This window comes from Paenibacillus sambharensis, assembly GCF_003233845.1.
Lineage (GTDB): Bacteria > Bacillota > Bacilli > Paenibacillales > Paenibacillaceae > Paenibacillus_I > Paenibacillus_I sambharensis.
In genome coordinates, this window is sequence record NZ_QKRB01000030.1 from 1 (window position 1) to 53,656 (window position 53,656).

Annotated in this window: 40 protein-coding genes and 2 pseudogenes; 5 read left to right on the forward strand and 37 right to left on the reverse strand. The window is 48.2% G+C overall.

The genetic code is table 11. The features are described 5' to 3' along the window. Nucleotides 1-385 precede the first annotated feature (385 nt). The 11 genes from DNH61_RS03665 to DNH61_RS03715 form a co-directional block, all read right to left on the reverse strand. A complete protein-coding gene (locus tag DNH61_RS03665) occupies nt 386-1,339 on the reverse strand; it encodes an IS110 family RNA-guided transposase (protein WP_245947862.1) in 954 nt (317 codons plus the stop codon). Nucleotides 1,340-1,580: 241 nt separating this feature from the next. Then, complete coding sequence (locus DNH61_RS03670; RefSeq protein WP_111145330.1) at nt 1,581-2,570, reverse strand: Ger(x)C family spore germination protein; 990 nt, start codon at nt 2,568-2,570, stop codon at nt 1,581-1,583. Continuing rightward, on the reverse strand, nt 2,570-4,021 hold the full coding sequence (locus DNH61_RS03675) for a spore germination protein (RefSeq protein ID WP_111145331.1): 1,452 nt from the start codon (nt 4,019-4,021) through the stop codon (nt 2,570-2,572). Before DNH61_RS03675 ends, DNH61_RS03670 begins: the two co-directional genes overlap by 1 nt. A gap of 344 nt (nt 4,022-4,365) precedes the next feature. After that, a complete protein-coding gene (locus tag DNH61_RS03680; protein ID WP_111145332.1) occupies nt 4,366-4,698 on the reverse strand; it encodes a hypothetical protein in 333 nt (110 codons plus the stop codon). Between the two features lie 16 nt (nt 4,699-4,714). Beyond that, complete coding sequence (locus DNH61_RS26070) at nt 4,715-4,957, reverse strand: MFS transporter (RefSeq protein WP_146240939.1); 243 nt, start codon at nt 4,955-4,957, stop codon at nt 4,715-4,717. A gap of 23 nt (nt 4,958-4,980) precedes the next feature. Further along, entirely contained in the window at nt 4,981-5,823 is an 843-nt protein-coding gene (locus tag DNH61_RS03685) for an ABC transporter ATP-binding protein (protein WP_111145333.1), read from the reverse strand. A 21-nt stretch (nt 5,824-5,844) separates the two neighbouring features. After that, a complete protein-coding gene (locus tag DNH61_RS03690; RefSeq protein WP_111145334.1) occupies nt 5,845-6,702 on the reverse strand; it encodes an ABC transporter ATP-binding protein in 858 nt (285 codons plus the stop codon). Nucleotides 6,703-6,717: 15 nt separating this feature from the next. Further along, nucleotides 6,718-7,530 (reverse strand): ABC transporter permease, encoded by an 813-nt coding sequence (locus DNH61_RS03695; protein WP_111145335.1) that lies wholly within the window; start codon nt 7,528-7,530, stop codon nt 6,718-6,720. After that, nucleotides 7,530-8,471: an ABC transporter permease gene (locus DNH61_RS03700; RefSeq protein ID WP_111145336.1), complete on the reverse strand. Its 942-nt coding sequence runs from the start codon at nt 8,469-8,471 to the stop codon at nt 7,530-7,532. Before DNH61_RS03700 ends, DNH61_RS03695 begins: the two co-directional genes overlap by 1 nt. Nucleotides 8,472-8,476: 5 nt before the next feature. Next, nucleotides 8,477-10,078, reverse strand: a complete 1,602-nt coding sequence (nikA, locus tag DNH61_RS03705; protein WP_111145337.1) for a nickel ABC transporter substrate-binding protein — start codon at nt 10,076-10,078, stop codon at nt 8,477-8,479. Nucleotides 10,079-10,634: 556 nt separating this feature from the next. After that, a complete protein-coding gene (locus DNH61_RS03715) occupies nt 10,635-12,968 on the reverse strand; it encodes a glycoside hydrolase family 127 protein (RefSeq protein ID WP_111145362.1) in 2,334 nt (777 codons plus the stop codon). Nucleotides 12,969-13,099: 131 nt separating this feature from the next. Here DNH61_RS03715 and DNH61_RS03720 point away from each other — a divergent pair, with 131 nt between their 5' ends. Continuing rightward, a complete protein-coding gene (locus DNH61_RS03720) occupies nt 13,100-13,951 on the forward strand; it encodes a helix-turn-helix transcriptional regulator (protein WP_111145339.1) in 852 nt (283 codons plus the stop codon). A gap of 169 nt (nt 13,952-14,120) precedes the next feature. Here the strand turns inward: DNH61_RS03720 and DNH61_RS03725 are convergent, their stop codons facing one another. The 25 genes and pseudogenes from DNH61_RS03725 to DNH61_RS03845 form a co-directional block, all read right to left on the reverse strand. Beyond that, complete coding sequence (locus DNH61_RS03725; RefSeq protein ID WP_146240940.1) at nt 14,121-16,166, reverse strand: carbohydrate-binding protein; 2,046 nt, start codon at nt 16,164-16,166, stop codon at nt 14,121-14,123. Between the two features lie 255 nt (nt 16,167-16,421). Next, a complete protein-coding gene (locus DNH61_RS03730) occupies nt 16,422-18,383 on the reverse strand; it encodes a glycoside hydrolase family 127 protein (protein ID WP_220036917.1) in 1,962 nt (653 codons plus the stop codon). Between the two features lie 43 nt (nt 18,384-18,426). After that, nucleotides 18,427-19,254 carry a carbohydrate ABC transporter permease gene (locus DNH61_RS03735; RefSeq protein ID WP_111145341.1) on the reverse strand — a complete coding sequence of 276 codons (828 nt, stop codon included), beginning with the start codon at nt 19,252-19,254 and terminating at the stop codon, nt 18,427-18,429. 13 nt (nt 19,255-19,267) lie between these two features. Beyond that, nucleotides 19,268-20,155, reverse strand: a complete 888-nt coding sequence (locus DNH61_RS03740; RefSeq protein WP_220036918.1) for a carbohydrate ABC transporter permease — start codon at nt 20,153-20,155, stop codon at nt 19,268-19,270. Between the two features lie 65 nt (nt 20,156-20,220). Beyond that, the gene (locus DNH61_RS03745) at nt 20,221-21,552 is read right to left on the reverse strand and encodes an ABC transporter substrate-binding protein (RefSeq protein ID WP_111145343.1); all 1,332 of its coding nucleotides are present in this window, start codon (nt 21,550-21,552) and stop codon (nt 20,221-20,223) included. Nucleotides 21,553-21,679: 127 nt separating this feature from the next. Then, nucleotides 21,680-23,050, reverse strand: coding sequence for an ABC transporter substrate-binding protein (locus DNH61_RS03750; protein WP_245947902.1), 1,371 nt, complete (start codon nt 23,048-23,050; stop codon nt 21,680-21,682). After that, nucleotides 23,032-24,891 (reverse strand): sensor histidine kinase, encoded by a 1,860-nt coding sequence (locus DNH61_RS03755; protein ID WP_111145344.1) that lies wholly within the window; start codon nt 24,889-24,891, stop codon nt 23,032-23,034. The genes DNH61_RS03750 and DNH61_RS03755 overlap by 19 nt, the downstream gene beginning before the upstream one ends. Next, nucleotides 24,888-26,435 carry a response regulator transcription factor gene (locus DNH61_RS03760; RefSeq protein ID WP_181438571.1) on the reverse strand — a complete coding sequence of 516 codons (1,548 nt, stop codon included), beginning with the start codon at nt 26,433-26,435 and terminating at the stop codon, nt 24,888-24,890. The genes DNH61_RS03755 and DNH61_RS03760 overlap by 4 nt, the downstream gene beginning before the upstream one ends. Nucleotides 26,436-26,790: 355 nt before the next feature. Beyond that, nucleotides 26,791-27,855, reverse strand: a complete 1,065-nt coding sequence (locus tag DNH61_RS03765; protein WP_245947904.1) for an S-layer homology domain-containing protein — start codon at nt 27,853-27,855, stop codon at nt 26,791-26,793. A gap of 67 nt (nt 27,856-27,922) precedes the next feature. Continuing rightward, nucleotides 27,923-30,301 (reverse strand): endo-1,4-beta-xylanase, encoded by a 2,379-nt coding sequence (locus DNH61_RS03770; RefSeq protein ID WP_111145346.1) that lies wholly within the window; start codon nt 30,299-30,301, stop codon nt 27,923-27,925. Nucleotides 30,302-30,369: 68 nt separating this feature from the next. Then, complete coding sequence (locus DNH61_RS27180; protein ID WP_425452205.1) at nt 30,370-32,028, reverse strand: dockerin type I domain-containing protein; 1,659 nt, start codon at nt 32,026-32,028, stop codon at nt 30,370-30,372. Between the two features lie 258 nt (nt 32,029-32,286). Then, nucleotides 32,287-33,858: pseudogene (locus DNH61_RS27185) on the reverse strand (glycoside hydrolase family 43 protein); the annotation flags it as partial. 739 nt (nt 33,859-34,597) lie between these two features. Next, the gene (locus DNH61_RS03780) at nt 34,598-35,587 is read right to left on the reverse strand and encodes a glycoside hydrolase family 43 protein (RefSeq protein WP_111145348.1); all 990 of its coding nucleotides are present in this window, start codon (nt 35,585-35,587) and stop codon (nt 34,598-34,600) included. A gap of 793 nt (nt 35,588-36,380) precedes the next feature. After that, entirely contained in the window at nt 36,381-36,839 is a 459-nt protein-coding gene (locus tag DNH61_RS27100; RefSeq protein ID WP_342771372.1) for an integrase core domain-containing protein, read from the reverse strand. Nucleotides 36,840-36,861: 22 nt separating this feature from the next. Then, nucleotides 36,862-37,155 carry a transposase gene (locus tag DNH61_RS27105; RefSeq protein ID WP_342771373.1) on the reverse strand — a complete coding sequence of 98 codons (294 nt, stop codon included), beginning with the start codon at nt 37,153-37,155 and terminating at the stop codon, nt 36,862-36,864. A 97-nt stretch (nt 37,156-37,252) separates the two neighbouring features. Further along, a complete protein-coding gene (locus tag DNH61_RS03790; protein ID WP_146240941.1) occupies nt 37,253-37,801 on the reverse strand; it encodes a hypothetical protein in 549 nt (182 codons plus the stop codon). 350 nt (nt 37,802-38,151) lie between these two features. Further along, complete coding sequence (locus tag DNH61_RS03800; protein WP_111145351.1) at nt 38,152-38,937, reverse strand: hypothetical protein; 786 nt, start codon at nt 38,935-38,937, stop codon at nt 38,152-38,154. A gap of 478 nt (nt 38,938-39,415) precedes the next feature. Next, nucleotides 39,416-41,962 carry an S-layer homology domain-containing protein gene (locus tag DNH61_RS03805; protein WP_111145352.1) on the reverse strand — a complete coding sequence of 849 codons (2,547 nt, stop codon included), beginning with the start codon at nt 41,960-41,962 and terminating at the stop codon, nt 39,416-39,418. 708 nt (nt 41,963-42,670) lie between these two features. Beyond that, nucleotides 42,671-43,168 (reverse strand): hypothetical protein, encoded by a 498-nt coding sequence (locus DNH61_RS03810; protein WP_245947906.1) that lies wholly within the window; start codon nt 43,166-43,168, stop codon nt 42,671-42,673. Nucleotides 43,169-43,509: 341 nt separating this feature from the next. After that, a pseudogene (locus tag DNH61_RS03815) lies at nt 43,510-43,874 on the reverse strand (transposase); the annotation flags it as partial. Nucleotides 43,875-44,072: 198 nt separating this feature from the next. Continuing rightward, nucleotides 44,073-44,549: an SMI1/KNR4 family protein gene (locus DNH61_RS03820; RefSeq protein WP_111145354.1), complete on the reverse strand. Its 477-nt coding sequence runs from the start codon at nt 44,547-44,549 to the stop codon at nt 44,073-44,075. Continuing rightward, nucleotides 44,550-44,975, reverse strand: coding sequence for an HNH endonuclease (locus tag DNH61_RS03825; RefSeq protein ID WP_181438572.1), 426 nt, complete (start codon nt 44,973-44,975; stop codon nt 44,550-44,552). 231 nt (nt 44,976-45,206) lie between these two features. Beyond that, the gene (locus tag DNH61_RS03830; RefSeq protein WP_111145356.1) at nt 45,207-45,656 is read right to left on the reverse strand and encodes a hypothetical protein; all 450 of its coding nucleotides are present in this window, start codon (nt 45,654-45,656) and stop codon (nt 45,207-45,209) included. A 13-nt stretch (nt 45,657-45,669) separates the two neighbouring features. Next, the gene (locus tag DNH61_RS27190; protein WP_425452204.1) at nt 45,670-48,285 is read right to left on the reverse strand and encodes a polymorphic toxin-type HINT domain-containing protein; all 2,616 of its coding nucleotides are present in this window, start codon (nt 48,283-48,285) and stop codon (nt 45,670-45,672) included. A gap of 40 nt (nt 48,286-48,325) precedes the next feature. Further along, nucleotides 48,326-48,796 carry a choice-of-anchor L domain-containing protein gene (locus DNH61_RS03845; RefSeq protein ID WP_111145357.1) on the reverse strand — a complete coding sequence of 157 codons (471 nt, stop codon included), beginning with the start codon at nt 48,794-48,796 and terminating at the stop codon, nt 48,326-48,328. Nucleotides 48,797-48,904: 108 nt separating this feature from the next. Here DNH61_RS03845 and DNH61_RS03850 point away from each other — a divergent pair, with 108 nt between their 5' ends. Next, nucleotides 48,905-49,438, forward strand: coding sequence for a hypothetical protein (locus DNH61_RS03850; protein WP_111145358.1), 534 nt, complete (start codon nt 48,905-48,907; stop codon nt 49,436-49,438). A gap of 61 nt (nt 49,439-49,499) precedes the next feature. On the opposite strand, the gene DNH61_RS27195 is transcribed toward DNH61_RS03850, so the two are convergent. Continuing rightward, entirely contained in the window at nt 49,500-49,859 is a 360-nt protein-coding gene (locus DNH61_RS27195) for a copper amine oxidase N-terminal domain-containing protein (protein ID WP_111145359.1), read from the reverse strand. A gap of 134 nt (nt 49,860-49,993) precedes the next feature. Between DNH61_RS27195 and DNH61_RS03860 the strand changes: the two genes are divergently transcribed. The 3 genes from DNH61_RS03860 (at nt 49,994) to DNH61_RS03870 (ending at nt 53,611) form a co-directional block, all read left to right on the forward strand. Then, nucleotides 49,994-50,995: a ketoacyl-ACP synthase III gene (locus DNH61_RS03860; RefSeq protein WP_111145360.1), complete on the forward strand. Its 1,002-nt coding sequence runs from the start codon at nt 49,994-49,996 to the stop codon at nt 50,993-50,995. 126 nt (nt 50,996-51,121) lie between these two features. Beyond that, a complete protein-coding gene (locus DNH61_RS03865; protein ID WP_111145367.1) occupies nt 51,122-51,838 on the forward strand; it encodes a glycosyltransferase in 717 nt (238 codons plus the stop codon). Nucleotides 51,839-52,055: 217 nt separating this feature from the next. Beyond that, a protein-coding gene (locus DNH61_RS03870) for an IS3 family transposase (protein ID WP_111145361.1) occupies nt 52,056-53,611 on the forward strand; the annotation gives its coding sequence in 2 pieces (ribosomal slippage) (nt 52,056-52,686 and nt 52,686-53,611; 1,557 coding nt in all). The last annotated feature ends 45 nt before the right edge of the window (nt 53,612-53,656 follow it).

The following is a 53,656-nucleotide window of genomic DNA, read 5'->3' on the forward strand; positions in this document are numbered from 1 at the left end:
TTTTTTTATGAAAATGAATCTTTGCTCAAACGAATTTTTACGCACGCCGAAGCAGGACTACCGATTCGGCAGACCTTGACCGTGGTGGAGGTGAAAGGTTAGGCAGGGCGAGTTACTGTGAAGCCTTTGGACTGTAGCTGTCGAATGAGTTCTGCTTCACGACGTTTTTCGCGCTCTTGTCTGTAGCGTTCAAGATAATCAGGGCCTAACTCTTTGTATGGGCTTTTGGTAAGCAACATGTGGTATACGATGCGAAGCAGCGTATGTCCAAGTGCGACCAAGGCTTTCTTCTTGCCTAGCCGCTTAACCCAACTCCAATATCTTGCTGAGAGCCTTGTGTTTCGCGTCATAGAAGCAGCCCAAGCACATTCACATAATACTGCTTTTAGATGGGCATTTCCGGATCGCGCTCGTGTTCTTTTTTTTTACCGGCGCTCTGGTGGTTGCCTGGCGTAACGCCTGCCCATGCGGCAAGATGGTGATCATCCTTGAAAACGGTCATGTCGGTACCGATTTCCGCGATAATGACAGATGCTGCTTGCTCGTTGATGCCAGGAATCGTAACGAGAAGATCTATGGCCTCTTGTTTGCTGGCTAATCGGTTTCGGATATCCTGCTCAACGAGTCGGATTTGCTTTTCAATGTACACGAGGTGATCCCAGGAGAATCGGATCATGTCGCGATGATGCTTACGAAGACGACCGTTGAGCGATTGAAGTAATTTGGGGGATTTGTGCTTGAGCGCACCCTTCATGTGCGTCTCAAGGAATTCCATTGTGATGACTTCACCATCTACGATCTTCTGGAGCAGCAGGCGTCCTGATGTTCCGAAGATGTCGGACATGTGGGTAGTTAACTTGATGTTCGCATCCTGCAGGGACTTATGGATGCGATTCTTCTCCGAGGTAGCGTCATACACCAACTTTTTGCGATAACGGGTCAGATCTCGAAGATCTCGGATGTCCTCCGAAGGCACAAAGCTTCCTTCAATAAGCCCGCAACGCAGCAATTTGGCGATCCACTCCGCGTCTTTCATGTCGGTCTTGCGTCCGGGAAGATTCTTGACGTGATGAGCATTGGCTAGCAGGAGGTCTAATTCAAAGGCTTCAAGCACGTTCCAAACAGACTTCCAATAAACGCCCGTACTTTCCATGGCGACGTGAGTGCAACCTTGCTCCACTAACCATTCGCCCAGTTCCATGAGCTCGTTCGTCATGGTACCAAAGGTGCGAATCTCTGATTTTGGAGCACGGTCCAGCTGCCCGGTAAGAACGCAGGCCACAACGGTTTCCTGGTGTACGTCGAGGCCTGCACAGCGCTCAAGAATGGCTTCCAACATTGTAACAATCCCTCCGACATGAGTATTGAACCGGAAAGACAACCGAAACAAACGAAGATTTTTTATCCGGACTCGCAGTCCGATAGCCTGTGCTTCAAGGTTGTCCGAGCAGTTTTATTTACGGGGTCGAACCCACCGCAAAAAGCCACGAACTGGCCGGTTCACCCTTAGTATGAAGGATTTCAGAAAGAGAAAAAAGACTATGATGACATTTTCATCATAGCCTGTGAGCCAGAAAGGGTCATGAAAGTTTTATTTCGTCAGCCAACTGTTTCTCCAAGCTAGGACGAAGCTCAGCATACGACGCCCGGCACCCGAGTTCTACCATACTTGCTTGTGTTGAGACAGAGACACTGAATGTGGGCTCGCCCTCCTTCATCTCTGGTTTTACCTGAACCCGCTGCTGTCTCACCTCAAGTGTTATGTAACGGTTCTCTTCATCAGGACAAGGCTGCACGATCACTCCGGATTTGATGTCCTGAAGGAAGAGTAGCATGGCGTTGCTCTCCTTTGGTGACAGCCAGCCTTCCATCTTGTCCTCCCGAAAGACTGCTGCGCCAGATAATTCAAGTTGCTTGAGTGTCGCGCCTTTCTCCGGACTCTTGTTTGGAATACCCCGCTTCTTCAATTGAAGCTTGGCGAGCACAATCTGTGTATGCGGCGTCAGGTGCATCTCCTGAAGCCGCATTATATTCGTTCGCGGAGCCTCGGCCACGATCTCACTGAACCGCATCAGCTTGTCAATCGCTTCGCCAGGGACGACCTCTAGTCCCGTAATCGTAGAGACTACCTCGCTAGCGTTATCCGGCGTTACCGCAACCCAAGTGTTCATCCGGAGTTCGTGGTTCCGCGTGAAGAAATCGACCATATCCGTAACCCCTGCTTTTGCGTAGTCTTCATTCATAACAATCAAGTAATTATGAGCCCAGTAAACTCTTCTAGTCGAATAACGGGCCATATTGCGAATCGCCTCAAAAATTGTCCGTCCCTCCGCTGATACCGAATAAATCGGTTCACCCACACCACCGGTCGGCGCTCCGGTCTGCCCCCTCGCATCCGCCGGGCGGACAATCTGCGCCGTCAACCGTACGCTCCCCGGTTCTTTTCCGGGGTCCAGCCCTACGGCAGCAACCAGTCCAAGCTCGTTTAGCTGTCTTTGTCCGCACCCGCTAAGCAGCAGAGAGCAGACGAGAAGCAGAGTCATAACCTGCCATACGCGCAGCGTAGTCATCACTTCCTTTCCTTATTGGGCGGCTTAGGCATCTGATCCTTAGCCATCCGGTTCTCCCCCTGCGCCATAACTGGACGTTTCCGCATCGCCCACCATGGCCAACGAAATACGAGATCCTTCTGATCCGTCGGATGAAATGGTGTTGCAGGCGCCAAGTAAGATTCACCGAACGACCGAAGTGATAACGCATGGAGCACAATTAAAAAGAACATGCCGGCAAAGCCAACCAGCCCCATCGTCCCCGATGCGATTAGCAGAGGGAATCGCAGTATTCGAATGGAGAAAGAAGCCGTATAGTTGGGTACTGCGAACGAGGAAATACCCGTCAAAGCAACAACGATGACAAGGAAAGGACTTACAACACCTGCTTGTACGGCGGATTGCCCGATAATCAGTGAGCCGACGATGCTGACCGCCTGGCCAACTGGTTTCGGCATGCGAAGTCCCGCTTCGCGAATGAGTTCGAATGCTGTTTCAAGAAGTATTGCCTCCATAAGAACGGGAAACGGTATAACCTCACGTCCAGAAGCGATCGTATAAGCTAGGCCCGTTGGGATCATCTCATGGTGGAAAGAGACAAGCATGACATAAATCGACGGCAAAGTAAGACTGATTATAAACGCGATAAAACGGACTAATCGAAAGAATGACCCCATCCAAAACTTTGTGTAGTAATCGTCGGAAGCTTGCAGCTGCTCCCAGAATCGCGTCGGCATCACGAGCACGAATGGCGTCGTGTCGACGAAGACGGCTGCTCGCCCTTCTAGAAGCGAAGCCGCAACCTTGTCCGGCCGTTCGGTGCTTTGAATCGTTGTAAACGGCGATAAAGGTGCATCCTCGATCATTTCCTCAATCTGTCCGCTCTCCAGGATCCCATCGATGCGGATATCGTTTAGCCGGGCTTTGACTTCTTCGACAAGTCCTTCTTTTACCGTTCCATCTATATAGGCAACGTTGATTTCCGTACGCGATTTCTCCCCAATAACAATCCGATCAAAACGGAGATTGGGATCTTTGATTCGACGCCGAAGATGCCCCGTATTGGTCCGTAGACTTTCGGTGAAGCCATCACGTGGACCACGAACGACCTGTTCAGTTGCCGGTTCGTCGATGGCGCGTTCCGCCCAGCCTCGTGTTCCGAGCAAAATTGCGTGGCAGCAGCCTTCCAGAAATACAGCGGTATCGCCCTGGACAATGGCGTTAACGGCTTCTGATACTGTTCGTCCAAGATTTCCGCCTACGCGATTCGCGAACAGCCGGCAGCTGCAATGGTCATTGGCACATTCCTGCATATCGTTATTCTGCAATGCAATGGACGCTGTCAACTGCATAAAATCCGCTAATTTTTTCGCGTCTGCAAGCCCTTCTATATAGTAGAAGACCCCGCTTACTTTGCCGTACTCTAAGGTTCGTTTGACGATGTCAGCGCTGTCGCCCAATAGGGACATCATCGTTCTCTACAACCGATCGGCTAATTTCCTTCTCCATTTGTTGAACTTCCATAGGTTACCTTTCCAAAGTTAGAATGACCGTATTGTCTCCAGAGAATATGGAAATTATTCCAAAACAGAATGAGTTAGCGGCGCTTTGGAGATAGTTTGTTTAAGGGGTGTTGTACGTGGAGATTTTCTACCAATCGTGGTTATATCGGTTATTTCTTAATCAAACCTGGTTATTATGGGGAATCACTATCCTCGTCCTTGGCGGGAATATTGCGGCCCCATTACTCATTTGGTTAACCTTTAGCGGGAAACGCCTCTTCCCCGGATTTAAGCCAAAAAAGCGGAAAATGACGTTACGTCCCTTTAAATTTAGAAAAGAAGGAACTTGAGAAGAGCACTAATACGACGATCGCCTGCGCCCCGGTCAACAACACAACAGCCGATACGACCAAGCCGCTGTTCCGGCAGGCATCTTTAAGAGCACTCGACATTTCACGCAACGTGAATCTGCCATTGTGCTGTTTTTCCGTTGGCAGCTGAGCACCGTACATGATGAACAGAGGAAGGACTGCCAAGACCCCGATTAATATCAGGATGTAAGAGTTGTCGTAATGCGTCCACAGAAAGAGCGCCAAGGCAGGCCCGTACAGACCGGGGAGCACTGTCGATAACGAATACATGGACATGCCTTGTCCGCGATCCTCACAGCAGCAAGGCTGCCGCATGGCCGGCAAGCAGCCATTTCATAATCGTCATCACGCTGTATTTGGCAATCATTTGCCCCGCCCATGGACGAAGCACCATGCAGACAAACATATACAGTCCCATAATGACACCAATTTCACCTTCTCGAAAGCCGTGTTCAGCCCCTTGCAAAGGGAAAATGACGGTTAAAACCGAATTAGCTGTAAAAAACAAAAGTGCCAGTGCATACATTTGAAGCATTTGTCTGGAAAGCTGCCCTGTTTTTATGATACATACAATCCTTTCGTTACCACATACTCCTCATCCGTTTGCTTATGTACCTCCGAAGCCTGAGTGACGATCGGAAGCTCGGCCTCAATCAACCTACGGCTGGCAGGGTGCTTCAGCTGGTCAAACCTTGTCACATCATTTGTATAATCGACAATTTCCCCCTTATCAAGGACGGCGACCTCATCAGCAAACAGCTTGACGGCATGCAAATCATGGCAAATAAACAAATAGGTCAAATTCAAATTGCGCTGCAAATGCTTCAACAGCTTCATGATACTAACCTGCACGAGAACGTCCAAGCTGTTAATAACCTCATCCAGTATGATAACCTTCGGCCTTATCGAGATCGCCCGCGCAATCGTAACACGCTGCAGCTGGCCGCCGCTGAATTGGTGAGAATATTGTTCACCTGCATCTTCGCTCAGCCCCACCTCCTCAAGCAGCTGCTTGACCCTCTCCTTGATCTCACCTGCGGAGTACTCCAGATGAACGCGCATAGGTTCAGCAATGACGTCTTTTATTTTCATTCGAGGATTAACAGCGCTGTAAGGGTCTTGAAATACGATCTGCATATCTCTTCGCAGCCTCTGCCGCTGCTCTGGGCCTGCTTCGTGCAAGTTGATGTCTTGAAACAAAACCTGTCCCTGATCCGGCTTTTCTAAACCAATTAGCAGATTACCGAGCGTGCTCTTGCCAGATCCGCTTTCTCCTACAAGAGCAAAGCAAGTCCCTGCTTTTATTTGCAAAGAGACCTGGCGCACAGCCTGAATTGTTTTTTTCTGCCCCCACCACTTCCCATCTCGAAACTGTTTGGACACGTTCACGAATTCAATCATTCGTTCACCTCCATCTCCCTTCTACTGCCTCACCCAGTAACCTGGCTTCCATTCTACTAATGGTTCCGTAATCGTCCCTTCACAGGAATCGACAAGCTCATCCAGGCTGCGATTCTTTTCCTTAACCGCGAGCAAAGCCTGCGTGTAGGGATGACGAGGATCGGCAAGCACGCTGGATGCCGGCCCATACTCGACCATCATCCCATGGCGCATGACAATCAGCTCGTCAGCCAGTCTTGAGATGACGCCCAAGTCATGCGACACAACCAGCATGCTCGCACCGGAATTGTGCTGATAAGCCTGCAGTTCATCCAGAATGAGCAGCTGCGTCACTGTATCAAGCGCAGTTGTCGGTTCATCCGCAATGAGGAGGGATGGTTGATGGCACACCGCGATCGCGATCATGATCCGCTGCAGCATCCCTCCGCTAAGCTCGTGAGGATATTTATTCCACACACGATCGCCTGGCAGCTTGTAACGTGCCAGCTGCTCGATCCCCTTTATTTTTGCCTCTTTCCTGCTAATCGCCGAATGGGCCTGCAGCGTCTCGACAAAGTGCTCCCCAGTCGTCAGCATGGGGTTAAACATAGACATCGGATTCTGCATAATGAAGGCAATCTCTTTCCCCCTCACGCTCCGCAAGTCCTTTTTTGATTTAGTCAGAAGCTGTTCACCTTTAAACCGAATCTCCCCAGATACCCGGCGGCCATCATCGAATAATTGCAGGATCGTGGAACAGATCATTGACTTTCCGCTGCCACTTTCACCCACAATCCCTACCACCTTGCCCTTCGGCACCAGAAAGCTGATATCGTCTACGACGAGTTTTTCACTGGTCCCTTGCTGGACATAGACCGAGAGATGATTTACTTCAAGCAAAGGTAATTCTCCCCTCTATACCGTTTTTGGATCCAGTGCATCTCGAACCGCGTCTCCGAACCAATTAAAGATAAGCACCGTCAAGGAGATCATTACGCCGGGAATAAACATCAGCATCGGATTGCTCATCAAATATGTTTTGCTGTCGCTGATCATCATGCCCCACTCAGCCATAGGAGCTGTTACGCCAAGTCCCAGGAAGGAAAGCTCGGAAATCAGCAGAATGGTTGAACCGAGACCGATTAGCTTCAGCAATAAGATTTGTGGAAACACAAAGGGCAGGATGTGCACCCGCGCGATATGATAACGGGAAACCCCCGTCACTTGTGCGTATTTCACAAATTGAGCTTCTTTCAGACTTAACACCATGTTGCGTATCAATCGTGCATACCAGACCCAAGCAACAAATACAATCCCGATAAACATATTAAATAAGCCGCCGCCCAGCATGCCTACAATAACAAGAGCAAAAATAAAGTTAGGCAGTGCGAGCAGTATGTCACAGATCCGCATCAACACCATATCCAAGATCCCGCCAGCATAACCCGCTGTAATGCCAACGGCGAGACTAATCATAATCGTGACGAGAAGAATCGAAAAAGTGGTAAGCAAAGATACTTTGGCGCCCGCAATCAGCCTGGAGAAAACACAGCGTCCTAAATGATCTGTCCCTAATGGGTAGGCAGCTGAGTAGCTTTGCAGCTTCATCGCAATATTCGTCGCATAAGGATCATTGGGCATAAGCCAAGGCTCAAGCACGGCCACGAGGACAAGCAAACCAACCAGCGTACTGCTAATAATGAACGGCAAGCGCTTGTTTTTCTTCATTATTGAACCCCCTCTTTAAGACGAATGCGCGGGTCGATTATGGCACAGAAAAGATCAGCTGCAAAGTTAATTGCAGTATAAAAGAATCCAATGAGCAGGATAAAACCTTGAAGCACTGTATAATCGCGGGTTTCCATGGCAAGCAGGATATGTCTTCCTATCCCTGGGATTGTAAATACGATTTCAATAATCGCAGCCCCGCCCAATAAGCCGCCGCATGTCATCGCGAGTGAAGTTAAGAACGAAGGCAGGGTTCCCTTAAGTAAATAACGGCGTACAATGACGCTTTCCTTGAGCCCGCGTGCCCTTGCATACTGGACATGGGGCTGCTGCAGCTGCTCCAGGATGCCTGCTCGTATCAAGCGGATATAGTAGGGACAGAAACCAAGTGCCAGCGTTAAAGACGGCAGTATCATATGCTGCCAGGTTCCCCAGCCTAACAGTGGCAGAAGCCCCCATTTTAAAGCAACGACATAGACTAGAATAAATGCCAGCCAAAAACTTGGCATGGAAGCGATCATAAATACAGTTGTGCGTGTCATTCGGTCAAACAGGCTCGATTGCTTTACCGCGGATAATACACCAACGCTAACGCTAATACACATGATAATAATTAATGCCGCTGCGGAGATGGTTACCGTAACCTGGAATTTGTCCGCGAGGGATCGTGCCACATCTAAACCTGAGCTGAAGGATTTTCCAAAATCAAGCTGAAGAACCCCCAAAATCCAGCTTGCATATTGCGCGAGCAGAGGCTTATTAAACCCTTGCTCCTCGCGAATCGCATTCATTGCTTCCACGCTGGCCGGCAGCTGATTAATGGCAAAGTAAGCTTCAACAGGATCACCAGGAATTACCCGGATCAAGAAGAAGGCTATAAGGGATACGCCCCATAATGCCGACACCATGCTTCCAATTCGTCTGACAAGAAATCGCCCCATCGTTCTTATTCCTTCATTTCATAAAGTGAGAGCGGCACTTCGTATTGATGTGGAGTAAACTGCAGACCGTTGACCCGTTCATTTGCCACCAAATAATTGGTACGATAAGAAATCGGGATAAGCATCGATTCATCATGGATGCTTTGCAGAATCGATTCATACAAGGCGCGGCGTTCCACCTCTTCTGTTGCGCGGATAACCTTCTCAACATTCTCCGTAAATGTTTCCGAATCCGCTGTACCTTTTTGCGCATAGTATCCAAGCTGATTCTCGCCGGTCATGGTACGAATGTACATATGCGGGTCATACGGAACGCCCCAAGTATCATTCATGGTCAGGTTGAACTTACCCGCCTTAACCTTCTGGGTGTAAACCAGCGGTTCATCCGGCTGAAGCTTTACATCAATGCCGGCCTCTCGCCAAGCGCTTTGCAGATATTCCAGTAATGCTTTATGAATCGCGTCCGTGCTGCGATAAGGAATCGTAACTTGAAGGGTTTCGGCACCTTTCATTCGAAACGGCTTTCCGTCAACAGCTTTCCAGCCTGCTTGGTCTAGCAGTTGCATCGCTGTCCCGATATTGTATGGGTATTGCCCTGCCTTAATGTCACTATAGGGAAAACCCGGCGAGAACAACGATTCTGCTTCCTCTTCCAGACCATCTAACAGATGCTCCACGATCGTTTTGCGGTCCACTAAGTGTTGAAGCGCTAAACGAACCTCCTTCTCGTTCGTCGGAGCAACTGTAGAGTTGATTGCCAGCACCCTCGTGGATAAGGGACCCGAAACCATTGTCTGGTAATTACTCTGCTGCTGCAGCGTTTGATACTCGACTGGAGCCAGCTGGCCGCTGCCGAAAATCAGATCAATCTCGCCCTTTTCCAGTGCCATGATACGGGTTTGGGAATCCGAGATAAACTTGATGACTACTCTTTTGATTTTGGGCTTCTCCCCCCAATAATGATCATTGCGGCTGAATTCAGCATGACTGTCCTGTACATAATTGGTTAAAATCCACGGGCCTGTACCGATAGGCGCAGCAATTCCTTCTGCTGTAGAACCGCTCGCGGGGAACCCGCTGTCGCCAAGCATTCTCAACGGGCGGATTAGTGTTAACTCCTGCAGGAAAGGATAGTATGCTTCTTTTAATGCAATTCGGACTCTAAGTGGATCAATCGCCTCGACCTTATCAATCAGGCTGATTGCTTCCAGCCAGCTGTGCCGATCCTTGTTCTTAATGACAGCTTCGATATTCCGCTTTACATTCTCCGCTGTTAGGGTGGTTCCATCCGAATACAACACGCCCTCCCTCAAGGTAAACGTATAATTCCTGCCATCCTCGGAAACCTGCCATTTTGCTGCCAGGGCCGGTTGAATCTTACCGTTATCCCCATAACTAACAAGCGGATCGTAAACCAGCGCCTGTGCAAACATTTCGCTAGGATCATATAAGTGGGGATTAATCGGGCCAATATCAAGCGGCCATGAAAGGGTCAATGTATCGTTAATATCACCCGTCCCCTCTCCCGTGTTGGCTTTTCCGATTGTGCACGCTGTCAATAACAACACAAAACAGATGATAGTACCAAACACTGCTGTTTTCTTCATTCGCTTCCCCCTGCCATAGGTATTGATTTTCACGTTCATTTTAGATGGACATTTGGTCACTCCCATAATTCTCCCGCCATTCTCTCGTAATAATTACTAGTAGCAAGGTGGATTAAATCACACTTACATTAACATGTATACCTCCGCGTGACGTCTATAAGTATATAGCTTGCACCTGATTTTGGTATGACTCTTCTGAGCTATAATTGTGACAAAAATCATAAAGCGGGTTACTAAAGTGTTGTCGAACGAGACAGGTTTCCTGGTCCTGAATTTCATAAGGCTAAGGCCATTTAGATTTTCCTGATAATTGTAAAAATAGAAGTGGTTATTGATATACTTCTTTGCCGATTTGTTCGGTCGTCTCATCTTCAATTTCCGTACCATGTTAATGGCCGCCTGTAGAATCTGGAGCAACCTTGGATAATGCCTCCCCTGAATACAAAGAAAGGCTCCACCTATGCGGTGAAGCCTAATGATCAAAGCTTAAACTTCATTTTATATGACTGTCTAAATAAAACGTCTACTGCCGTTCTTTCAATGGACAGTCCCTTGATCACTGCTGGTTATTGCTCCACTGTTCCAGCTTCAGCCGATCAATCATCCGGATGCCGAACACGCCGCCAGCAACACCTCCATCCGCCGAAGCGAACTTCACTTCTACGGAATCAGTACCGCTAAGAAGATCTTCCGGGAGATCGTACTGCACGTTGAACAGCTGCTCTGGAAGCTGAGCCTCCAGTTTCTGTCGAGCGATGACATGATCATTGATCAGGATGTCGAATACCCTTTGCTGAGGTCCTCGATCATTATGGAATGGTCCGTCGCTGCCATAGTAAGTCACTTGAAGGGCCATCGGCTGGCCGGCTGCGACCTTCATGCGATAGCTGAAGTAACCGCCGCTCTCCGCGATGCGATACCCTTGCTGCGCATGAGCGGAATAGCCTGACTTGGACTCCTGAGACGCAATCGCATGCTCGACCTCCGATTGCTGTTCATGGGGACTCACAACATCGACCGTTATCGCATGAAGACGCTGCCGTTCGGCCTTCTCGTGGTCCACATAACTACCGTATTGCGCTTTGTCCATCATCGTCCAGTAGATGGTGTAACGCTGATGATGAAGTTCGTAGAACGGGATCAGCGTTATACGCTGGCTGCCCGGCTCTCCGATGGCGTCCGTTACGAAGGTCAGCGATTTCCCCTCAACCGGCGTGATCCACTTACTCACATCGTCCTCGTCCGTGACCAGTACCGGGACGTCGATGAGCGGATGCTGGTGTAGCTTAAGATGATTGTCGACAATGTCGCACGTTGGGAAATTGTCTCTACCCAGTGCGCCGGCAAGCACGACTGGTCCGTACATGAAGCCTACCTTCTTCGCATCTTCCTTCGATCGGTACACATGAAGATCCATCGGCAGCGTGATGGTGATGACATCGCCCGCATTCCAGACGCGGTCAATTTCCAAATAACCTTGCTCCGATCTGGAATAGGTCTCCGTGTCACCGACGTCAGCCCTAACCGCTCCGGCAGCCCAATACGGAACGCGAATGCGAAGTTTCATACGTTCGCCGCAAGCTTCCTCCAGTATGATTCGAGTCTCGTTCGTCCGCGGGAAATCCGTCTCCTGCCGCAGCACGAACTTTCCGTTCTGCAAGACAGCCTTGGAGCTGATGAACAGGTTAACATAGACCGTATCGTGATCGGCATAGTAGATATCGCGCGTATAGAGAGCGGGGTTTTCCATGCCAGTGCCGGTGCAGCACCAGAATGAATGGTCATCGGTTCCATACACCTTGAAGTGGCCCGGCTCAGTCGATACGAAATACATTTTCGCGCCGGAGTCCGGATCCTGCGAGGCCAGAATATGGTTGTACAGCGCCCGCTCATAGAAATCCATATATTCGGCATTCGGCGACCATTGAAACAAAAGCCGGGTTAGCTTTAGCATATTGTACGTGTTGCACGTCTCTGCCGTCTCCACGCCCAGCTTCTCCGAATGCTTCTTCCGAAAATGCTCAAAAATGCTGTTGCCTCCAATGATGTAGGTACGTCCCTGCGTAACCTCTTGCCAGAAGAACTCGGCCATCTTCCGATACTTCTCTTCCCCGGTGATATTGTAGAGCTTGGCCGCTCCGATTACCTTCGGAATCTGTGTATTCGCATGCTTGCCTTCCAGCTCGTCTACGCCGCGAGAGAGCGGCTCCAGAATAGCCTGGTGGCAAAAACGGACCGCAAGATCTAAATAATCGCGGTTCTCCGTAATGAGGTAGAGGTCCGCCATCGATTCGTTCATGCCGCCATGTTCACAGATCAGCATGCGTTGGAATTGCTCCTCCGTCAGCCGGTCCGTGCCCTTCTTCGCCCATTCGGCCAGCTTGATGACGACCTCCAATGCCTTCTGATTCCCCGTCAGCTTATAGGCATCAATCAGACCGGCATAAATTTTGTGGATGCTATACCATGGTACCCACGAGCCGCCCAAGCCGAAATTATGCACTTCGAATTCGCCATTGCCATCGAAAACGCGATCGAAGCAGTCGCGCGGGAATCCGCTGACATACCCATCCGGGTCATGCGATTGAACGAAGGCCAGCTCGTCGACAGCCTGATTCAGCCGCTTCTGCAGCACTTCGTCCTGCGTGACGGCAACCATTGCAGCGGCAGCGGACAGCCAGTGCCCGATGGAGTGCCCCGCGATCGGCGTCGACTCCCAACCGCCATAGCGCTCCTTCTTCGGCTCCAGCTTGGCCGCCTCATAGCAAGGCGCTGCAAGGCGGTCCACATCCATACGCAGCAAATATTCTCTTCCCGTTTCTTGCGAATCCTTGAATAAGCCTTCGAGCAGAATGGTCTGGCTTGCGGCTAGCGCAGAAGTTTTCCCCATAAGTTTCATCGCCCCAATATATAATATTTGATTGTTCACTTCCACCAGTGTATCCTTGTAAATAATCATTTTCTACGAATGAATCCAACTATTTTTTTATAGAATTTCACACATACAGAAAGGCAGATCAAATGAACAAAGTCCTATTCGAGCTCCCGCCGATGCCGTATTATATTACGATTGGACAGACGCGTTATGAACCGGGACAGCAGCATCCGAATCGGCGCAATATCGGCGTATTTGACCTTCTGTTTGTTCTTCAAGGCACACTCTTCATGGGGGAAGAAGACAAACAATGGCAAGTTCGTCAAGGTCAGTCACTGCTGCTCCTTCCAGATCGGTATCATTACACGTCAGCCATTTGCACGAAAGAGACGGTCTTTTATTGGATCCATTTTGAGTACAACGGCACCTATCGGGAGATTAGTGATCCTCATACCTCCCTTCCGATCCGGCATGCATGGGCGAACCCCTACTACCTCAAATTGCAGCAGCACTCGACTCCGCGGCAGTTCGCCAGCATTGTTCGTCTGCTCGAGGTGATGCACGAGCAGACGAACGCCAATGGATCAGCGACTTATTGGAAAGAGCAGCAGCAATTCATGGATTTGCTTCAGTTGCTCGAAGAAGACGAGCAAGACGACTCCACTACAAGTTCGGTCGTCAAACTGGCCGAGCGGACAGAGGCCTATCTGCGCCGCCATTATCAGAAGGACCTGACCAACGAGATTCTAGCAGAATCGCTTCATTTTCATTCGAATTACATTGTGCGGTGCATGAAGGAAATCTATCAATGTACGCCAATGGAGTACCTGCTGCAATACCGACTAGAGCAGGCCAAGCTCCTCCTGATCAAGACGGAATGGCCGATCGCCAAAGTTGGTGAGCAGGTGGGCTTCCATTATGCACCTTATTTCTCTAGCTGCTTCAAACGTTACATCGGGATGACCCCGCTTTCCTTCCGGAAACTTTATTCCCTCTAAAGATAAGAACTCTTAGTCCAGTCAATGGACTAAGATGTTTTACAATTATAATCGCAATATCCCTCGCCTAAAACGGTCATCTCGCCTTCTCTGCCATTAGCCCGTGCATAATATAGCCAAAAGCCGCCAGAGCGTTCTAGCGGCTTGAGATTCAAGGCTGATCCTATAGCTAGTTAATCGTAATACTGTCAATCTCCGCATACCCTGTGCTTCCTTTGGCCAATCGGATAATATTGTCGCCGGTAGTTAGATTCACGCTAACGTTCACCGTACCGAATTGCCCCCAGCCGGCAGTAGCTGGGTATGTAACCGTCGAAAATGGGCCACCATTATAGGCTAAGTTATGCGTGGCGTTCGCTCCGGTACCATTGGCATAGCGGATGGTCATCGTGTAGCTTTTGGCCGTCGGCACTTTGACATAGAAATCGACGTAGCTGTCGTTATGATCGATTTGAGCGACGTATTTACCCCCGGATGCTGTACCGTTGGAAGCGATACTAGCACCGTTGACCGCTGCATCTTCAGCTTCGTACACATTGTTCGCTTGACCATACGGTGTGATATAAATACGATAGCCGTCGTTATTATACAACCCCGTCATCGGAACTGTTATCTGATTGTTGTTAATCGTATAATCGCCTTCAAGCAGCGTCTTGGTCGTGTTTACGACCGTACTTCGATTGACGAACGGTGTCCAGTCCACCCGTACATGTACTTTGCTTCCGTTGCCGCCGAAGAACGAAGGGAAATTTTTGATCACAGCATTGACGGAGCCATCTGTTACCCCGCCGAACAGGACGCTGGCAAACTTCTTGGTAACGTCCACGTTCGCAAACCCGTCTAGCGCAAGAATATCGTTCACGTTTGGAGGCGTGACGCTAACCATATTGCCGGACATATCACCATACCACTTGTAGAACCACCAGCCTCCATTCCGCTGCGTGTCGTTTGCGAGAAGCGTTCCCAATCGGCCTGGATTCGGCACATCCCAATAGCTTTGCATCGCTGTATCAACCTTAAGACGCTCGAACTTAGCAATCAAAGGAGCGACAACGCCAGGCTTTCCTTCATCATTTAACCATCCTGCGCCGCTGTACTCATTAATTGAAATGGGCCGCGGAGTAATACCAAGCGAGGCTTCAATTGCACGGTAATCATTATGAATGGCCGTGAAATTTTCGTTTAACAGCTGATGCCAGGAGGTAATTTCCGGCAGTGTATTTTGCGCTTTTTGATAGCTCATAAAATCAACCATGGCGTAGTGCGAGTACCCCGCCAAAGAAGGGCCGATTGTTCTGGCCGACGGATCAAGCTGCTTCAGCTTCTTGTAGGTCTCGCTGAAAAACTCACGAAAAGTCAGATTACCGGAAATGTCGGAGGAAGCATATCCGCTATTGTATACATTGCTGTGGTTTACCGCACCGTTCTCAGCCTCGTATCGTACCGGACTGCCTCCGGCTACGTCGATGTAATCCAATTCGGCATACCCTGTGCTCCCTTTGCTGAATCGAATTTTATTACTGCCGGCCGTCAAATTTAAGTTCAGTGAAATCGTGGATGCCGCACCACTATTGAACCAGCCGCCGGAACTCGGGTACGAGACCGTTACCGGACTACCGCCATTGACGCGAACCTGATGAGAGGAAGCCGCTCCTGTACCATTCGCATAACGAACCGTTACGGCGTAGGACTTGGTTGTCGGGACGTTGACGGTATATTCTACGTAACTGTCACTGTAATCAATCGTACCTACATATTTGCCTTTCCACGTACCATCAGGCTCATTCCACAACTCGTAACCGTATACATTCGTAAGTCTGGCAGCCTTCACGTCATTGACCGTTGTTGTCAGCTTGTTGAACCAATCCGATAAATTCGTATAATTATACCAGCCGGTATACCAATCAGCTAGACGAATCGTGACTTTACTGCCAGATGGCGCCAGCCGCTGTGCGACGGGAATAGCCGCCCCCCATGGCTGCTGATAGCCTGATACCGCCGGATTAATGTAAGCTTTGGCGCGCAATGGTAGAAAGAGATTATTGTCAGGCTTATTCTCAATTACGCCATAAAGGGAACCTGCAGAGCTGTGGGTGACCGGACCGATGATGCTGGAAAGATCGACCGTCAAATCAGATGCTGCTTGGACTGGTGCAGCGGATAGCACGCTTCCTAACAAAACTACTGCCATGCTTGACATCAATAGTTTTTTCACTTAAAACACCTCCGTATATTATTCAATACGTTAAATCCTAAGCAACTCCACATCACCTCCAGATTTAAAATGGTATCGCTTACATTCTCAATATAACAAATTGTTAAAAGTCGGAAATTACATTTTCTTTGGATAATTGTCGTATATTTAGACTTCACTTGAAGCGCTCTTTTACAAGAAAACAACATCTTCAAAAAAAAAGAATAACCTCATTCCCAAACGACGGAACCAAGGTTATTCTCGTTAGAATCTGATCTACCTCTCCCGCACCCAGACCGCCATCTCGCCTTCTCCGCGATTTGCCCATGCGTAATAAGGGATGAACGTTGCCGTGGCGGGCTCGAATAGCGAATTCACGTTTGAGGCGTACAGCTCGCCGTTCCAGTTTTCATCCGACAGCCGCGAGGCTTCCATTCGGATCACCTGAACGCCCCCGAGCACATTCTGCTCGAATACCGTCTCGGCCGCCTGGAAGGATCCGACGTATAGCCGGTGAAGGTGCTCTCCATTATCCGTTTCTTCCAGGCAATAGATGAGCGGTCCGCGTTGAATCGCAACCTTGCCGCCCGTTTCGCGAAGCAGCGGATGGCCTTTTAAGCGCAAGACCTCCATCGGTATGCTCAGGTCGATTCTGTCACCGTCCATCCATGTACGGCGGATAAGAGCATAACCGTTGTCGATGTCCGCCATGTAGGGTACACCATTTATCAGGATATGCATAGAAGTGCACCATGACGGAACCCTTAGAGCCAGCGTAAACATAGCGCCTTTCTCTGCATCTGTACGGATGCCTAACTGCACATTCCCTTGCCACGGCAGCTCAGAATGCTGCTTTAACGTAATGCGGTTGTCGCCAACCATGAGATCGGCCTCGCCGCCAATATATAGATGCGTATAGACTGTAGAATCATTGGTCATATAGATATATTGACCAAGCGACGCGAGAAGGCGTGCTACGTTCGGCGGGCAGCAGGCACAGCCGAACCAGCCTTGGCGGACGGTCTTGACATGGTCATACACATGATTGACACCGCATGCCTTCGGCCATACCTCCAGCGGATTGACATAGAAGAAATGCTTTCCGTCCCTGGACATACTCCCTAGTACCGTGTTGTATAAGGCTCGCTCCATGACATCGGCGTACCTGCTGTCCGGTTCCAATTTCAGCATCCGTTGAGCGAAGAAGATTAACCCTATGGACGCGCATGTCTCTGCGTAGGCCGTATCACTCGGAAGATCATAATCAAGCGTAAATGATTCCTCCTGCGCCATCCCGCCAATCGCCCCGGTCACGTACATTTGCTTGGTGACGATATTGTTCCATAGGTTTCTGCATGCCTTAAGCAAACTCGCATCACCCGACTCCAGTGCGATATCGGCCATCGCAGCGCACATGTAGACAAGGCGCACAGCATGCCCTTCAGCTGTTTGCTGCTCCCTGATAGGCGCATGTGCCTGGCTATATGATTTCTTCTTAATCATGAAGTCCGATTCCCAATGATGGGTATGGCCGCGTGCCTCATGCTCCCGATCATAGAAGGAAGGCACACGGCCCCGTTCATCCAGAAAGTAACGGCTCAGCTGCAGGTAGCGCTCTTCATCCGTTGCCCGGTAGAGCCTCACGAGCGCCAGTTCGATCTCTTGATGCCCGTCATAACCGTGAATTTGTCCAGGTTCCGGACCGAACACCGTTCCAATATAATCCGCGAACTTGCAGGCGACGTCAAGAATCTTCGTATTGCCGGTCGCGTGCCAGTAGGCAACCGCACCCTCAATTAAATGACCTGCCGTGTACAACTCGTGGCATTCACATAGATTCGTCCACTCGTTGCCTGGCTCTTTTAACTGGTAATACGTGTTCAAATATCCATCTTCGCGCTGCGCTTTGGCGATCAGGTCGACCACAGCGTCCGCCATCCGCTGTAATTCGGCATCCGGCTCGCTTTCCAACAAGTAGGCGACGGCTTCCAGCCATTTGGCCACGTCGCTATCCTGAAAGACCATGCCATAAAATGAACCCTCTTCTTCTCCTGCCGCGATTCGCAAATTCTGGATCGCATGGCTTGGCTCTACGTCAGGGATACGGTCGTTGAGCGCCTCCCACTGATAAGGGATGACGACATCTCGGATTAACCGGATATAGTCTGACCAGAACGAATCCTGAATGCGGATATCGCGCAGCGCTCCGGTTGTTGTACTCATCGTTTTTGGTGTCATCGTTTGCTCTCCTCCTTCTTCATTGCCTTGCCTGCTTTCCACGCTACCCTTCCTTCAACCCCGATAGTGTAACGCCTCGTACGAAGATGTCCTGTGCGCTTAGAAATACGATAAGAACCGGCAGAATGGTAATTACCGTGGCCGCCATCAAGGCCGGCCAGTCTGTTGAATACAGCCCCTGCATGTTGGCAAGCCCTAACGTAAGCGTCATTTTGCTCATCGAGTTGATAAAGACGAGCGGGTTGACGAAATCGTTCCAGGTCCCCAGCATGATGAAAATACCGAGTGTTGCCAGAGCTGGTTTGGATAACGGAACGAAAATACGCCAGTAAATTCCGAAAGGCGTGCAGCCATCGATCTTTGCCGCCTCCTCCAGCGCCTCCGGGATCGTTGAGAAAAATTGACGCAGCAAAAACGTACCGAACGCTGACACAAGACTGGGAAGAATGAGCGACCAATGAGAGTCCAGCAGCCCGTAATATTTCATCAACAGGAAGGTTGGGATCATCGTCACCTGCGCCGGTACCATCAAGGTGGCCAAATATAATCCAAACAGCCCTTCACGGAAGCGAAACCGCAGCCTCGCGAACACATATCCTGCCATCGAGCTTGTTATAAGCTGAAAAACGACGACGATAACGGTAATCTTAAGCGTATTAAAAAAGAATTGAATGATCGGGAATCGATCGGTCATATTCGTATAATTCGAAAATTTCAGCTCCTCACCAAAGAATCGCGGCGGGTACGTGAATACCTCATTGACGTTCTTCAGCGATGTGCAGACCGACCAAATGAACGGAAACAGCATGATAATGGACCCGATCAGCAAGATGATATGTGCGGTCGGCTTTAACCAAATACGCGACTTCATGACTGCCTCCCCCTTAATAGATACTCCATTTTTTCTGTCGCCAGAATTGGATGAACGTTATCATCAGCACAATAAAGAACAGCACATATGCCATTGCACTTGCATAACCCATGCGGAAATACTGGAAAGCGTTCTGGAAGATGTAATAGACAAGCACTGAAGTGGACCGGGCAGGGCCGCCTTGAGTCATTAAGTAAACAGTATCGAAGACTTGGAACGAATTAATGATGGACATGACCGTGACGAAGAATGTCGTTGGCGAAAGAAGCGGCAGCGTAATATGCCAAAATTTTGAATACCATTTGGCTCCTTCAATGTCGGCCGCCTCGTAGTAGCTCTCCGAAATTGATTGTAGTCCTGCCAGGAAGATGAGCATATTGAAGCCCAAGCTCTTCCAGATGGTCGTTAAGATTACAGTCGGCATAGCCCACTGCGGGTCTGTCAGCCAAGCAGGACCGTCAATGCCGAACCATGAGAGTGCATAGTTAAGCAATCCGTATTCCGGATTATAAATCCACTGCCAAATGACCGATACCGCGACCATCGACGAGATGACGGGAATGAAAAATGCAGCACGGTAAAAACGGATAAACCGAAGCTTCTGATTCAGGAAAACGGCAAGAAGCAGCGAGATTACGATGCCGATTGGTACGCTGGCAATCGTGAAGTAGAACGTATTGCCCATGACCTGTATGAACACCGGATCATGGAACAGTTCCTTGTAATTATCGAATCCGTTGAAGGCGAAGGAATCGGTTAAATTCCAGCTCGAGAAGCTGATTACAAATGTGGCAAACACGGGCAGCAGCAAAAACATTAGGAAGCCGATTAAATTCGGCAACAGCATTAGGAATGCCCAGAAACCGTCTTTATAGAGAAGTGGCTTTACAGATTTCATCATCTCACCCCGGAGCAGACGTAGAGAGGGACGCGGAAAGCTTCCCTCCCCAAACGCCGCTTGTTGTTTTATTGTGTGGCTAGGCTTTTATTAACGACGCTTTCGATGTTTTGCACGGTCTGATCGATTGATTGATTGCTCAGGAAGAACTTATCCAGCTCTGCAGCTGTATCCTCCTGAATCTTCTGGCTGCTGAGTAAAGCATACGGGTACGGTTTGGAGGAAGTGAAGTAAGGAATCATTACCTTAAATCCGTCGGGGTGAACGCCCTCTGTCAGCCACTTCTGAATTCCCTCTTCGGTATACAGCGATTTGTGGTTCGGCAGCCACAATCCAGCCTTGACGTTCTGCAGCTGGTAGTCCTCAGACGAGAGATACTTGATCAGCTTCCAAGCTTCCTCCGGATGCTCCGTATTAGCCGATGCAACATGCATATGCGCCTGACCGTGTGTCACGGCCTCATCGAACTTCGGCAGGACGCCCACGCCCACCTTGAAATTCATTTGCGATAGCTCTTGAAGCGCCCAAGATCCATCTACGAGCATGGCAATCTTGCCGGTTTGAAGCATTTGCGCTGCGCTCATGCCACTGTTTGTCAGCAGCTTACCTTCAGGGCTTACCCCTTCCTTCTTACGAAGATCTGAGACGGCTTGAAGAACTTCTTTCACTTCCTGTGTATTGGCCGCGGAGGCCTTCAGGTCGCTGGTAAACCAGTTGCCGCCATTACTCATTATTTCTGCTATGAGGTTGTAATAGGTTTCCATCCCATAAACGCCATACTGCTCGACGTTATTGCCGTTCTTGATTGTCAGTTTTTTGGCCGTATCAACGAATTCATCCCATGTCCAAGCTTTGGATGGATCACTTGGCGGATAGGCAATCCCTGCTTTATCAAAGATATCCTTGTTGTAATAGAGCACCGGCGCTACGATACAGGATTCGATGCCGTAATATTTATTGTCCACCATGCTAAGCTGGACGGCCGAGTCGATCAAATCCTCGGATACGCCCTCTGTCGTAACGCGGTCCGTAAGATCGAGCAGGCTGTTCCGCTTGACGAAGTCACGGTAGTAATCGCTTTGCAAGAAAAACACATCCGGCGCTTCATCGCCGAGTACCATCGCTTGCATCTTAGCAACGTACTGCGTACCACCGGGGATCGTCGTGTATTCCACTTTTATGTTCGGGTTTTCTTTCATGAACTGCTCAATTCCCCGCTTGACGCTCTGCGTCTCCAGCGGGCTGACTTCCCAACCCATGAACTTCAAGGTTACCTGTTCTTTATTTCCGTCATTACCGGAATTCCCATTGTTCGTGCCGCCAGTGTTGTTACCGCTGCAAGCCATCAGCGGTAATGCCAGCATCATGAGCGACACAAGTGTGACTAACCATTTTTTCATATTAAAGACCCTCCATGATCGGTATGGTGTCGGCTATGCCAGCGTCTTTTATAGCGCTTTCATAACCACACCTTTACTATACCGAAAGGCTGGCGGGCTAAAATTGCAGTATTCTTGGTTTTTTTGACTATTTTTGCGAATATAGAACGCTTACTTTCTTTGCGATTTCCTGTAAGGCATCACTGGCCTTCTTCTCACCTTGCCATACGGGAAGCAATCCTTCTGTAACTTCGGGAAATATTTCCAACTGGTTCTGAAGATAGTATCCAACACTTGGCCTGCCATTTTCCAATAACTGTTTCATCATAGCATCTCTGAACCCTGGCGGATGCGCCGCTGGATTGGAGTTAACCCATGCGTCGACAAGAACCGGATCCGTGTACCACTCCTTGAGCACGGGCATCCATAAACCGTCGGAATACAAAGACAACGATTTACTCGGATCCGAGAGCCACTTATACAACAGCCATGCTTCCTCCGGATGTTCAGATGACCGGAAAATGACTGTCGCTCCGCTCAGTCCTACCGTCACGCTATTCTTTAACTTAGGCAGCACCCCAATATCAAAATCGACCCCTGCTTTACCCAAATCAAGATTAATCCACTGCCCGTCAACAACCATTGCTGCTAGTCCAGCCTGCAGTGACATACTCATGGATGGTAGCGATTTCGACTCGTAGGGCGAGGGTGCCACATGATGGACATTGATTAGATCGGCCAAATGCTGAATGGCTTCCGCTGCTTCCGGCGACTGAAGTGCAAACTGCTTTCTATTACTGCTAACCCAATCACCACCATTGCTGAAGATAAAATTGTTCAGTGGGTCCGACCACGTCTCGAACATGATACCGTATCGGACAATATGATTTTTATCAAAAGCGGGATCGTAAGCATTCCTGCCCTGACTATCTAGCGTAAGCTTCTTGGCCGCATCCACCAGTTGCCCCCAGCTCCATGCTTGTTCAGCTTTCGGTGAAGGAGGGTCTACATCTGCTTGCTTCAAAAGATCCTTCCTGTAAAAGAGCCCAAAGCATTCTGCCGCTGTGCTGACGCCCCATGCATAGTCTTCGGCTGATTTATACCAGATATAATCGAGAAAATCGTCTTTATTTAATTCATCATCTTTAGCCATAAAATCAAACAAATTCAAAAATTTGTTTTCTCGGCTGAATGCTTCTCCCAGCTCAGTCGTCATGTACGCCAAATCCGGCTCTTCGTTGGAAGCGGACATCGCCATCATTTTTGTATTGTAGTCGGAGTTCGGAAAATGAATCGGCTCTATTGAAATCCATGGGTAGGCTCTTGAAAATTCCGCAAGCGTTTGCTCAATTACATTTTTCTCTTCAATGGAACCCCAGTACGTAAATTTCAACGTTATATGATTAGGGTACTCTATTTGCGGGTCTCGGTGGGATGGGGGGATATTCGCTCTCCATATGAGAAATACCATAGCAACCATAATCACCGCTATAAAGATGATTAATCCTTTTTTCCGCAAGTCAGTCCCTCCCCTTGTTGGACGGGCGGAAGCGTCACCGTCACCGTTGTGCCTTGACCGGGTACAGACGTAATCTGAAGACCGTAGGGCTCGCCGTAGAGAATATGAATTCGACGGTTAACGTTAGAAATGCCCACGCGATTACTGCCTTCCCGTAGTGAGGCCAGCTTGGCCATATCCATTCCTTCCCCGTTATCCTCGATCAGATAGATCCGAGCCTCCCTCGAGCTTCGGCATGAAATACGAAGCTTCCCTTCCCGGTTCATCTTTTTGAAGCCATGGACGAACGCATTCTCAACAAGCGGCTGCAGGAAAAACTTCGGTACATCATCGCCTAGCATTTGTTGATCAATATCGTAAATAACTTCGAAGGCGCCCTCAAAGCGGTTGCTCATAATGGTCACATAACTCTCCAGGTACGTGAGATCATCTCGAAATCGTACTAGGTTCGACTCTTGCTTTACCATATATTTCAGCATATTGGACAAGCTCACGACGATATCACTAATCTCATATTCCTCTTTTTCGAGCGCCATTAAACTGACCATATTGAGTGTGTTATACATAAAATGGGGATCCAACTGGAGGTTAAGTGCTTTTATTTGCGCTTCCTTCTCACGTATCTGGGTCTCGTAGTTTTCTTGAATCAACTTTACGATATTCTCATTCATATCATTGAATTTCTTCATCAAAATACGAAACTCGTAGCTACCGCTCTGTTCAAACCGTGTTTCGAACCGCCCTTCCCCCGTATTGACGATCGCCCGAATCATGGTGCGGAACGGATTCGTTACCAGCATTGAGAGAAAATAGGAAAACGCGATAAATACAACGGTAATGATGGCAACAGAAATTAACATGTTTCGGACGTACTGCTTCGTGATCGGGGCCAACAGCTCGCTTGGAGGAATGACGGCTATACTCAGCCATCCCGTTATATTCGAACGAGCAAAAGCAAGTACTTGCTGCTCTCCGCCGATCCGTACTATTCGTACGCCGCTTTTGTCATTCATTAATTCCTGAAGAAACGGAAAGCCTGCCTTTGTTGTCAACAAAGAACGATCGGTATGAGCAATAATTTGACCGTTCGCATCGACGACCATGTAGGAAGAGCCTCTGACGGGAATACTGTCTTTAAACACATCTGTAAATAAGGAATCCTTGAAATTCAGCAGCAGAGTCGGCTTGTCTAGAAGATCCGTATAAGCTCGGAATTTACCCTTATAGTAAGAGCCTCGAATTAAGGATACAGCTGAAAACAAATACTTATAGTCATATTCCATACTCTTGAGATACGAAATTTGGTACATGTCTGCAAAGTTATATGTCGGCACCCACTGGATTTTTCCATCCGCCTCCTTGGCCGTCCGATCCAACTCCGTATTCCTGAAACCCTTAATTGGTATGAAATTTTTCGCATGCTCGCTATTCGCCGAAGAGGACGTGCCGAAAATGAAATAGGAGGTCGCGACTTGCACGGAGTACAGATCTTGTGACTGCGCAAAATATTTGTCTAGTATCCCTTTTATCCGTATATCGGCCGCAAGCACCTTCGTCTTATTGTTCTTGTCAAGCGTCGAGAACGTCTGGTAGAAATCATCATCTTCCATAAATCCGTAGATCATCTCGCGGATCCGTGAAAACTTCGCATCGATAATTTCGTTATTTTTACGGACAATGGTGAAGACATCCTTTTGTGCCATATCAAGCACCGTACTGCGGTTTAGACGGAAGTCGCTGATGCCCAAGATGATGATTGTGCCTGTGAGCAGCATGACATATGTCAGGAGCAGCTTCGTATGCAACCGTCCTTCTTTCAAGGTCCGAATCCATGACTTCATTTTGCGGCACCGCTGCCGTTCATTTGCCGAAACGCTTTGGGCGATATGCCAGTTTCGCGCTTGAACATTTTGTTGAAATAAGCGGCAGTTTTGAATCCGGTCCTCAACGAGATACTCGCAATTTTGTCATCTGATTGCTCCAGCATCAACTTTGCTTTGTTAATGCGCAGGTTCAGAAGATATTCCGTGAAATTAATCCCGGTTCGCTGTTTAAATAAATTGCTGAAGTAGGATGAGTTAAAATGGAACATCGCTGCAACCGACTCAAGGGAAACATCATCCATGTAGTGCTGCTGAAGATAATTCTGGCAGCGGAGAATGAGAAGTCCGTTCTTATCTAAATTCGTTTTCCTGGCCAATTCCAATAGCTGCAGGACGAGCTCTTTAAACCTAAGACGCAGCTCTTGGTAGTCCCGGTACCGGTTGAACTTCTTCCGCAACCGTCCATGCTCCCACTCGTCGGAGTCCGCTGGTAACAGACTTTTCAAGCCGTGGAGCAGCTGCCATACCATCAGTCCTATTTCATCACGGATCAGCCCAGGTTCTGGATATGGCGACGCCTCTCTCACCTGGAAGAAGGAATTTACCAGCTGCAGTGCCCGGCTGCGTTCATCCGCCTTGATTGCCGAAACAAGAGGTTCCGTGATCTCCTTCGCGCTTGGCGATACTTTCTCCATAAAGGGCTGAACATCCGATCTCCAGAAGACTGTATCCTCCGATGCATAGAACCGGTGCCGCAATGCCAGTACTGCTTCACCATAGGATACGATCACATCCATATGAAAGTGCGCGCGGACACAGCTCACGCCCACGGAAATGTCCTCAAAACCGTCCGCCCTTACACGCTCTAACGCCCGGCTGATCTTCATTACCATCTCTGACGGCTTAGCCGCAATAATGCTGTTCAGCCAAACGAGACTCACGATATGATGTTCGGCCAAATCGGTAAATGTTTCACACTGTCCGAGGGCAACAATCTCGACAGCCCAACGTTCTTTAAGCAATGCCATTCGGTCCGTACCGTCAGTACCGCTCATTTCGAACACGAGAACAAGCCCCGGACCGTCAGAAGGCGCATATCTTCCCATCAGCTGCCGTTGCTGCTCGGTAAGCGTTCCTTTAATGGCCTCATGCCAATAGCGTTCTTTGCTCAGCTCCTGATGTCTATTGTCTTGTTTGAATAGGCCCTCCAGCTTAACGAGGAGACGCTCAATATCCGAAAGGCCAATTGGTTTGATTAGATATTCGGTAACCCGATGCTCAATAGCTTTCTGCGCATAATCGAATTGACCGTAACCGCTAATTATTATCGTTCGAATATGAGGCTTCTTGGCAGCAACCCGCTCAACAAGGGTAAGGCCGTCTTCCTCCGGCATCCGAATATCGGTGAGCACTGCATCGATTGGTTCAAACTCCAGCAGCTTCCAGGCCATCTCGACATCCGTCGCTTCCAAGGTCCGATACGTCGGACGAAGCCTCCGGATGATCGCTGAGAGAGATTTTACTTGCCGAACCTCATCATCCACGATCATTATCGTTCTCACATCCATCCCCCTAGCATGAAAGCGTTATCAATAAATAATATACTCTTTTCTGTGCATAAGCACATAGCAATTTTATTGGAAAATAGTACGATCTTTGTCCAATAAGAACGCCTATTCCAAATCGTGCATAGCCAAAAAACTTGAAGAACATAAATTATCATAATTACTGCAAATACCCTCTTAAAGACCATGCTTATACGATCAATATTTTCTGTGCAGCTTCTTCAGCAAACACAGCAATTTCCCTCAACTTGAAAAACAACTCCTCACGCTTGACTCTTAAGGTTAAGTGCAAAAAAATGACCCGATCACAACTGATCGAGTCATAATTTATATTGAACTGCTTTACAACGCGTTACTGCCGTGCAGCTAAATAATCGAGGCCGGCGATGATGACAGCTCCAGCCTCTGCGCGGCTGGCACTGCTGGCCGGCGAGAAGCGGTTACCGCTGCTGCCTTTCACAATGCCTGCCTTGACTGCGGACGCAACTGCAGGACGCGCCCATGCAGGAATACTGTCCTTATCCCCAAAGCTCAGCTTCGCATTTCCGTCCGGCTGAAGCTCAAGTACACGTGCGAGTACAGCCGTCATCTCGGTTCGCGTAATAAGCGCATTCGGGCGGAAGGAGCCGTCGGCATAGCCGGTTACAATCCCTGCGGCCGCCGCTTCGGCGATATGCTCCTTTGCCCAGCCAGGCAACTTCGCTGCATCGGTAAACTCGCTTGTTACACCGGCTGCGGATTTCAAGGTGAACGCGCGGGTAATCATCGCCGCAAATTCTGCGCGAGTCACTTCCCCCTTAGGCCGGAACGTTCCATCCGGATAGCCTTTCATAATGCCCAGCGCTGCGGCTCGTTCAATTGCCTGTTGGGCCCAGTGTCCGTCTAAGTCCGTGAAGGCAGCCGGCTTCATTTCACTGGCCGCCGCAATGTCTATGCTTGCAGACACCTTGGCCGCTGTATCGGTTGCATTCAGGCTGCTGTCGACCAGCTTTACGCTGTCCAGCGTAACAATCGCTTCTCCGGCCGTCCTGCCCAGGACGGTGAACGTTATGGTCGCCAGGTCAACCGTGCCGCTTAGACCGGCGGTACTGCCGATCTTCGTATGGGCGAATATGAGCTTGCCCCCTTCAGCATCCTTGGGCGGAACCGAGAATCCGGATAATGCGCTTATCGTTTTGGTATAGCTTAGAAGCGTATCGTCAAAGCTCAGCTTCAATTCATAGCCGTACACATCAGACAGATTGGAGCCGGTTACCTTGACGCTTACCTGCTGCCCTTCGGAAACTGTCTGGTCACTCACTGTCAGGGAAAATGACGGCAGGGCTGCCGCCGCGGTTACGGGCGCCATGGCAAGAAGCATAAGAACGGTGATACCAATCATCATTATCCTGCGGCCTTCAGAACGGCGTAAGGTCATTTGTATCCTCCATTTTGGGAAACTGCGGTCCACATCACAACAGTGAACCGCAGTTTTCTTCTTCACATTATTGCAGAATGAACTTGGCAATCGCAGTAAGATCAACAATATCGATGACGCCATCATGGTTCAGGTCCATATGGCTGTATTCGCTCCAGTCAGCATCCGCTGCAGATTTGCCGTATGCCGAAGCTGCCATGCCAAGGTCGCCGACGGAGTATCGTCCATCGTTGTTCAAATCCCCTGTAGGCTGGTCCATAATCCGGAGTTTGTGCTCGGCAGGAGCCAGCGACACTTCTTTGCCGTCGCCGTCAGCCAGGACGGCAACCGCAAGCTTGATGCTGGTTCCTGCATCTGCTTGAAGCGCCTTCCATTGCAGCTTCATCCATTCACCATCAGCTGTAACGGCATTGCTGGACCCTTTGCTGGCCAGCAGGATACGAACTTTACCTGCGGTGTTCGTATCCACGCCGATCACATCAAGGGTATTACTAAGGGACTCAGCAGATTCGAATTGAAGCTTCTCGGGATCATAAGTAAATGTCAAATCCTGTCCCAGAAAACTGCTCTCAGCCGTCACATTCGTTAAGCCATACCTCAGTTCAAATGTGCTTCCTGTGTATGCTTGCTTATGACCAGTCAGTGCGGCGGCAGGAGCATCAGAATCATCCGCTTTTCCGGTCAAGCTCAGCACACCAAATACGGAAGTGTCCATATAACCGGTGCCGGCCGAATCGTTCCATGCCGCAGCGCTTTGACGAATGCCGTCTTTGGCATCATTAATCTGTACGTCAAATCCTAGCTTATCTCCTTCAGCGGGCGAAATGGAGTCGAGCGGGATTTGCGCCTCTACCGTATAATTCGTTCCGGTCTTCTGAACAGCCGAGACGAAGCCCTCCGCAAGACTCTCCGGATTGAAGGAAGTCTCGTTATCGAAGTTAACCCGGTACTGCCCGTCATCGTCCTGATAGAACGAGGTCTTCCCATTGTTCTGATCCACGAAGATCTCCACGGAGTCCTGTTCCCATGCATTAACGCTCGTCTTGTCGAGCTGCGCATCGGTCACCTGGACCAGAACATACAGATTCTGATCGTCCCATAAAGCTTTGGCTGTGCCTGCCGCCCCCTGCCAAGCCGTTTGATACCGGTTCACAGGCATCGCCTTCGCCCTGCTCCACGCCTCATCCACAGAACCGTCTACAACAGGCGTGGCGTATACCGCTGTTCCTTGATTGGCGCTTTCCGATGTCGGCGGGTGCTCCCGGATGAACTGCTCGGGATCAATCACACCGTAATAAGCCGGCTTGGCTTGCAGGTTCTTATCGAACAGCAGCGGGTTGTTCTCCGATCTCCAGCTCGTTGCATCGCTCAATCCCCAGAAGGTCACGCGTGCGATATGCTCCGCATGCTCTTGGTAGAGCTGGAACAGCTGCGCGTACAAATACCCTTGGTCAATGGCCTGCTCTTCCGTTAAAGTACCGTCGCTGCCTGCTTGGATGTCCAGCTCGGTAACGCTCACCTCAACGCCAAGAGAAATGAATTTCTCCAGCGACAGCTTTACATTGTTCGGATTGGTGTTGACGCTGTAATGCGCCTGCATGCCGATCCCATCGACAAGCAGCTTGCCCGGATGCTTCTGCGCATACTTCTCATTAAGCTCCTTCACCATGCTGTAGATCGCTTGCGCCTTGTTCTGGTTGTCATCATTATAATCGTTGTAATACAGCTTGATGTCCCATTCCGGGTGTGCATCCAGCACCTCCCGCGCCGCCAGGAATGCCTGCTCGAGGTAGTCCTCGCCGATTGCGTTATACCAGGCGGATTTGCGCAGAGCCGCTTTCCAGTCGCTCGGATTCGACGGATTATCGTTCATCGCTTCGTTCACGACATCCCAGGAGATGATTCTATCGCCGTAATGCTCCATGACGGTCTTAATATGCGTCCTCATATTAGCAAGCGCTTCCTCGCGTCCAAGCGGGGAACCGTTCGCCGTGTTCATCCAGGCTGGTGTCTGCTGATGCCAGACCAGCACATGGCCGTGGACACTCAGACCTTCTGCCAGCGCCGCATCGACGAGATTATCCGACCAGGTAAAATTCCCTTTTGTCGGCTGTGTCGCATCCGGCTTCATGGCATTCTCAGCCGTAATAACATTATAATGCTGCTTGATAAACTCGAAATTCTCCCCGCCAAGATCGCTTGGCGACGCGACATTCCCGATCAGGAATTCATTGCGGTAAACCTCCTTGATCGGCGTGAGATCCTTCTGTATGGCGCTGGCACGAGCTTCAGATTGAGAGCTGATTTGATCAGCGGAGACCGTCTTTGCGGCTAGCTTATCATTGGTTAAAGCCGCTGCACCCGCAGCCGACGCAAGCCAAACCGCCGGGATAAGCAGAGCCGTGGCGAGCAGCTGCGATATCGATCGCTTGAATGTTTTCCTCATTACATTCGTCCCTCCGTAGAAACAATAGTATTAATTCATAGCGTGCTGTGTACGTCGCAAAGTGTTCGCTACGATTTCAATATCTTAGCTGCCGCAAACGTCAGATCGACAATATCGATCTTGCCGTCATGATTCATATCAGACTTCTTCGCAGCCGACCAATCCGGACTGCCCGAATCTTTGCCGTAATGGTTCGCAATCATTGCAAGATCGCCTACGGAATAGCGCCCGTCCTGGTTCAGGTCCGCAGACGCTTCCTTCACAACCGCTGCCCTAAAAGCCTCCACTGCATCATTCAATGCTGCTGCGGCGTCATTTACTTCAGACTGCGCTGCACGTTCGTTCTCCAGAACGGTCTTCGCTGCGTTAACCGCTGCCAGAAGCGCATCTATTGCGGATTGCGGGTATTGGCCTGGCTGCGTTCCTGCCTCTGCAGCATCATAGAGACCTTGCGCCGTCGTAATGGCTGCTGCCAGTGCTGTTTTATCGACATCCGCTTCTGCGCTGCCTACCGAAATGCTCGTACTGGTAAGCCCGGCCTCGATCTCCTCTCCCGCATCGTTTACGCCCAGCTCAGCCCGGGCAACTGCGATCGTCCCCGTTGTATCATGGACTCCGGCTTTAGCCTGGAAGGTCACACGCAGCACCGGTGTACTGGCGCCGGTCACACCGCCCACGTTCGCGGCAACGAGTCTGACTTTCCCGGCTTCTGCTGTGTTTTCGCCCACGATCTGGATGTTGTCGTCAGCCCCTGCCGAGCTTACATAATCGAATACATCGGCATCATAAGACAGGATGATATCCTCGGCGTATACAGTTTGTATCAAGGAATCCAGACTAACTGATACCACAAAGCTTTCGCCCGGTTTCACGGTGTCTGCTGCCGAAATTGAAGCCGTGGGCACCTGTGGCTGATCGGGCGGCCAGACCGGATCTGCGGTCGAGGTGCTCGTCGTAAGATATATTCGGTCGATGGATAATCCGTCTTCTCTGCCCCAGAAATTCAGCTCATGCTCACCTGCGGAGAGCGCCAGAATTCCACCGCCGAACAAGCCGCCGCTGTTCCCGCTGAGATTCGCCCATTTGAACTCGCCTCCGCTTACGCCATGAATGCCGTTGGACGTGAAGCGATATTGGTTATCCACGCCGACATGGACGGAGTCGCCAGAGTAATCAACGCTGCTGGCAAGCAGCCAAACATAGTAGTTCCCTGCCGCTGGCACGTTGATTTTGTAGCTCATTTTGGAGCCGGCTGCAAGCGAGGCTGAATCTGTACCGGACATCGTGAAGCCTGTATCCGGACCAAACAGCATGGCTTTCGTTGATTGTCCGTCCGCGAGCGACCAGGTGTGGCCTTCTATTGTTCCCTCGACATAAGCCGTATCCGAGTTTTCCGCCGCTGTCTCGGCCTCGATGGCGACAGTGAAAGGGGATTTGACCGTTACGGTGATTTGTGCGGTAGCCGCGTCGCCCAGTGCGCCCTTAAAGCTGACTGTCACCTGCGCCGTACCGTTTGATTTGGCAGTAATCTTCCCATTGGCCACATCCGCAACATTCGGACTTGTATTGCTGTAGGTAGCTGTATTCGTTACATCCTCCGTACGTCCGTCAGCATACTCCGCGGTTACTTTAAAGGACGCCGTTCTGCCCGCCTCCAGCGTAAACGCCGGGTTATCGACGGTTATCTGTTTCACCTTAAGCTCGCTGTTCAAGTCCTTGACGAGCATATGAAGGATGTCTGTTTTTCCTTCGTAACTAACATTAATGCTCGTTGATCCATAGCCGATACCGGTTACTTTGCCGCCCTTGATGCTTACGATGCCGTCTTGTGCCGGCCTGATAACGGCCTTGGAGGTGACGTCCTTGCATGTTCCATCCGCATATACGGCCGTGACCTTCAGAGCGGCTTGGTTCTGACCGGTTGTTACATCAATCTTATGTTTGTCAATCGTTGCGTTAATCGCAGCAAGCTCACGGGCCGTGCTCTTCTGCCCGAACTGCCAATAATCGATCTTGAAAAGATTGGAACCCGGTGCTCCCCTATAGACCATATACAAATCATGGACGCCAGTCGCGCCGGACACATTTATCGTTTTGTTCTGCCAGCTGTCGTCTCCGCCCGTGTTCGAGATCGGCAGTGTACCGATGAGCTTACCGTCCGGACTGTCCAGATGCAGTTCAATCTTACCGCCATTCGTACCGCTTGCTACATGAGCTGAGAAGGTTCCGGCACCCTTCGTGCCAAAATCCACATTGGATACCGCTGTCCAATCGCCATCATGAATGCTGGTAACAGCGAGATTGATGCTGCCTTCCATCTCACCCGGCTCAGTAATGTTTTCCGTGGAAATCCCGCCGTTCCAGGCAATCGTTTCCGCCTCGACTCTTGTGTAAGGCTCTAGATTACCCACCTGCGGAACACCGGCATAATCACCTGCAGTATCCTGAATGACGCCATTCTCATCGAAGGTTATTTTGTTGATGTGCGCATTACGGTATCCGCGCGCCTGACCGCCCATCTGCGGGTATCGTCCGCTCTCTGCCATCGCCTTGGCCAAGGTTTGCGCATGATAAGTGATATACCACTCGCCTTTAAATTCAAATATCGCATGATGATTGTTGCCTCCAACGCCGAAGAACATAGCGGGATTCGGGAGAATGGTTTTGACATACTCAAACGGGCCCATCGGATTGTCGCTGACCATGTAAGCAATCGTTCCAGTCGGAATATCCGACGGATGCCCGCTCGAGAAATTGGTGCAGTAGGAGTAATAATATTTGCCGTTATATTTATTGATGCCCGAGTCCTCGAACAGCCATGGCGGGTTGATCGGCTTGGCAGATCCGCCGCTTGCTGCCAGATCAAGGCTGATCATGTCTGCCCCAAGCTTCGCTACCCGTGCGGTACCCGGATCAGCATCCTTCCCTGCCGGAATGCCGCCGCCAAAATATAAATATCCGCTTCCGTCATCGTCAACCAGCACCGCGGGGTCAAACAGCCAGGTCACTTCGCCAGCCCCCGGCGTGCTCCTGCTGACAAGCGGTCCGCCAATCGGATCGGTGAAGGGTCCAATCGGGCTGTCAGCCGTGAGTACGCCAATCCCGTTGCCGCTATCAGCGAAATACAGGAAGAACTTCTCCTTGCCATCGATTGTTTGGTGTGCAGCTGCTGGCGCCCATGAGTTATTGGCCCATTTGGCCGCACCTTGCGGGCCAGCGGCGGGAATTTCTCCATGATCCGTCCAGTTGACCATATCCGCCGACGATATAACGGTGATTTTATTGATTTTGCCGTATGTGTTGTCCTTCACCGTACCGTCAGCATTGTACTCAAAGATGTCATTGGTCATGTAGATGTACACTCTTCCGTCATAGACCATAGCAGACGGGTCCGCACCAAATTTATGCGACAGCAGCGGGTTGCCTCTTTCAGGCGTTTTACCTATTGCTGGCGTGATTGCGGGTTCCGCAGCCTGTATCTTTTCCGCAGCCGGGTATGATAAGGCTATAAGCGTCAAAGCCATAGTCACCGCCAAGAGCTTCTTCCATTTTTTCATCGTACACCCTCCATTTTTCATCAATTGACCAGGTGCTGTGCTGCATTAGATCACATTTGTATTTAAGCCGTGAGTTTCTCTAAAGAACATCACCTCCTTTCATGCTGAGTCGTATACGTGTAAGCGCTCACACCAAACCCCAAAAACCTCCCCTCTAACCCTTGTGATGCCTGGATCATCTCCCATTGCTTCAACCGCCAACAGGAATTCGGATGGGCTTTGAGATCATCTTAATTGGGCTGCTCTGCTTTATCGATGTAATTTCATATGCGAAACGTTAAACATTTTACGAGCTGCAGTGTACTGAAAATCAGCTTTAAACACGCGGTTTGGCTGAATTTTCCGGCGTTTTATGGCGCTTGTTCTCATTTTGTTGTACATGCAGACCGGAATACAATGTTCATGTCTTTACATGACCCAACCAACATTTACCTCTTTAGGGCTTTCCATTGCTGAACAGCTTCGATTTGGCCTCTTGGGACTAGGGACAGTGTTCCTGAAGCTTCCATACCTGCAGGGTCTTAACGAATAAAAAAGTACACCAATCAAATAAAAAAATACACGATTGGCCGACAAGCCCCGTTCGTTCAATGCTTTCAACAAAATAACGCTGTACAAACAAGTAAAGTATGATCAGCGGCAGTCAGGAACGTCTTTCCCACACTACGCAAAAGGAAGACCGCCATGGACCGGCAGCCTTCCCCTTGGATCTGCTGTTGATAAACCCGCTTAAACCGGTTCATTCTTTGGATGGGTAAGGATCAATGGTTCGGATCGTACCGTCCTCGTTATAATGCAGTTCTGTGAATTTCACGCAGCGCTTATGATTGACTCCCTCCGAGAGAGAGCAATCATGGTAGAAGAGATACCATTTGCCGTTGAATTCTACAATAGAGTGATGTGTTGTCCAGCCGATGACAGGCTTCAGGATCGTCCCTTTGAATGTATAGGGCCCAAGGGGATTGCGGCTCACTGCGTAGACGAGCTTGTGCGTCGTCCCTGTCGAGTAGGACAGATAGTACCATCCTTTATATTTGTGCAACCACGGGCCTTCAAAATACCGGCGATCCTCATCACCGGCCAAGATGGGGCTTCCATCCTCATCCACTATCGAAATCTCCACCGGCTCTTCCTGAAGGCTGAGCATATCATCACTTAACCGTGCAGCACGCGGGCCGAGCGCCGGCGCACCGGGATCCGGACCAGCCGCATCCTGCTTGAAGCTGCCTGACTGCCATTTTTCCAGCTGGCCTCCCCACAGCCCGCCGAAGTACATATAAGCCTGACCGTCTTCATCCATGAAGACAGCCGGATCAATGCTGTAGCTTCCTTCTATATAATGAGGCTCCGGCTTGAAAGGCCCGCTCGGCGAAGCGCTTGTCGCGACGCCAATCCGGAAGATGCCGTCATGGTCCCGTGCAGGGAAGAACAAGTAGTAGGTATTGTTCTTGAAGACGGCATCCGGAGCCCACAGCTGCTGGGAAGCCCATGGAATATCCCTTAGATGCAGCGCTTCCCCGTGATCCACAACAGGCGAATCCATATTGTCCATGGACAGCACATGGTAATCCTCCATCGCGTACTGATCACCGTTGTCGTTGTCAGGCCCGTCGTGGTCCAGATCATGCGACGGGTATATGTAGATTTTGCCCTCGAAAACATGCGCGGAAGGATCCGCCGTGAATATATGCGTAACGAGCGGCTCATTCGGCTTTGGGATGTTATTCATCGTCAATCTCCTCCTAAGGTTAGATGGTCAAACATGAACGTCTGCCGGCGGAAACAGGAATCCGTATAAGGCTGGTCCAGGTTTACCATATACTCATACATCCGGCAGCTTGTAGACGTGCCTTTTTGTCCACCGGGCACTCCAACATCCGTTGAAACGATAGTCTTATGCTACTTGCTACTTGCTACTTGCTACTTGCTACTTGCTACTTGCTACTTGCTACTCCATAATATAGCGCTTACATTAATATAACTCAATCCGTCATGGTTTAGATCTTTACCTGATAATTAAAGATGTGTTGAGCCAGACGATGACCCGGTGCAGCGTGGCACGGAAGCATGGTCGGACGCAGGATTAGTTGCACCATATGAAGCAATGCCCTGGCACTTCACTGAACGATCATCATCATTTCATCATTTGGGTGGCGGCATAATTGTTGAGAATATGAAGACACAAAATCTTAATTTATCAAGGTGGCTGTCACAATTTCTGATAAGACCCTCCAAAGCAGCATGCATTAATTTGCATGGCTGAACTTTATTCCGACCGGCTAAAGTTATTAGATGTAAAATTGCCTCGATCATGCGATCGAGGCTGTATTACTACCTTAGTTTTTTATACTACTTTTAAAATTTACTGCTCCCGCGCTGCTCTTATAGACATCTCGTGCATATCAGGACAAATGGATTCTCGGTAGATTCAAATATGGACAGAATAGAACGCTTTGTGAAGCTTTCATACAGTTATGGGCACTTTCATATAAAACACATTTAGTGGATAAGACAATATCAACTCAACACCAGGGTCCGGTGTAATGCTCCCCATTGACAAGACACGGTTTTCTGAGGGAGAAGTTATATCCTCCTTCACGTGAACTTAGTATTTTAGGATACGAATTTTTCGAAAGTGTGCGCGAAAATTCATCCGGTTTTGCTTCATTAAGCGATTGATGAGGGCATTCCTGATTATAAAATTGGACATAGCGAGCTATCCCTTTACGCAATGCGCGAGGGTCTTCGAATTCGTTCAAGAAGATACATTCGTACTTGAGCGAACGGAAATGAAACCGGGTCATACGCCGGTAGCCGAAGTAAGGGTGTTTCACAGTGATTTCATCAATCCGGTGCATGATCTGTACGTTTTCTTCGCTCTCACGCTTCTCTTGACTGGGGCGATAGATGCATGTCCGGTTCACGCTCAACAAGGTGGCCTGGCGCTTAATTGTAATCGCGGCGTTCTCACGTTCCACCATGGCTTTCCGAGCTTCTAAGGGTTCATTTGAGGCCAGATTTTTTTTTGAGCCAGTCGACTTCAACTGTGAGTTGGCCAACCAGCTTCTCTAGATGCTCTTGCTTGCTCTCGTACTCCTTCTTCACTTTGTCTACATCATTCGTCTTCTTCTCGAAGACCAGGGAGGCTCGCTCGAGGAATTCAGCCTTCCACCGACTTACCATAACAGGGCTAACTTCGTACTTGGCAGCGATCTCGTTCACGGTCTGCTCCTCCCGAAGGACCTCCAGCACAACCTTTGTCTTAAAATCTGAGGTATATCGATTCCGTTTTTCCATGGTCTTATTATAACTTATTTATCCGCCTCCCGTGTCTCAACCTATGGAGCATTATATTCCGTTCACTAATTTAAACACTCATGTTTAAAGCCATTAGTCATTCTCCATTTAGACAAGCTAATATGTTTTCACTTGATTTCACTTCATCAGTCTTAAGGTAACATTCTACAAGAATTTTTTCTGATTGAATTAATTTAAATTCATTGTCTACTTTCTCAATAATACTTTGCAATACAGAAAAACTTTCATAATAAGATGAGTCATATATATATATGTTTACGTCAAGGTTAATAGATAACTGTTGGAGTTCCTTGATAAACAGGAGCACAGCATCAGATAATTGAGCTTTATCTACATTGTCCAACATGTGGAAACTCACCACAGCAGAGAAAATATCTGGTCGGCTTTTTAACGTTTGAGGGAATGAAAGTGTTAAGTCATTGTACGTATTTTCTAGCCAGATATCTCTTAACAACAAATCGTACTTCATATAGACATCGAGTGGTGAAAGATGTTTACTATATATGGATGTTATTAAAGGATCCGCCTCCTTCTTCCAAGTCAAACTCATAAAATCATCTCGTATTTCCTTCTCTCTGTGATTATCTCCTATGTAAACAACATTAAAATTTTTTAGTAGGTTCATCCACCGGAGAAGCACTTATACTGCTCTGGTCTATACCAAGCGAATAGTCAATAGAGTGAACGATAAATTCTCTATCGTACTTATTTTTAAATAGTCCAGTACTTCCTTTTCAACCTTACTCTCGCTAAAGATAATGGATTGATACAAGTGCGAAATTCCCAACACTACCGTGCCAAAGTTAAAAAATACATACACACACGCCATTAAACCGAGTATAAGAAACATTTTCTTCATGGCTACTCATCCTATTCAAGAAGGGTTTTAATACCGAGAGCTGTCCATTTGCCGCCATTCTGCTTACTAATTAAATTCCTTTATACCTTACTAACCTCTCATGTTTAAGCCAGTAGTCATTCTCCTTTTAGACAAGCCAATATATTTTTGGTTGATTTTAATTCGTCATCCCTTAAATAACACTTTGTAACGATTTTGTCAGAGTGAAGTATGCTAAAGCCACTTTCTACTTTTTGAATTTCACTTTGCAATGTTGAGTAATTCTCAAAATAATATTCATCGTAAATATATATACTTATTTCAGGGTTAATAGATAACTGTTGGAGTTCCTTGGTAAAAAGGAGAACAGCATCGGATATTTGAGCTTCATTAGTATTATTCAACATATGCAACTTCACCGTAGTAAAGAAAATGTCAGGGCGAATCTTTAACGTTTGAGGGAATGATAGTGTTAAGTCATTGTACGTATTTTCCAGCCAGATATCTGTTAACAACAGATTGTATTCCATATGGACATCGAGTGTTGAAAAATACTTATTGAAAATGGACCTAATTAAGGGATCCGCCTCCTTCTTCCATGTTAAACTCATATAGTCATCTCGTATTTCCTTATCTCTATAATTATCGCCAAAGTAAACAACTTTAAATTTATCTGTAAGTTCATCCGTTGGAGAAACATTTATACTGCTCCGATCAATACCAAGTTTATAGTCAATAGAATGTACGATAAATTCCCTACCGTATTTCTTTTCTAAATAGTTCAAAACTTCCTTTTCAACCTTGCTCTCGCTAAAGGTTATGGATTGGTATAAATGAGACAGCCCCAGGATCACCGGACCGGAAACAGATAATATGAGCATCGTACATGCTAACAAACCAACAATTAGAAACAAATTTTTCATGACTTCTCTTCCCATCCAACTAATTAATAGTAACGCTCTGGTTTACCTATAAACTTAAACTAAGATAGTCACAGCTCTGAAAATCGGCCCCCCTTAACTTAGAAAAAACTGGTATTTATATAGCACCATAGGGCTATTACCATTTATATCATTTATGATCCATCGTGGCTGGTTTTTAAAGATTCTTTAGATTGTGGTAGGTCATAAAAAAAACAAGCTGACACCGATAGGTATCGGAGCCAGCTTGTCAACTGTTCTTCTCAAGAAGAAATCTGTTGTAAAATCTAAAGTAGTTGGGCTTCATCTGATAACTTTCGCCCAACATGAATTGCTTCCCTATTACATCCACTGGGTCCTAAGGATTTCATATCGTCAAAGTAGATATTAACTCATTAGAAGATGGTTCCTGTATAGTACAAGGGCCATCTTCTTTTCGTTACCATTCTACAGACTGTTTCAGGAACCCGTGCAATATAAATTATGATATCGGCTGCATCTCACTCGCCCGTAACAATATCATCTTCTCAATCCTGCCGTTGTCGTCCACCCGGAGATCAATCCAATAGGATGGTTGAACGATCAATGTTTCTGGCAAGTAGTCAGCAATGGGAGACGGAATAATCCGGTCACCGACAATATAGAAAGCAAAGTTTTTCTGATTGATGAACGGGCCGCTGCCAGAGCTTGCCCCAAAGCCGAAGGCTTGTTCCATATCAGCAAGTTTATCTCCGATGCGAATGCCCCCAAGCTTGGTCGCATACTTTGAATTTTTGCCAGAGATCTCAACCCAAACCACCTCCTCATCCTCTACGACCACTGTCAATCCTCCACCAAATTTATAGGACGATTGGGTATCAAATTCTTCCATGTCGATCGCCAATGGTTCTCCCAACAGCTCGATCAACTCTTCTACGCTTATTCCAATACTGATCTCCAGCCCTGAAGTCTGATGTACGAATGTGATGTAGTCCTTCGGCGAGCCCGTTCTGTTCAGGTCAGGGGTTGTCACTGTCATTGTTAATTCAGCACTGCTGCTAAAAATCCCTGACGCTGCACTCCTCTGAAGCTCCGCCAGCCGCATCAGCACGGTTGCAGCCTGTGCCTTCGTGACAGGTTTGGCCGGATAGAATCGGCCGTTCGTCGCTGTCAGCAGACCCAGCTTGAGAACGATGTCCACCGACCGCTTATCTCGAATCTGATCCTCGTCCTCTAAGGAGTCGATGGCAACGCTCACATTCGATTGCGGCAGCTTCGCATAATCGAGCATGGACACAAGGATTCCTGCCCATTGCTCGCGCGTCATCACTTCCCCGGTAAACAATTCCTCTACGGTATCTGCAATCGACAAAGCTTCGTCCTTCATTACAACCCATCCATGCTTCCCAAAATATGCTGCGGCCTCCAAACTCTTGGAGCTTGGCCCCCAAGTCTCCCCTTCTTCCAGATAGCCATCCTCATTCCAAAAACCGCCTTCATATAACGCACGATAGATGTACAGCTGCCATGCTGCCACACTGACTTCATCATTAGGATTTATCTCGCTCTGGCCTTCTTCTGACCACATACCGCTTGAAGCAAACATTACGCCATGCTTGGCCATCGCGTACAGCGCTTGCGCTGCCCAGTGGTTCCCTTTGTATGTTGGAGCATCTGTTGAAGACCTGGCACGTTCAATTAGCGTTCCCGTCACAGCGTCGATGGCATCTACGGCTGCTATTGCTGGAACGCCTTGAATACAAGGTGTATATGCTAGCGATAATTCCTGCTCTGCCTCACCTGACTCAATGTATTCTAATTTAAACTCCATGGCATCTACCAGGCTTCGAACAGCCTCCTCATGATTCATAACCGATTCAAAATTCAATGGACCCTTTATCTGCTCCCCACGGAGCCCGTCCTCTTCAACATGTTCCAGCTTGCCTTGTTCATCCATCCTTATCGTAATCGCACTGCCGTAAATAGAAGCATCCCCGTAGTAACGCTGGAATCGGAATTCTAGGGGACTGTCTTCATAAGTTGCGATTGGGCCGCGCATTAAACGAAACTCTTCTGCCGCATTCGGATACAGACGCTGAATATGATGGATCGCTTGCATCTCCTGAGGAGTAAACGTCACATCATGATTCTGGTTAACGGTCCGATCATCAGATGAAATACGGATATATGTAACCGCCTCGCTGCTTAAAGCTTCTGGCACTTCTCCGGTCGCAGCGTTCCGACTGATTAATTCTTTCCCCAATGGAATATAAGCTAGCTTCCACTCATCTGTCGGGTCCCACCATCGCCCATTGACGGGGTACAATGTGAGTTCGAGCGTCATTTCCTTCTGCAGCTTTTCCCTCATGTCCTGTTCTGTCAAACCTGTCTCCGGGCTTGGGTAATCAGTATCTTGACTAGTCCGTATGTAAGAGACGACATCACCGTTACGATCTACTTGAATCGAGATTGTCTCATTTTGCGAGCGTATACCATTTTGCAATACGTAATATTCCCGTCTATATTGAATGGGACCGAATAGCGGTTCCGACTGTGGACCGAATCCTCCACGCACGTCCAGTTCGTCTGGCAGAATTGCTGGCTCTACCTTGTGAATGGTTGATAACGCGACCGCTGATATTTCTTCCTCCGTTAGCTTGGGCGGAGAGTTACCATAGCCTCGAATGGCATGGTAGTTATCTGGATATTGGAATAAGTTCACACGACCTGTGTGAGCGTCGATCGACGTCTTAATCGAAACGTATTCACCGTCGATGATGACCCACCAAGCATGCTCCCATGCTCCCTCTTCTTCAGGCTCTACCAGGATGATAGGCACTGCCTTCAGCAGAATAGGGAACAGTTCTTGGAGACGCTGCTCGGCAAGGTCACTCGAATAGTTATAAGAACGCTCAATACTGAGCGAAAATTCTTCACCCGCCTTTAATAATGCGTGCGCTGTTGGTATATGCCCAGATGGTTCTGCTAAACCCAACACACTTGTTAAACTTACTGTATAGATTAAAACAGCTTTCAATCGTCGCTTCAATTAATAACCTCCATCACCGTAAGATCGATCCTGCAGCTCTTGTTACAAATACTGAATCAATTAATCGTTGTCAAAACGACCGTATGTAATGTGCAGGTCAGGCAGCCAAAACGAATGAGACAGGTAAAACAGTCTTACTTCGTCCTTCTATCACTTAAGCACCTCCGATTTGTATTATATGGTTCTATTTCCTTTATATATTAATGTCCATAGCTGCACATCGTACATAGTCCTTAAGTCGCGACTGTCGAATGACATACTCATGACGAAGAAAACGCAGCGACGACAAGATTGGATTGCTTTCCAAGCAAGATGATTTAAGGATTACCAGAAGAAGCAGGAGAAACTCATTAAAGTGTAACATATACCGATACAGCAACTTCTACCACTGTAAAAGCTGCAGATTACTTGAGTATTTTACATTTTGGCAAGAGCAATTCGTCTGGTTTGGCCGCTATACAGCCTACCAAAACTGTGATCGGCTCTTTTCTTACTCCAATTTGTACGCAGGTAAACTCCTTCGCAAGAGATTCAATCGTTCAAGCATCTCGTAAGTGTATGACCATCACGGATAGTTCTTGCTATGTCGCCGTCACTTCCTCACCGAAACTTAAGCTGCATTGGTTGACTTGCGAAGCATCAGCCCGACGGTTCTAAGACCAAGCCGATGCTTCATACTCCCCAAACCTGTGATCGTCATCATTATTTTCATTTGTAGCTATTTGTTATTGGTTGCGAAAAGTCCGAGCTTATTAACTTGATGTTGTACTTATCAAATAGCTCTTTCTCTGAAATACGACTTGTCATTACAGAACCACCACGCTTGACAAGAAGAGCTGCTTTAAGAGAGGCAGGGTCATACGATACCCCTTCGCTTAGATCATCCATGTAGTAATGGCAAAAACCAGAGGGGGAGTAAATTTGTTCGCTGTCATCAATCCTTAATAATGTGATTTCTTCTTGGCCACTTTCCAACTTCATTTTCCATTCGCGAAACTTGCCAGTGGCTTCATTAGCACCAAAACCATCAAATTCACAGATCACCGCGTCCTTGATCTCTTTTCTCTCTCCCTTCAGCTCATAAACTAATGTAATAGGAAATTCCCCATATGTAATCTCAGGTCGTGGCGGTTCAGGCCCTAGCTGCATATTAATAAAGATTAGAAGCCACGGTATGTTTATAAAAACAAAAATTAAGGTCAACAAAGCAGCAGGAATGCCTAATTAAAATTAAGAAAGTCTTTTTCAAATTATATGCTCCTTAACGTGAATTTTTCTCTTTGCTATTTGGCGACCTGCATACTCGTAGGATGCAGTCCGACTATTCGCAATATATCATTCCATTTAGCATTTCTCCCACCAACGTGTCTAACGATGGTAATTGCAGCGGGATATCCTTTGTGAACCCTCGTATATCTGATATTGTCACTCTTTGTATAGTTCTGTTTTCATGATTTTGTAGGTGGCCTCGGCTACAGCATTATCGTATGGACAGCCTTTCTTACTAAGAGACCGGCCAATTTCAAACGTCCCTAGCAGCTCATAGTAAAACGTGTACTTCTTGCGATTTGCAGGACGTCGCACATTGCTGATACCGAGTATTTATCAAGGTTATTTTGGATGATAGCTACTTTCGTCCCATGATCAGCGCGGCTTGCTTTAAAATATCCACCTCCATTTTCAGGCGCTCGTTTTCTTTTCGTAAAGTGAGCAGCTCATTCTCTTCTGACGATCGATTATCCTTCTCCTTGAAGGAACCGGTGGTCTGAGCTTGCTTGATCCAGCGGTCTAAAGCGGAAGCTGTGAGGTCATACTCCTCCACAATCGCTGCTCTCGACTTCCCGTTTTCATAGAGTTCCACCATTTGTTTTTTGAATGCTGGAGTAAAGATACGCCGTTGTTGTTTTGGCATTGTATTAATCCGCTCCTTAAGATGATAGGTCTATTCTACAAGCCCTTATTTTTTCCGTCCAACTAAGTGTAGCCGATCCACGATTCATTCGGCACTGAGTGGGGGTAAAAGAAAGACCCTGAGGATTGTTCCCCCAAGGCCTCATTAATCAACCATATATCACCGTAACTCGCCACCCGTTTTATTGAGCACTCTAGCTTACATATCGTCGGGATAAATTAAACCTAAGAATGATTTAAAATTGTTTGCAATCAGCTCTACATTGTCATCATCAGATTCATGGTAGAAAAAACCGACGCTTGGATCAACTTGATTAACTCTATAATCAAATAGTAAGTGGTCTCCTGCACCAGTTATCGCAAATGGGATAATTCCCTCAGGATTTGGAAACCAAGAGCGGGACACTTCATATGCAAAAAGCATCGGTATTTCTCCACGATGTCCAACATCTCTAAAACTTAACAACTCAAAACTTATCGGACCAACCGTATCTGTTTTTACAACTCCGTCTACCCACTCCCCCTGAGCATTAAGAATTTCCGGTCTAGATTTATCGAAATTCAGTACAATATCTAAGTAGCTTTTCGGGAACTTCACGTTTACTTTTTCTTCAATGGTTTTAACTTGTGCCATTGAAATGTATTGTCCATATTCCCATTTTATACTCATTCCCATTTACTTCCCACTCCCCCATAATTGATTCCCACCTGTATGTCGGTGTGCATCATGAACTTCTTGGATTACTAGTTGCATTCTACCTGTCTCCTGGTGGTGGTGCCAATTGTAACCTTCGATTTTATCCTTTTCCTTGATTATTTGTTTAGCTTGTTCTTTTGTAAACCCTTGCTGGTTAATGTACGTTTCCAAATCAATCTTTTTATTATTCGCCGCTTTCTCCATCCTCTCCTTTAACACGCTAGTGGCAGCCTGAAGGTGCAATCTACTGACCGTTTTGCTCAGCCCTCCATTTTTTAATAACAGAGAGTCATTTGAGATATTAACATCGGTTTTAATGAAGTTCTTAAACACAGGGAAACCTATCGGATCATATTCGACCTTATATCCCTTGTTATCGAAGATAACAAAAAGCAGGTCAATCATGGCGGTATCTGACCATAATGAACCTGTTAGATGTAAGGTTAAAGCGTTACTTAGGTTATAAAATTCAAGCATTGCATGTGCGTATAGGCATATTAGTAGAATATCTTACGGGGGTGATGAGGATTAAGTTCTTTTGGGCGTAGCCGCCTATTCGGCACTGGGTGGGGATAAAAGAAAGACCTTGAGGATTGTCGCCCACAAGGTCTAAAATTATTGCATCTGCAACATGACCTATTTCCCATATCTTGTTTTATATCTGGGGTATTGTTCTAACCATGCCGCCGCTCTTCCAGAAGCAACTAAACACTGAGAGTGATTATATCCAAGAAGATAATCTGCATTATAATTAGTTACGTAAAACTCAACATTGAAAATCTCATTGATAACTGAGACCAAGTCCTCCCCATTCAGGAATTTGTAAAAATCCTTTTCATCATCCGGGTTAAAAAACAATACACAACAATCACCTTGAATAAAATCGTTAATCCATGTCCAGGATTCAGGAACATCAATGCCTACAAAATCGTTTAACTTTTCAAATAGAGGGAATGTCCGACCATTATTTATATATTCTTTGAATACACCCTCTTCTATTTTTTCCTTTTCTTGTTGTGTTAGGACCTCAAAACTAATCTTTAATTTCTTAGATGCATCGTGTATTTGTTCACCTATGTCCCACATAAACCTTCTCCTTTTACTTATTTCTTGGTCTCCCAAAGGGTACTTCATCAAGTATGATATGACCTACCGTATTATTTTTCCCAGGCGTTTGCCAACCAACATGCGGTGCATCGGGTCCTGAAGCCCAGTTCCCATTTCTATCCACACCATAATGAGGGTAGTCTATGCTCACCTCTGCGCCATTTTTTGAACGCCACTCAACAGGGAATGACTTGCCATTCTCATCCTTTGCCCACTTACTTGCCGAAAATTCTTCTTTATTAACCCCTGTCTTCTTAAATGCCAAGTCTACAGCATCTCTCCAAGTCTTCCCCGTCCCACGCCAATCTAAATCCTGTGGCTTTAAAGTATACCTTAGAGCAGTTTTACAATTATGAACCCAAATCCCAAGGTTAGACACAAAATACGACTGATAATCTGCAACCTCAAAATTATAAACCGTTGCTTCACGTGGCTCTTTCTCAATCTTGTCTATTTCCAGTTTAGAACCATCATTCGAAACAAGAAAGTCGCCAACCTTCAGGTCTTTAACTTCAATCCACCCTTTGCCATCGAGCCAGAACGGATGCTCTGCGGTAACCTCAATGATTTCATCACCGATGTGGATATAATAGATTTCGTCAGCCTGTTTTTGGAACAGCCCTACGACCTCTTTATACGCCACTTCTCCGGTCTCGTCAGACTTGGCGAGAACCTTATCTCCGACTTCAATCTCCTCAATCGGTTTCTCCCCTTCGTTAGTTAGGACCTTGGTGCCTGCGGTGAAGCAGTTACATCCATTGGAGGAGTTATTCGTCTCATCCCGGTACTTTATCGTGATATTGTTATCCGATGCTATCTTTTCATACTCGTTACGGTTCGCTACCCCACTGTTGGAGCTCGGCAGCTCGATAACCAATCTTCCTTGAAGTTCTGTGTTCGTTATCGTGGCCGGCTGGCTTGAATCATATCGCCATTTACCCTCGGTATCTTTGCTCGAATGTTTCACTTTGGGTATCGGATAGCTGAATAGATTGAATTTCAATTTGTACAGCAGCGTTGAAAAATCACTGGTGCTGATCGCTTCCAGATCAACCGCTCTTCGTGCAACAATCTCACGGCTAGCTTTGTTGTAGGAGCTTATGGTGAGCTCATTTGTCAGGCGGATATCATGGAACGGATACCAATCTAATGTCTTCGCTCTTTGATTAAACAGATTCCCTCTTCCCGTTACCTTATCAAACAGCCAATGATTTAGATCGTAGTACCATGCTGCACGATTGCCCGCGGTTTTGCCCCTTTTTTTCATCTTGGACGCATAGTTCTGGTAATCCGACTCAAGGATACTGGATAGGAATTTTCCATTTGGATCTAGAAGGGGTTTGCTAGTATCCACCTTCTCATTCGCCTCGTCCAGCTGCCGTTTAAATTTCTTGGATAACCGGTCCGCAAGGCCTTTATCCAAGTCTGCTAATTTATCAATAAACTTCAAGAGAACGGCGCCGCCGCTGTAGAATATTCCCACAATCATTTGCAGGACTTCGCCCAGGTTCTTCCCATATTCTTCTGCGGCTTGGTTAGATGCTGTACCTTTCAGTATTGGATTATAGTATTTCTGATCAGAAATGTACTTAATGGGATCCAGTATGCCATTAACTATTTCCTCAATAATCTCCTTGAACTTCCCGGCTATAACCAGATTGACCAGATCAATAAACATTTGTACATCGATGCTGAAGAAGTCAGTAAGCGTCTCTACCAGGGACATCCCGATTCCCTTTAGTACATATGCGATAACGAGAGTCTTCCCCACGGCTGTTTTTATCTCATGTTGAATGTCATTCCACGTTTTTTCTAGACCCTTCTTAGCGCCATCTGCTATTTTCTTTACTGCACTTGATAGAGTTGTCCATAACCCTTTCGAGATATCAGAGCCATACTGCTGCATCTTGCCGATATCCTCGCGAACGGACTGCAGCTGCACGGAGATGTTCGCAGCTTTATCGGTCATCAACCGAACGCCAATCAGTACCTTCGGCGGACTGGGATCTGCCTGATGCTGCTGCCAGAGCTTCTTCTCTGCATCTTTTGCTTCATAATATTCCACTCCACGGTAAATCTCTCGCCACTCTAAGCCAGCGAATTTGAGGTTCCGCGCTAACGCTTCTTGCTTCTCATCAGGATTAGCCGTACGCCCAAAATAATGCACCTCACCCGTAGTGGGCTCGACCAGCGTGTATACCGTATGTTCGATCCGTTCCGCTCTTAGAACGCCCAGATCAGCTTCTACCACATACAACTCTTTACGGCCGGAAGAAGGCTGGTGCTCAATATAGAAATAACGGTCGAAGAACTGTTTAAACTGCGCAGTTCCCGATCCGCAGCCCTCTGGCAAATAGCTGCAGGGATTGTTACGAATATCCAGCGCTTCTATAGCTGTCACCAGCTGAAACTTCTTGCTCTCATCCTGGTTGTCTCCATTAAACAACCACCACGCATCCATATAGCTCAACAATTTCTCAAATGCTGTGCTATTCATGACATACTCATAGCTTTCGTAGGGCGTGATTGGTTGCTCCTTCAGCAGCTTCGAATACAGCTGTTGAAGCTCTTGGCTCGACATGTTCAGTAAAATATCCTCGTAGTCCAATCCTCCATCTAGTGGACCAGTATCCGTGTATGTCTTCAAATCAACATAGTTCTCGATGTTTTACATCATCGAGGAGTACAACTGTGTCATACTCAATATCCCCCTCGTCCAACACTTCGAGTTGAATTCGGACGGCACCTGCGCCTGCGAATGAAGATACATCGGCGCTTACTCGCATCCAGCCGGTCATATATGCCGTGTTGTCGCCACCATCCAGGTTGACGTCCGGGACAGCACGCCACTGGGCTTCACTAACCGTTTGTTCATGGAGCGTAACTGGCTCCTGTCCCTCCCCGGTGATTGTCACTCTGAACCTATCGTCGTATTCGCTGTCCACCCATTCCATAGGCTCTTCCGAAATCATATTGTAGTCGAAGGTTATGGAACGCACACCCTCCGGAATTTCGACGAACTGTTCCATCTTGCTGTCGCTGTTCTCTATAGAACCGATCCCCGTGCTCATCAGCGCCATATAGTCGCCGTGCGAAGGCAGGATCGATCCTAAGCGCATTACAGCACGAACGTCACCGGATGTCTCGAAACTGGCAGCATTGCCATCCTCGAAAGATGTGCTTAAGTATCAGAGCAAATCGTCTATGCAGGTGAAAGTGTACAGCTTTTGTTCCGTATACCCGTCGAACAGTACCTCGATGCACAATCGATGGTCACACTCATGAAGATCGATGAGAATGGACAAGCATTGCCAATTGCGAGGCTGAGTGACGACGGAAATCTCTATAATGGGGATGAACTTCACGGTGATGGTGTATACAGCACGTTGCTGGCTGTTGGGACCACTGAGACAGGCGAGCAGAGGTACCGGGCAGAGTTGAAACACGCAGATGAAACAAGCGTAAGCAGCGATATTGTAGTCCGAGTCGTGAAGCGCAGCTCACCATTGGAGCGGACTGCTTATATAGAACTCATTAATAAGATCCAGAAGCAGGAGAGTGAGTTATCTGCTAAGGAGATGGTAGGCTGGCTTACGAAACAACCGGAAATCGATTCAGCTGGCGAATCTGCGACCGGCGGAAGCGTGTGGTATACAACGAAACAAGGTACTAGAGGAGCGTTGCTGCTCGGTGAAGCAGGGTCGAAGGGGGCTACCGTCCAGAAGTGGCGCCGACCAAGTCCAAATTCATGCAGTCTCTGAGCAAATAAGTTACTTGGAGAGTGCCAACGTACTGATTATGTCTCCATTTGCTGCTAAAGGTCTATCGTCTCAAGCTTATGACGAGTTGGCGGAGAAATTCAAGGCTACTCGGCAGTTCAACGTAAATCATAAATGGTCCAAGATCCATCCTCTCATCCCACACGTTTTCGTTAGGAATCCCGATCGTATTAATAGAAACGGTCTGTGTTTTATCGTTCCATGACACAGATGCACCTAAGGCTTTAGAAACAAAACTAATTGGAACCATAACCCTGTTGTTCACCACTTTTGGAGCCACTTCAGTCTGTAGATTGCTTCCATTTACATTCAGTTTGATTATTCCAGCTGCGTAAGCTGAGCCGAGCACTGGAAGGAGACCACCTACACAGTCTGTGTTTCGGTCTGACGCCACCCACACCACACACCAAGTTGACTTTCCCCTCCGTCTGGCCTATATTAGTACCAGATACTAATACCTGATAATAACTCCAACTGACCTTATACAATATGTATCTCCCACCATCCACTAACAGACGAAAGCGAGATGATTCCTACATGCATCAAGCCGGTAAAATAACTTCCCATGCGGCGATTACCGCCATAGGCTCTTATGTGCCAGAGCGTGTTCTTACCAACAGCCACCTGGAACAGATGGTCGAGACCAGCCACGAATGGATCGTGCAGCGGACCGGCATTGTCGAGCGGCGAATTGCTGCCGAGAATGAATACTGCAGCGATCTGTGTATAGCAGCCGTTCGCGATCTTCAGGCGCGTTATGGCATTCAGCTGGATGACGTTGACTATATCATTACCGCTACCTCTTCACCGGATACGGTCTTCCCGAGCATGTCTGCCCGTGTGCAGGCGGCATTCGGCATTCACGGCTGCGGCGCAACCGATGTTCAGGCCGCCTGTGCCGGCTTCGTGTCCGCCCTGCAGCTGGCCAATGGCCTGCTGCTGTCCGGCATGCACCGCAAGATACTCGTCATTGGCGCCGAGACTCTCTCCAAGATTACCGACTATACAGACCGTACAACCTGTATCCTGTTCGGTGATGGGGCAAGTGCGGTAATCGTAGAGCGGACAGAAGAGACGGGAAGCTTCATCGCCTCGGCAGTGTCAACAGACGGCGATTCCGGCCACCACCTGTATCGTTCAGCGCTCTCAAGTGAAATCAGCGGGGTTCCGATCACAGCCAATGACAAGATCATCCAGAATGGCAGAGAAGTATACAAGTGGGCAGTCACCAGTGTCAGCTCCGGTGTGAAACGTCTGCTCAATGCCGCGGATCTGACAACTGATCAGATCGACTGGTTCGTGCCGCACAGCGCCAATCTGCGGATGATCGAATCCATCTGCGAGCGCACCGGAATTCCTCTGGAACGCACGCTCTACAGCCTTGTCCATTACGGCAATACATCGGCGGCCTCCATTCCGCTCGCTCTGGATCTCGCGATTCAAGACAACCGCATCCGCCAAGGCCAGCAGATTCTGCTTTACGGGTTTGGCGGGGGTCTTACCCAAGCCGGGCTGATCCTTCGCTGGATGCTTCCCTAACCCTTAGCCGATTCCCCTGGTACGATGAAATAGACGAATGAAGCGGTGCATTGGTCCGCGCCCCGATCGTTGTCCACCCATATGATGGTATAAGGCAATCATATTAACGTTATTGGGGTGATCACCATCGGACCGCTCGTTACTGTCGTCATTCCGTTCTACAACTGCCCTTTTATCGGCCAGGCGCTGGACAGTGTGCTGAACCAGACCTACCGGAATATCGAGGTCATTGTCATCGATGACGGCTCGGACAGGAATCAGCACCTGCTGGCTCCGTACCATGGCAAATTTCACTATATCGGCAAGGCTAACGGAGGTACCGCCAGTGCCCTTAACTACGGCATTCGTCTTGCCTCCGGCAAATATGTCTGCTGGCTGAGCTCGGATGACTGCTTTCTACCGGACAAAATCGCCCGCCAGACAGCATTCATGGAAGCCTCAGGCGCGCGCTTCAGCTATACGGACTACCATGTCATCGATGCTCACAGCCGCATTACCCGCTATAATGAGAATGCCAGGTACCCGACTTACAAGTCCTTCGTCCATTCGCTGAAGCAATTCTGTCCCGTTAACGGCTGTACGGTTATGATGACGAAGGAACTGGCTGCCGGACTAGGCTGGTTTGATGAATCGCTTCCCTACACCCATGATTATGATATGTGGATCCGTGCCGCCCTCTCCGGCGTTCAAATGCACTTCATCCCAGAGCCGCTGACCCTATACCGCCGCCATGACCAGATGGGCACCGTTCGCCACCAGGGGGTTATCCAGCAGGAAATCCAAATCGTCCAGAACCGCTACAGAGACTTGCTGGAACATCGTGTCGCCCTGATTCACAGCTGATCCAGCCGCATGCTCTCAGCGAAGCTGACTAAGCCGGTATTTGGAAGCACAATGGTTTTAGTCGCAAATTAAGGGGCTGTCCCAAAAGGGTGGAAATAGGAGTTATGAGCCCCATTATTGTTACCAGTAAAAAATGGCGCCGCAGGATCTGATATGCTCCCCATACGGTAGACAGGTGAAAAATAAAAACCTGTTTACTGTATAGGGAGCATTTTTCATGCCTAGAAATAAACTGAACGCTTTAGAAAAATTGGCAATCCTTCAAGAGATCGAAGCTGGTCATATTGGAGTGAGGGCAACTGTTAAGAAGTATGGCATTGCCATGTCTACGCTTGCGAATTGGCAACGTCGTTATCGGTTGTATGGTACTGAGGGACTAGAGGTCCGTAAACACAACCGTAGTTATTCCGAAGAGCTGAAGCATCAAGCGGTTAAGGATTACTTGGAGGGGAAATTGTCACAGAACCAAGTCATCGATAAGTACGGGATCGCTTGTCGAGCGCTGCTCTTCAATTGGATTAAGAAGTATACTGGTCATAGCAGCTTAAAAGCCTGTACAGGGGGAACAACAGCTATGACCAAGGGACGTAAGACAACATGGCAAGAGAGGATCGACATCGTCCTATATTGCCTTGCGAATGGACAAGACTACACGAAGACAGCAATGCAATTCCAGGTTTCTTACCAGCAAGTATACGGATGGGTGAGAAAGTATGCAGAAGGCGGACAGGATGCTTTACAGGATGGTAGAGGGCGTGCCAAGGCGCCTGAAGAGTTAACGGAAGTCGATGAACAAAAGTACGCGATGAAGAAACTGGAGTACGAAATCGAGCGACTCCGGGCGGAGAATGCTTTCTTAAAAAAGTTACAGGAGTTCGAAAGGAGGTGTCCCTAAGCCAACATCGGCAAGAGAACATCTACCTTGCCATTCAAGCTGTCCAGCGCACAGAGTCAATGACCATACAGCTTTTATGCGGCGTTGCTGGGATTCCGAGGTCGAGCTATTACAAGTGGCTTAATCGAACACCTAGCTCACGTGAGCTGGAGAATAGAAAGCTGACAGAGATGATGATGTCCATGTACGAGAAAGTTGAGGGCACCTTTGGTTACCGGCAATTAACGTTACATATGCGCCGAGAATGGCAACATCCGATTAATCATAAGCGAGTGCAAAGACTGATGAGGATTAAGAGAATCCAGTCCGTCATCCGCAGAAAGAAAAAGAAGTATGAGCGTTCTACGCCGCAGCAGGTAGCTGAGAACGTGCTTAACCGCAAGTTCCAAGCGGAAGCGCCGAATGAAAAGTGGGTTACAGATGTCACGGAGTTTAAGTATGGCAATAGCCAGAAGGCTTATTTAAGTGCCATCCTCGATCTTCATGATAAATCGATTGTTTCTTATGTACTTGGTCACTCGAATAATAATCCTCTCGTCTTTCAAACGTTGGATTTGGCTTTACAGGCAGCCCCTAATAGCAAGCCTTTAATTCATAGCGACCGTGGCTACCAGTACACGTCACTGAGGTTCAAAGAAATGCTGGACAAGGCTAATATGACGCAGAGTATGTCCCGAGTGGGCCGTTGCATTGATAACGGTCCGATGGAGTCTTTCTGGGGAACCCTAAAATGTGAGAAGTATTATTTGCATACCTACCGCACATATGAGGAACTAAAGAAGGATATCGATGACTACATTCACTTTTACAATAATGAACGGTTACAGGCAAAACTAAACGGCCTCAGCCCCATAGAATTCAGGACGAAGGCCGTTTAACTAACTTTTATTTTTTGTACTGTCTACTTGACGGGGTGCAGTTCA

Coding starts and splice junctions, on each gene's coding strand:
- DNH61_RS03665 (WP_245947862.1), bottom strand. CDS start 1,339: ATGTTGGAAGCCATTCTTGAGCGCTGTGCAGGCCTCGACGTACACCAG.
- DNH61_RS03670 (WP_111145330.1), bottom strand. CDS start 2,570: ATGACTACGCTGCGCGTATGGCAGGTTATGACTCTGCTTCTCGTCTGC.
- DNH61_RS03675 (WP_111145331.1), bottom strand. CDS start 4,021: ATGATGTCCCTATTGGGCGACAGCGCTGACATCGTCAAACGAACCTTA.
- DNH61_RS03680 (WP_111145332.1), bottom strand. CDS start 4,698: ATGTCCATGTATTCGTTATCGACAGTGCTCCCCGGTCTGTACGGGCCT.
- DNH61_RS26070 (WP_146240939.1), bottom strand. CDS start 4,957: ATGCTTCAAATGTATGCACTGGCACTTTTGTTTTTTACAGCTAATTCG.
- DNH61_RS03685 (WP_111145333.1), bottom strand. CDS start 5,823: ATGATTGAATTCGTGAACGTGTCCAAACAGTTTCGAGATGGGAAGTGG.
- DNH61_RS03695 (WP_111145335.1), bottom strand. CDS start 7,530: ATGAAGAAAAACAAGCGCTTGCCGTTCATTATTAGCAGTACGCTGGTT.
- DNH61_RS03700 (WP_111145336.1), bottom strand. CDS start 8,471: ATGGGGCGATTTCTTGTCAGACGAATTGGAAGCATGGTGTCGGCATTA.
- nikA (WP_111145337.1), bottom strand. CDS start 10,078: ATGAAGAAAACAGCAGTGTTTGGTACTATCATCTGTTTTGTGTTGTTA.
- DNH61_RS03715 (WP_111145362.1), bottom strand. CDS start 12,968: ATGGGGAAAACTTCTGCGCTAGCCGCAAGCCAGACCATTCTGCTCGAA.
- DNH61_RS03720 (WP_111145339.1), top strand. CDS start 13,100: ATGAACAAAGTCCTATTCGAGCTCCCGCCGATGCCGTATTATATTACG.
- DNH61_RS03730 (WP_220036917.1), bottom strand. CDS start 18,383: ATGACACCAAAAACGATGAGTACAACAACCGGAGCGCTGCGCGATATC.
- DNH61_RS03735 (WP_111145341.1), bottom strand. CDS start 19,254: ATGAAGTCGCGTATTTGGTTAAAGCCGACCGCACATATCATCTTGCTG.
- DNH61_RS03740 (WP_220036918.1), bottom strand. CDS start 20,155: ATGATGAAATCTGTAAAGCCACTTCTCTATAAAGACGGTTTCTGGGCA.
- DNH61_RS03745 (WP_111145343.1), bottom strand. CDS start 21,552: ATGAAAAAATGGTTAGTCACACTTGTGTCGCTCATGATGCTGGCATTA.
- DNH61_RS03755 (WP_111145344.1), bottom strand. CDS start 24,891: ATGAAGTCATGGATTCGGACCTTGAAAGAAGGACGGTTGCATACGAAG.
- DNH61_RS03765 (WP_245947904.1), bottom strand. CDS start 27,855: ATGACCTTACGCCGTTCTGAAGGCCGCAGGATAATGATGATTGGTATC.
- DNH61_RS03770 (WP_111145346.1), bottom strand. CDS start 30,301: ATGAGGAAAACATTCAAGCGATCGATATCGCAGCTGCTCGCCACGGCT.
- DNH61_RS27180 (WP_425452205.1), bottom strand. CDS start 32,028: ATGCTCGTCAAGGACTTGAACAGCGAGCTTAAGGTGAAACAGATAACC.
- DNH61_RS03780 (WP_111145348.1), bottom strand. CDS start 35,587: ATGAATAACATCCCAAAGCCGAATGAGCCGCTCGTTACGCATATATTC.
- DNH61_RS27100 (WP_342771372.1), bottom strand. CDS start 36,839: ATGGTGGAACGTGAGAACGCCGCGATTACAATTAAGCGCCAGGCCACC.
- DNH61_RS27105 (WP_342771373.1), bottom strand. CDS start 37,155: ATGGAAAAACGGAATCGATATACCTCAGATTTTAAGACAAAGGTTGTG.
- DNH61_RS03790 (WP_146240941.1), bottom strand. CDS start 37,801: ATGAACCTACTAAAAAATTTTAATGTTGTTTACATAGGAGATAATCAC.
- DNH61_RS03800 (WP_111145351.1), bottom strand. CDS start 38,937: ATGAAAAATTTGTTTCTAATTGTTGGTTTGTTAGCATGTACGATGCTC.
- DNH61_RS03820 (WP_111145354.1), bottom strand. CDS start 44,549: ATGGGAATGAGTATAAAATGGGAATATGGACAATACATTTCAATGGCA.
- DNH61_RS03825 (WP_181438572.1), bottom strand. CDS start 44,975: ATGATTGACCTGCTTTTTGTTATCTTCGATAACAAGGGATATAAGGTC.
- DNH61_RS03830 (WP_111145356.1), bottom strand. CDS start 45,656: ATGTGGGACATAGGTGAACAAATACACGATGCATCTAAGAAATTAAAG.
- DNH61_RS03845 (WP_111145357.1), bottom strand. CDS start 48,796: ATGCGCTTAGGATCGATCCTGCCTTCGCACGGCGACTATATGGCGCTG.
- DNH61_RS03860 (WP_111145360.1), top strand. CDS start 49,994: ATGCATCAAGCCGGTAAAATAACTTCCCATGCGGCGATTACCGCCATA.